Origin of the sequence: Methanobrevibacter sp., from assembly GCF_017409525.1 — an archaeon.
In the GTDB taxonomy this organism is placed as follows: Archaea; Methanobacteriota; Methanobacteria; order Methanobacteriales; family Methanobacteriaceae; genus Methanocatella.
In genome coordinates this window covers 1-57,671 of sequence record NZ_JAFQSO010000020.1, presented here as the reverse complement: position 1 = coordinate 57,671, position 57,671 = coordinate 1, and the positions used below count along the sequence as shown (strand labels likewise).

The 57,671-nt window shown below is 33.7% G+C and carries 58 protein-coding genes and 1 tRNA gene (1 of these 59 running past the window's edge); 16 read left to right on the top strand and 43 right to left on the bottom strand.

Annotated elements, in window-relative coordinates; genetic code table 11:
* The 6 genes from IJE64_RS10555 to thsA form a co-directional block, all read right to left on the bottom strand.
* On the bottom strand, positions 1-147 hold the 5' portion of the coding sequence (locus IJE64_RS10555) for a stage II sporulation protein M (RefSeq protein ID WP_292785610.1). The gene continues 468 nt to the left of window position 1, outside the view; 147 of the gene's 615 nt are visible here — the first part of the coding sequence; the start codon lies at positions 145-147; its stop codon lies off the left edge, out of view.
* On the bottom strand, positions 147-1,244 hold the full coding sequence (locus IJE64_RS10550) for a tryptophan--tRNA ligase (RefSeq protein WP_394355599.1): 1,098 nt from the start codon (positions 1,242-1,244) through the stop codon (positions 147-149). The genes IJE64_RS10555 and IJE64_RS10550 overlap by 1 nt, the downstream gene beginning before the upstream one ends.
* A 98-nt stretch (positions 1,245-1,342) precedes the next feature.
* Positions 1,343-1,858, bottom strand: coding sequence for a tRNA-intron lyase (gene endA, locus IJE64_RS10545; RefSeq protein WP_292785608.1), 516 nt, complete (start codon positions 1,856-1,858; stop codon positions 1,343-1,345).
* 92 nt (positions 1,859-1,950) lie between these two features.
* Positions 1,951-2,664 carry a metal-dependent transcriptional regulator gene (locus IJE64_RS10540; RefSeq protein ID WP_292785607.1) on the bottom strand — a complete coding sequence of 238 codons (714 nt, stop codon included), beginning with the start codon at positions 2,662-2,664 and terminating at the stop codon, positions 1,951-1,953.
* 177 nt (positions 2,665-2,841) lie between these two features.
* Entirely contained in the window at positions 2,842-6,861 is a 4,020-nt protein-coding gene (locus tag IJE64_RS10535; protein WP_292785606.1) for a pseudomurein-binding repeat-containing protein, read from the bottom strand.
* 422 nt (positions 6,862-7,283) lie between these two features.
* Positions 7,284-8,936 carry a thermosome subunit alpha gene (thsA, locus tag IJE64_RS10530; RefSeq protein ID WP_292785604.1) on the bottom strand — a complete coding sequence of 551 codons (1,653 nt, stop codon included), beginning with the start codon at positions 8,934-8,936 and terminating at the stop codon, positions 7,284-7,286.
* 119 nt (positions 8,937-9,055) lie between these two features.
* Between thsA and IJE64_RS10525 the strand changes: the two genes are divergently transcribed.
* Genes IJE64_RS10525 through IJE64_RS10505 form a run of 5 tightly spaced genes read left to right on the top strand, consistent with a single transcriptional unit; the run spans position 9,056 to position 11,717 of the window.
* Positions 9,056-10,072, top strand: coding sequence for a hypothetical protein (locus IJE64_RS10525; protein WP_292785602.1), 1,017 nt, complete (start codon positions 9,056-9,058; stop codon positions 10,070-10,072).
* Between the two features lie 38 nt (positions 10,073-10,110).
* Complete coding sequence (locus IJE64_RS10520; RefSeq protein ID WP_292785600.1) at positions 10,111-10,266, top strand: hypothetical protein; 156 nt, start codon at positions 10,111-10,113, stop codon at positions 10,264-10,266.
* A gap of 36 nt (positions 10,267-10,302) precedes the next feature.
* Positions 10,303-10,755 carry a hypothetical protein gene (locus tag IJE64_RS10515; protein WP_292785598.1) on the top strand — a complete coding sequence of 151 codons (453 nt, stop codon included), beginning with the start codon at positions 10,303-10,305 and terminating at the stop codon, positions 10,753-10,755.
* 8 nt (positions 10,756-10,763) lie between these two features.
* Entirely contained in the window at positions 10,764-11,402 is a 639-nt protein-coding gene (locus IJE64_RS10510) for a DUF116 domain-containing protein (RefSeq protein WP_292785596.1), read from the top strand.
* 12 nt (positions 11,403-11,414) lie between these two features.
* Positions 11,415-11,717 carry a hypothetical protein gene (locus tag IJE64_RS10505; RefSeq protein WP_292785594.1) on the top strand — a complete coding sequence of 101 codons (303 nt, stop codon included), beginning with the start codon at positions 11,415-11,417 and terminating at the stop codon, positions 11,715-11,717.
* 81 nt (positions 11,718-11,798) lie between these two features.
* Here the strand turns inward: IJE64_RS10505 and IJE64_RS10500 are convergent, their stop codons facing one another.
* The 8 genes from IJE64_RS10500 to IJE64_RS10465 form a co-directional block, all read right to left on the bottom strand.
* On the bottom strand, positions 11,799-16,865 hold the full coding sequence (locus IJE64_RS10500) for a right-handed parallel beta-helix repeat-containing protein (protein WP_292785593.1): 5,067 nt from the start codon (positions 16,863-16,865) through the stop codon (positions 11,799-11,801).
* Positions 16,866-16,878: 13 nt separating this feature from the next.
* Positions 16,879-20,736: a hypothetical protein gene (locus IJE64_RS10495; protein WP_292785591.1), complete on the bottom strand. Its 3,858-nt coding sequence runs from the start codon at positions 20,734-20,736 to the stop codon at positions 16,879-16,881.
* A 380-nt stretch (positions 20,737-21,116) separates the two neighbouring features.
* On the bottom strand, positions 21,117-21,359 hold the full coding sequence (locus IJE64_RS10490; RefSeq protein ID WP_292785589.1) for a hypothetical protein: 243 nt from the start codon (positions 21,357-21,359) through the stop codon (positions 21,117-21,119).
* A gap of 142 nt (positions 21,360-21,501) precedes the next feature.
* Positions 21,502-22,440: a bile acid:sodium symporter family protein gene (locus IJE64_RS10485; protein ID WP_292785587.1), complete on the bottom strand. Its 939-nt coding sequence runs from the start codon at positions 22,438-22,440 to the stop codon at positions 21,502-21,504.
* Positions 22,441-22,549: 109 nt separating this feature from the next.
* Positions 22,550-22,771: a hypothetical protein gene (locus IJE64_RS10480; protein ID WP_292785585.1), complete on the bottom strand. Its 222-nt coding sequence runs from the start codon at positions 22,769-22,771 to the stop codon at positions 22,550-22,552.
* Positions 22,758-23,960: a hydroxymethylglutaryl-CoA reductase (NADPH) gene (gene hmgA, locus IJE64_RS10475; protein ID WP_292785583.1), complete on the bottom strand. Its 1,203-nt coding sequence runs from the start codon at positions 23,958-23,960 to the stop codon at positions 22,758-22,760. The genes IJE64_RS10480 and hmgA overlap by 14 nt, the downstream gene beginning before the upstream one ends.
* The gene (gene sucD / locus IJE64_RS10470; RefSeq protein WP_292785581.1) at positions 23,960-24,823 is read right to left on the bottom strand and encodes a succinate--CoA ligase subunit alpha; all 864 of its coding nucleotides are present in this window, start codon (positions 24,821-24,823) and stop codon (positions 23,960-23,962) included. The genes hmgA and sucD overlap by 1 nt, the downstream gene beginning before the upstream one ends.
* 10 nt (positions 24,824-24,833) lie before the next feature.
* Positions 24,834-25,559: a hypothetical protein gene (locus tag IJE64_RS10465; protein ID WP_292785579.1), complete on the bottom strand. Its 726-nt coding sequence runs from the start codon at positions 25,557-25,559 to the stop codon at positions 24,834-24,836.
* 142 nt (positions 25,560-25,701) lie between these two features.
* Here IJE64_RS10465 and aroD point away from each other — a divergent pair, with 142 nt between their 5' ends.
* Entirely contained in the window at positions 25,702-26,379 is a 678-nt protein-coding gene (aroD, locus tag IJE64_RS10460) for a type I 3-dehydroquinate dehydratase (RefSeq protein ID WP_292785613.1), read from the top strand.
* Between the two features lie 5 nt (positions 26,380-26,384).
* Complete coding sequence (locus tag IJE64_RS10455) at positions 26,385-26,987, top strand: S24/S26 family peptidase (RefSeq protein WP_292785577.1); 603 nt, start codon at positions 26,385-26,387, stop codon at positions 26,985-26,987.
* 77 nt (positions 26,988-27,064) lie between these two features.
* Here IJE64_RS10455 and IJE64_RS10450 read toward each other — a convergent pair whose 3' ends face one another.
* A complete protein-coding gene (locus IJE64_RS10450) occupies positions 27,065-27,403 on the bottom strand; it encodes a P-II family nitrogen regulator (RefSeq protein WP_292785575.1) in 339 nt (112 codons plus the stop codon).
* Between the two features lie 8 nt (positions 27,404-27,411).
* A complete protein-coding gene (locus tag IJE64_RS10445) occupies positions 27,412-28,629 on the bottom strand; it encodes an ammonium transporter (RefSeq protein ID WP_292785573.1) in 1,218 nt (405 codons plus the stop codon).
* A 391-nt stretch (positions 28,630-29,020) separates the two neighbouring features.
* Here IJE64_RS10445 and IJE64_RS10440 point away from each other — a divergent pair, with 391 nt between their 5' ends.
* The 6 genes from IJE64_RS10440 (at position 29,021) to IJE64_RS10415 (ending at position 33,079) form a co-directional block, all read left to right on the top strand.
* Positions 29,021-29,278: a hypothetical protein gene (locus IJE64_RS10440; RefSeq protein ID WP_292785571.1), complete on the top strand. Its 258-nt coding sequence runs from the start codon at positions 29,021-29,023 to the stop codon at positions 29,276-29,278.
* A gap of 19 nt (positions 29,279-29,297) precedes the next feature.
* Positions 29,298-30,524, top strand: coding sequence for an HD domain-containing protein (locus tag IJE64_RS10435; protein ID WP_292785612.1), 1,227 nt, complete (start codon positions 29,298-29,300; stop codon positions 30,522-30,524).
* A gap of 9 nt (positions 30,525-30,533) precedes the next feature.
* Positions 30,534-31,082 carry a UbiX family flavin prenyltransferase gene (locus tag IJE64_RS10430; protein WP_292785569.1) on the top strand — a complete coding sequence of 183 codons (549 nt, stop codon included), beginning with the start codon at positions 30,534-30,536 and terminating at the stop codon, positions 31,080-31,082.
* The gene (gene cbiT / locus IJE64_RS10425; protein ID WP_292785567.1) at positions 31,083-31,646 is read left to right on the top strand and encodes a precorrin-6Y C5,15-methyltransferase (decarboxylating) subunit CbiT; all 564 of its coding nucleotides are present in this window, start codon (positions 31,083-31,085) and stop codon (positions 31,644-31,646) included.
* A gap of 182 nt (positions 31,647-31,828) precedes the next feature.
* Entirely contained in the window at positions 31,829-32,431 is a 603-nt protein-coding gene (locus tag IJE64_RS10420; RefSeq protein ID WP_292785565.1) for a hypothetical protein, read from the top strand.
* 18 nt (positions 32,432-32,449) lie between these two features.
* Positions 32,450-33,079, top strand: a complete 630-nt coding sequence (locus IJE64_RS10415; RefSeq protein WP_292785563.1) for a molybdenum cofactor guanylyltransferase — start codon at positions 32,450-32,452, stop codon at positions 33,077-33,079.
* On the opposite strand, the gene rrp42 is transcribed toward IJE64_RS10415, so the two are convergent.
* The 8 genes from rrp42 to IJE64_RS10375 form a co-directional block, all read right to left on the bottom strand.
* Positions 33,076-33,861, bottom strand: a complete 786-nt coding sequence (gene rrp42 / locus IJE64_RS10410) for an exosome complex protein Rrp42 (RefSeq protein ID WP_292785561.1) — start codon at positions 33,859-33,861, stop codon at positions 33,076-33,078. The two genes, IJE64_RS10415 and rrp42, sit on opposite strands and share 4 nt — an antisense overlap.
* A 13-nt stretch (positions 33,862-33,874) precedes the next feature.
* Positions 33,875-34,570, bottom strand: a complete 696-nt coding sequence (gene rrp41, locus IJE64_RS10405; protein WP_292785611.1) for an exosome complex exonuclease Rrp41 — start codon at positions 34,568-34,570, stop codon at positions 33,875-33,877.
* Positions 34,571-34,604: 34 nt separating this feature from the next.
* A complete protein-coding gene (rrp4, locus tag IJE64_RS10400) occupies positions 34,605-35,519 on the bottom strand; it encodes an exosome complex RNA-binding protein Rrp4 (RefSeq protein WP_292785559.1) in 915 nt (304 codons plus the stop codon).
* A 16-nt stretch (positions 35,520-35,535) separates the two neighbouring features.
* Entirely contained in the window at positions 35,536-36,237 is a 702-nt protein-coding gene (locus tag IJE64_RS10395) for a ribosome assembly factor SBDS (protein WP_292785557.1), read from the bottom strand.
* 33 nt (positions 36,238-36,270) lie between these two features.
* Entirely contained in the window at positions 36,271-37,062 is a 792-nt protein-coding gene (psmA, locus tag IJE64_RS10390; protein ID WP_292785555.1) for an archaeal proteasome endopeptidase complex subunit alpha, read from the bottom strand.
* Positions 37,063-37,299: 237 nt separating this feature from the next.
* Positions 37,300-37,656: an Rpp14/Pop5 family protein gene (locus IJE64_RS10385; RefSeq protein ID WP_292785553.1), complete on the bottom strand. Its 357-nt coding sequence runs from the start codon at positions 37,654-37,656 to the stop codon at positions 37,300-37,302.
* Positions 37,646-38,356 carry a ribonuclease P protein component 3 gene (rnp3, locus tag IJE64_RS10380; protein WP_292785551.1) on the bottom strand — a complete coding sequence of 237 codons (711 nt, stop codon included), beginning with the start codon at positions 38,354-38,356 and terminating at the stop codon, positions 37,646-37,648. Before rnp3 ends, IJE64_RS10385 begins: the two co-directional genes overlap by 11 nt.
* 69 nt (positions 38,357-38,425) lie before the next feature.
* On the bottom strand, positions 38,426-39,025 hold the full coding sequence (locus IJE64_RS10375; RefSeq protein WP_292785549.1) for a zinc ribbon domain-containing protein: 600 nt from the start codon (positions 39,023-39,025) through the stop codon (positions 38,426-38,428).
* Between the two features lie 171 nt (positions 39,026-39,196).
* On the opposite strand from IJE64_RS10375, the gene IJE64_RS10370 reads away from it, so the two are divergent.
* Entirely contained in the window at positions 39,197-39,493 is a 297-nt protein-coding gene (locus tag IJE64_RS10370) for a winged helix-turn-helix domain-containing protein (protein ID WP_292785547.1), read from the top strand.
* Here the strand turns inward: IJE64_RS10370 and IJE64_RS10365 are convergent.
* The 19 genes from IJE64_RS10365 to IJE64_RS10275 all read right to left on the bottom strand — a co-directional run bounded on the left by IJE64_RS10365 (position 39,490) and on the right by IJE64_RS10275 (position 56,697).
* The gene (locus IJE64_RS10365) at positions 39,490-40,467 is read right to left on the bottom strand and encodes a zinc ribbon domain-containing protein (protein WP_292785545.1); all 978 of its coding nucleotides are present in this window, start codon (positions 40,465-40,467) and stop codon (positions 39,490-39,492) included. The two genes, IJE64_RS10370 and IJE64_RS10365, sit on opposite strands and share 4 nt — an antisense overlap.
* An 8-nt stretch (positions 40,468-40,475) precedes the next feature.
* Positions 40,476-41,363 (bottom strand): zinc ribbon domain-containing protein, encoded by an 888-nt coding sequence (locus IJE64_RS10360; RefSeq protein WP_292785543.1) that lies wholly within the window; start codon positions 41,361-41,363, stop codon positions 40,476-40,478.
* 8 nt (positions 41,364-41,371) lie between these two features.
* Positions 41,372-43,633, bottom strand: a complete 2,262-nt coding sequence (locus tag IJE64_RS10355; protein ID WP_292785541.1) for a DHH family phosphoesterase — start codon at positions 43,631-43,633, stop codon at positions 41,372-41,374.
* Positions 43,634-43,648: 15 nt separating this feature from the next.
* The gene (locus IJE64_RS10350) at positions 43,649-44,164 is read right to left on the bottom strand and encodes a hypothetical protein (protein WP_292785540.1); all 516 of its coding nucleotides are present in this window, start codon (positions 44,162-44,164) and stop codon (positions 43,649-43,651) included.
* A gap of 81 nt (positions 44,165-44,245) precedes the next feature.
* On the bottom strand, positions 44,246-44,611 hold the full coding sequence (locus IJE64_RS10345) for a desulfoferrodoxin family protein (RefSeq protein ID WP_292785539.1): 366 nt from the start codon (positions 44,609-44,611) through the stop codon (positions 44,246-44,248).
* Between the two features lie 56 nt (positions 44,612-44,667).
* Positions 44,668-45,042, bottom strand: a complete 375-nt coding sequence (gene nifU, locus IJE64_RS10340) for a Fe-S cluster assembly scaffold protein NifU (protein WP_292785537.1) — start codon at positions 45,040-45,042, stop codon at positions 44,668-44,670.
* A gap of 2 nt (positions 45,043-45,044) precedes the next feature.
* Positions 45,045-46,253 (bottom strand): cysteine desulfurase NifS, encoded by a 1,209-nt coding sequence (gene nifS, locus IJE64_RS10335; RefSeq protein ID WP_292785536.1) that lies wholly within the window; start codon positions 46,251-46,253, stop codon positions 45,045-45,047.
* A 79-nt stretch (positions 46,254-46,332) separates the two neighbouring features.
* The gene (locus IJE64_RS10330) at positions 46,333-47,628 is read right to left on the bottom strand and encodes an O-acetylhomoserine aminocarboxypropyltransferase/cysteine synthase family protein (protein WP_292785535.1); all 1,296 of its coding nucleotides are present in this window, start codon (positions 47,626-47,628) and stop codon (positions 46,333-46,335) included.
* Positions 47,629-47,859: 231 nt separating this feature from the next.
* Complete coding sequence (cysS, locus tag IJE64_RS10325; protein ID WP_292785534.1) at positions 47,860-49,206, bottom strand: cysteine--tRNA ligase; 1,347 nt, start codon at positions 49,204-49,206, stop codon at positions 47,860-47,862.
* A gap of 32 nt (positions 49,207-49,238) precedes the next feature.
* Positions 49,239-49,310: transfer RNA gene (locus tag IJE64_RS10320), tRNA-Cys, on the bottom strand.
* 70 nt (positions 49,311-49,380) lie between these two features.
* The gene (locus IJE64_RS10315) at positions 49,381-49,761 is read right to left on the bottom strand and encodes a transcriptional regulator (RefSeq protein WP_292785532.1); all 381 of its coding nucleotides are present in this window, start codon (positions 49,759-49,761) and stop codon (positions 49,381-49,383) included.
* Position 49,762: 1 nt separating this feature from the next.
* Positions 49,763-50,476 (bottom strand): serine O-acetyltransferase, encoded by a 714-nt coding sequence (gene cysE / locus IJE64_RS10310; protein WP_292785530.1) that lies wholly within the window; start codon positions 50,474-50,476, stop codon positions 49,763-49,765.
* Between the two features lie 606 nt (positions 50,477-51,082).
* Positions 51,083-51,241, bottom strand: a complete 159-nt coding sequence (locus IJE64_RS10305) for a hypothetical protein (protein WP_292785528.1) — start codon at positions 51,239-51,241, stop codon at positions 51,083-51,085.
* The gene (locus IJE64_RS10300; RefSeq protein WP_292785526.1) at positions 51,238-51,921 is read right to left on the bottom strand and encodes a cysteine peptidase family C39 domain-containing protein; all 684 of its coding nucleotides are present in this window, start codon (positions 51,919-51,921) and stop codon (positions 51,238-51,240) included. Before IJE64_RS10300 ends, IJE64_RS10305 begins: the two co-directional genes overlap by 4 nt.
* 180 nt (positions 51,922-52,101) lie before the next feature.
* Positions 52,102-52,974 (bottom strand): hypothetical protein, encoded by an 873-nt coding sequence (locus IJE64_RS10295; protein ID WP_292785524.1) that lies wholly within the window; start codon positions 52,972-52,974, stop codon positions 52,102-52,104.
* Between the two features lie 3 nt (positions 52,975-52,977).
* A complete protein-coding gene (locus IJE64_RS10290; RefSeq protein WP_292785522.1) occupies positions 52,978-55,446 on the bottom strand; it encodes a hypothetical protein in 2,469 nt (822 codons plus the stop codon).
* A 2-nt stretch (positions 55,447-55,448) separates the two neighbouring features.
* Complete coding sequence (locus tag IJE64_RS10285; RefSeq protein WP_292785520.1) at positions 55,449-56,153, bottom strand: hypothetical protein; 705 nt, start codon at positions 56,151-56,153, stop codon at positions 55,449-55,451.
* Positions 56,150-56,410, bottom strand: coding sequence for a hypothetical protein (locus IJE64_RS10280; RefSeq protein ID WP_292785518.1), 261 nt, complete (start codon positions 56,408-56,410; stop codon positions 56,150-56,152). Before IJE64_RS10280 ends, IJE64_RS10285 begins: the two co-directional genes overlap by 4 nt.
* Positions 56,411-56,424: 14 nt before the next feature.
* Entirely contained in the window at positions 56,425-56,697 is a 273-nt protein-coding gene (locus IJE64_RS10275) for a hypothetical protein (RefSeq protein WP_292785516.1), read from the bottom strand.
* 243 nt (positions 56,698-56,940) lie between these two features.
* Here IJE64_RS10275 and IJE64_RS10270 point away from each other — a divergent pair, with 243 nt between their 5' ends.
* Complete coding sequence (locus IJE64_RS10270) at positions 56,941-57,201, top strand: hypothetical protein (protein ID WP_292785514.1); 261 nt, start codon at positions 56,941-56,943, stop codon at positions 57,199-57,201.
* Positions 57,202-57,283: 82 nt separating this feature from the next.
* Positions 57,284-57,667: a hypothetical protein gene (locus IJE64_RS10265; protein WP_292785512.1), complete on the top strand. Its 384-nt coding sequence runs from the start codon at positions 57,284-57,286 to the stop codon at positions 57,665-57,667.
* Positions 57,668-57,671 lie beyond the last annotated feature (4 nt).

Here is a 57,671-nt window from a genome sequence, read left to right as displayed (position 1 = left end):
AGACAAATCCTCAACTACAGGAGTTAAAATACTATTCAAATACTGCTTGAAAGCAAATCCAAAAATGAAAGAAAATAGAAATATGGCTATTGATGCATAAATAGCCAGCTTATTCTCACTAAATGATTTCTTGATTTCATTTATCATTATATCAGTGTTTTAGCTATTTCACGAGCTTCAACTTGTTTATCCTTCAACTCATCGAAGAACTCTTCCATCAGCTCTGCGGTTCTGACTTTACAGTCCCCACAGCGCAAAGTTCCATTCAGACACTCAGTCCTGATTTTTTTAAGCTCTTCATCATCATCAATTAAGTGGTAAAGCAGCATTTCATAAATAACGCATTTGTCCACATCCCCGCCTAATTCCTTTTGTTCTTTTAAAGTTTCTCTTCCACCAGTTTTAGCAGTCTTGACCTTTTTTGCAGCCTCTTTTGGACTGTCATTAAGGTATATTGCAGTTGAAGGTTTTGAACTGCTCATCTTATCTCCAGTCAATCCTGTCAAAAATCTATGATATGTGGAAGCGGGAGTTAAAAATCCCAGATCTTCATTAAGCTTTTGGGCAATGTCCCTTGTAAGCCTAATGTGCGGGTCCTGGTCAATTCCCACGGGAACAACAACCTTTTTTGGACCTCCAAACTCTTCTATTTGTGGAAGCAATATGTCTGCAACCTGAACCAATGGAGCTTGAACATGAGCAATGTTTGTTGAAGGTGTAAAACCATAAATAGCTTTCAATTGATTGAAATTAGTTTTGCTTGAAGCTTTGAATGCCAAATCTTGCAATGACTTATTTTGAGATTGAAGGTATACGTTTACGTTATCCTTTTCAAGGTCAAGGCCTAATGCAATCCAGTTGGTTAAATATTCATCGACGGCAATCTGACGACCCTTTTCAAAGCTCATTCCACGAGCGGCATAGGATTCCAGGTCTGCAATTGGAAGGGACAGCATTGCACCTTTTTCCTGATACCATTTCAATTGGTCGACGACCATTTTATGGCCTATATGCATTTGGCCACTTGGCATCATTCCTGTTACAACCGCAAAATCCTTGTTCTGATTAATCAAATTATTGATTTCATTGAATTCCCTGTGACCGAAAATTACTCCCCTTTTCATCAATCTTTGAGGGTTTTTAATCTCATCGATTATATCTGAAACCTTGCCAATACCGAACTGATTAACTAACTTATCATAATCTAGGCTAAATGATGCCCATGGATCAATTAAATTTTCCACATTTTCACCTTCAAACATGTTATTTTAAATATACGATTAATAATTATAATATTAAATAAAGAATCATGTAAAAATATAATAAATCTCTTTAATTAAAACTATGGCCTTGTCCATTCAACATTATAATAGGTGATATCAAAATCATCGTCGACAATTGCCAAGAGAAGTTTCTTATTAACCCCATGTGAAACCCTGACATAACTTGCAAAATCAAGAGCATTGATATCATAGTTTTCAAAAATTATCTTTACCAGATAATCAGAATGTCCCTGACCTGGAGACCTGCCCCTATCATACAATCTAAATTCCGAACCGTATTTAAATCCGGTTTTTATAATATATCCACGGTCTTTTAAATCACGATAAACAACATATTTCGCATAATTATCCTGTTCTTTCAGGATATCTATCAAATAGCCAATGCTGCACTCAACATCATCTTCATAAATATTTAAACGTTCCTTCTCTAACAGATAGCATGCTTCAATTAAAGAAAGGTTTAAGCAATCCGCTTCGATTTTACCGAATTTACTTTTTTCATGTAAAGCGATTGGTCTTTTACTACCCTCCTCAATTTTGACAGATACTATTTCATTAGATAAATTCCCACGCATTAAAACACCGCAAAAAGAAATAAATTATATTTAATGCTATTAATTTTGAAATAAATATTATATAAATATTTGTAAAAAAAGAAAAAAGAAAGTTAAATTCTAATAAAAATATTATTAGCCATATCCAATGGAATATTTAACTCTTCACCGTCAATATTAACTAGATAATGATTACCTATGCGATTGTCATTGAATTCATAGATTAAGTGTGAACCTACTTTAATCCCCCTATCGGCAATCTCATCTAGAAGGTCATTGCTACCACGGATGAAAGATATTATGCCTTCAGTGTTTGAAGTCAACTCGGAAATACATAACAAATTAAATTTTCTGTTCATTACCTGATCGAAGTCCTTTTGAGAATAGCATTCATGACAGCTTTCAAAATCAAAATTACAAGCAGGAATTATATTATTGTCAGGGCATAAATCAGGATTGTTTAACATGGTGCACAAAGCCCTTTCAGCCTCATCAGACAAGGTATGCTCCATTTCACAGGCTTGCTCGTGAATATTTTCCTCTTTGATTTTTAAAATATCCATTAAGAACTTTTCTAAAATCCTATGTTTTCTAGTAATTTTTTGAGCTATGTTCATACCTTCATCAGTTAAAGTAGCTCCTTTATAAGGAGTATACTCAATATAACCCAAATTTTCTAATTTCTTAAGCATTTGAGTTACGCTACCTGGTGCAATTCCAAGCTCTTTTGAAAGAGTTGTTGTTGAAACCTGTTCCCCATTGCTTCCATTACGATAGAGAACTTCTAAATATTCTTCAATATTTTCACTAATTTTATCATCAGCCACGAAAATCACCAAATATTTATAGACATTTACAGTTATGTCAATGAAAGTATAAAAAAGTTTTGGTATGCCTAAATATTTTTAGTGAAATAATTAAAAAAAAGAAAATTCGTTAATATAAAATTTAATTTTATGATTATTTAAATCTTTTCAAAAAAAGAAATAAAAAAGGATAGATAATTAGAATGACAAACTAGCGTAAATTCCATTTAAAGTAAATGAATTTGTATTCCAATTAGCTACGTTTCCTAATGAATTTCTTGAGCTTGTAGCGTCCGCAACATACCATTGTCCATTAATCAATACCTGAGTCCAAACGTGGCCATAAGTACTTCCGCTTGTAAATTTACAAGTTCCATGAACATATCTTGCTGCTAAACCTGCAGTTCTAAACATTGCAACCAATAAATGGGAATGATCAACACAATTACCTGTCTTGGAAGTTAAAGTTCCTAAAGCTCCATATCTAGTATTGTAATAGAAACTATATGAAGTAGTGTCCCTTACATAATTATAAATAGCTTGAGCTTTCGCTAAATCAGTGGTTAAACCTGAAGTAAGTGAACTTACTAATGATTTAAATTGATCACTATTCACTTGGCAATTTGTGGATGCTTTCAAGTAAGCTGAGAGGTCAGTAACAGTATTTTTCTCATTTAATCCTGAACCGCTATCAGAAGAACTGCCTCCACCGTTATGCTGTACATAATTGATTACAACATAATTCGGCAATGCATTATTAGTGTTATAATAGGCCAATACTCTGGAAAATGCATCAACTAACTCATAATAAATGATTTTGCCTACGCTAGATGAAGCGTAATTAGGTGCTGCATTATTAGTTTTAATGAAATCAGCGACATTCTTGGCTACATCAGTGTAATTTCCTTTGGTTAACTGTTTTGAGGAAACGTTATCCCCACTAGGTGATAAAGGATCACTTACACCAGTAATATAAGCAATATTTGAGTTATTTGAATTTCCAATTTGATAAATGGCTTGACTCATTAAATACAAGAATTCTGATGTGGAAAATGTAATTCCAGCAATAGTGACAGTATTTGGAAGTCTGCCATTGTTTGTATAGAATGTTTTCAGATTGGTAGCTCCAGTTAGAATGTCCTTAATTGAAACTGTTTTGCTAACAGGGGTTGGAGTTGGAGTTGGAGTCGGAGTTGGATCTGGTGTACTGGAATTAGACTTAGAAATCTGACTAATTGTCACATAATTAGGCAATTGTGAATTAGTCTTGTAATAAGCTAAAATTCTGGAGAATGCATCAACCAGATTCTCATACTTTATATTTCCCAATGCTGAAGTTGCGTAATTAGGTGCCTGCTTATTAGTTGAAATGTAATTGCTTAATCTAGTAGCCAAATCAAGATAAGAGGTTTTATTCAACTTACCTTCGGAATCACCTGCAGATTTCAAAGGTGAAGCTGCAGATAAAACTGAAATTGCAGAAGTTTTTCCTGAATTAATATTTTCCACTGCCTTAGCCATCATGTATAAGAACTGGGAAGTGGAATAAGTTACTCCGCCGACACTAACAGTTGAAGGAACAGCACCAGTGGATGAAATAGTGTTTTTCAAGTTAACCGCCGCAGTTAAGATATTCGCAAGAGTTGCAGTTTTAGTGTCAGTTGGGTCAGTTGTCTTGCCGTCCAATGACTTGAAGTCAACAAAGTTTGTCAAACCCCATCTGAATATGACAACTCCATCTGCCTTTGCAGCCACTGCATTTTGGGCATCATTGGTAATGTCAGTCAAGGATAATTTTGTCACATTGCTGTCAGAGACATATCCTTGTAGGCCTACCCAAATTTCAGCGCCTTTGGAATTGTCAACAAACCATTTGGTTGTGGTGGAAATCCATGAAGCTGTTTTTCCATAATTACCTTTATACACCATAGGAATGATGACATCTGTGCAGGCACTGAGTGCAGTTATATTTTGACCATAAGATTTAATATTGCTTGTAGTTTCCGGCATGACCGCACATGAAACGATGAGACTAGGATTTACGGAGTGAACAGCATCACTGACCAATTTTGTAAATTGAGTGATAGCATCAGTACCTCCAGTGGTCTTGTATGCAGTACCAGGATATCTTAAGTAGTCCAAGTGAACTCCAGATATTCCTTTTATAGATGCGTATTTTTTAGCTTCAGCTACTTTTTGATTGAAGTAGGAAGTGTAAATAGATCCATCTTTAATAGGATTCACCCAAGTATTGTTACTATAAAACGCTTGCATCCAGATATGAACCCTTATTCCATAACTATTTGCAGATGCAATCCATGACTCGACAGCGGATTGGCCGTATGTATTAATTGCATAATAATTCAAGAACAGATCAGTGGTTCCTTTTGAAGCCAAAGTGCTTAAACTAACGCTTTTCATATCAGAACCGAAAACCCAGTACCCATTTCCATTTAAGGACTTGCTTTTAGTAACGGTAACCTTTGTACTTCCGCTGCTTGAAATGTATCCTGAATCGGAACTTGCTTCAAATTTATATGAAATATCATAGTTTCCAGCGCCGACATATACCTTGAATGAAGCATAACCGGAAGAATCTGTATTAACTGAATATTTTTTGGAATTTATGAATAAATTAACAGTTTTTCCAGCCAATGCCTTTTTATTTGAATCCAACAATAAAACTTTAAAAGTTTGTGAACCTGAAGTGAAAGAGGTTCCGCTTTTCCATGTTAAAGAAGTAGCAACCCTATCTTTAACAGTGATTTGAGAAGAACCGCTTGCAGCATTGAATTTTGAATCTCCATTGAACTTATATGAAATTGTATATTTACCTGAAGCTAAAGTGATAGGTAAAGATGCAATACCATTGCTGTCAGTGGTTTTAGTATAAGTTTTACCATTGACAGTGAAAATTACTTCTTTATTCTCTAAAGGAACAGTATCTGCGGTCAGTGCAACTTTAAATGGAGCATTATCCCCATTAATGAAATCAGTTGTGCTTTTAACTGTAAATTTAGTATTTTTACTACTAATAATACAAACGGAACCTGATGCACTTGATGCTTTGTAGAAACTGTTTCCATCAAATGAACATTTAACAGTGTAAACCCCAACACCTAATGAACTAGGCAAACTAAGAGAAGCCACACCATTACTATTAGTCTTTGCAGTATAAGTTTTACCATTTATAGTGAATTTGATAACCTTACCAGAGCCAGGCGCATAGCCTAAACCATTAAGTAAAGTTGCTTTAATAGTTTTACTATCACTTTTAAAGAAAGTATAATTGCTAGTTGTTAATGATGAAGTGGTGGATCTTACTACCTTAACAGTATTAGTTAATGACAAACCATCTGTATTATATGAAATCATCTTATATGTACCTACATTAAGATTATACATTGTAAGAGTGGCCACACCATTACTATTTGTCTTTTTGGTGTAAGTCTTACCATTAATCTTAAACTTAACATTCTTGTTAGCCAGTGGTTTACCATTACTGTTTAAAAATGTGGCAGTGAAAGCCCTACCATCAGTATAAACCTTAGTAACATCATTTGCCTTAATAGTTGATAGAATTTTAAATGTAGTATTTAATTTATAATTTGTAACCGGGTTAACAGCAACAATCTTATAAGTACCTGGTTTTAAATTAACATCAACAGAAGCAACACCATTTGAATTAGTCTTTTTAGTATAGCTAACCCCATTTACAGTGATTTTGACATTCTTATTTGCCAAAACTTTTCCATACATATCTGTAAATGTTGCAGTGTATTTTGTGCTTCCTTTATAATATTTAGTAATATCACTTGCTTTGATAGTGTCTGAAAGTTGAACAGTAGAAACATTACTAGCCGCCCCATATACTTCATTACCAGAAGAAGACACAGCAAGTCTAGTAACCCCAATAGTACTATCTCCAAGAGAATTACTCATCGTGTTAGTTGATAAAGTATTTGAATTTTCAGATCCTAAAACTTCTTCACTTGATAGAGAAACTTTAGATGAATCATTATCAACACTTGAATAACTATATACAGAACTTTCTGATGAATCAGCAGTTTGCTCTAATGGGACTGATACATCTGATGTGTCATCTACTAAGCTAGTAGTATACGAATCTGTAACATTTACTTCACTAGCAGAAATAGCGCTAACAGAAAAAATGACTGCAAACACTAAAAAAACAGTGAGTAATAATTGTTTGTTCAAAATAATTTACCTCCATAACAATTTTTTAAACATCTGTGAGTTTATAAATCTCACTTCATCATTATTTATTACAAATATGTTATATAAACCTTTTTATTTAGAAAAAAGGATTATACTCTTTTATTTTTTAAAAATAAGTTTAAAACTTTATGAAAATAGGAAGTTAAGTAAAATTATACTTAAATATGGCTCTAAAAGGATTAAACCATATGGATTTATATTTTAAGTAAAGTAACTATATTAAAGTATAAATCATAATTGAATTAGTTATTATATAAAATAACATATAATTAAAAGCTATATAAAGAAAAAACATAGATTTAAGTTTAGTTAGAATAAAAAACAATTAGTTTAATAGAGTATAATTAAAAATAAGCAATTATAATCAAAAAAAGAAAAAAGATGTAAAATTTTTAAAAAGTTTACATCATTGGAGGCATTCCGCCGCCCATACCAGGTGCTGGTGGCATTGGTGGCATACCACTTGCATCATTACCAGACTCATCAGGTCCGGTAGAATTCAATGCATTTCTTGCAGCAATCATATCATCAATACGTAAAATCATTTCACATGCTTCGCCAGCTGATTGAAGTGCTTGGATCTTAACTCTTAAAGGTTCAATAACTCCAGCATCCTTCATATCAACCACTTCACCAGTGAATACGTTAATGCCTATGAATTTGGATTCTTCGTGAGCTGCCTTTAAATCAGCAATCAGGTTAATTGTGTCTAAACCTGCATTTTCAATTAAGGTTCTTGGAATAACTTCTAAAGCTTCAGCGAATTTTAAAATTGCCAATTGCTCTCTTCCACTTACAGATTCACCATAATCTCTTAACTGTTTGACCAAATCAATTTCACAAGCTCCTCCGCCAATGAGAACTTTACCTTCTTCAATGGTTGCGGCAACCACGCCTAAAGCGTCATCGATTGCTCTGGAGATTTGTTCTGTTACATAACGGGTACTGCCTCTTAAGACAATGGAAGAGGCTTTCGGATTTTCACATTCTTCAATGAAAGTCAATTCATGGTCAAATAACTTATCAAGATATACATGGCCTGCAACACCTAATTTCTCTTCAGATAAATCCTCGATATCAGTTACAAGCTTAGCTCCAGTGGCTTTGGAAATTCTTTCAATGTCTGATTTTTTAACTCTTTTATAAGCCATGATCCCTGCCTTTTTCAGGTAATGTTCTGCCATATCATCAATACCTTTTTGACAGAATAATACATTAGCGCCGGAATCAAGAACCTTATTGACCAAATCCTTAATCATTTGCTCTTCTTGGTTTAAGAAAGCTTCAAACTGATCAGGACTGGTAATGTCAATCTTAGCTTCTGTGTTGATATCTTTCAATTCAATAGGATATTTGACAATAGCAATCTTTGCATCTTTAACATCTTTCGGCATGTTTTTTGATAAAGGAGCTTTATCGATTACAATACCCTCTGCTAAAAATGAATCCTCAACAGAATCGCCTGAAACTCTTTGTATATTGATGTTGTCAATTTCGGATTTTCCGTCTTCCTCGATTCTTAAGGCCGCTTCCACAACTAATTCTGCCAAATGTTCTTTTGCATAATCGGAACCTTTACCGCTCATTGCAGTTACAGCCACTTTTTTAAGAGTATCCTTATCATCTGCATCTATTGCGATGTCTTTTAAAAGTTCAACAGCCTTTGCGGTTGCATTTCTGAATCCTTTAACAACAACAGAAGTTGCAATACCGTCATCTAATAATTCTTCAGCTTTGCTTAATAATTCACCTGCTATAACAACAACAGAGGTTGTTCCATCACCGACAATGTCCTCTTGTTTTTTAGCGGTTTCTACAAGCATTCTAGCTGCAGGTTGGTTAATTTCCATTTCTCTCATGATAGTCGCACCATCATTGGTGACAGTGACGTCGCCTAATGAGTTAACTAACATTTTGTCCATACCTTTAGGGCCTAAAGTAGTTCTTACAATGCCTGCTAATACTTTAGCGGCTGTGATATTCATTCTTAAAGCATCTCTTTTTGAATATCTTTCAGTCCCCTCAGGAAGAATAAATACTGGTTGATTTGCCATTTCATAATCACCTTTAATTTTCTAATAACATAATATAAAAATAAGTTTTTTATACATATACTATATGGGTTAGAGGTAATATAAAAAGATTACCTATTAAAATAACTTTAGGTGTGTTAATGTACGAAGAGATAATAGACGAAATTAAAGCTAATTTGGGCCAAAACAAGGATTTAAATAGAAAATATCTGTCCGCACAAATCGAGAAGTATAAAGACCATCCCTACAACAAGGAGATAATACGCGAAGTATCCCGAATGATGTGGGATTGCCTAAGTGATGAAGAAAAAGAAGAGTTTGTTAACATATCCGAAAATGAAAATCCGATAATGGACCTCCTAAACAAGATTTCAGAATATATTGAAGTCGGAGACTACAAGAAAGCTTTAATTGAACTTGATGGGTTTATGGAAAGTTTTCCTGGAATGTTTGAAGACGACAAAGTCAGCGAATACCATAGCTTCACCAATCCATTAGAAGAGATATTGTTCAGAAAATATGTCGGCGCTGAAAAAGAAGTCAGACTCATACCTGACAATAAACCCCTGCTTGATTTATATTATATCTACGGATTTTTACTTTTTGAAGACAATCGGCTGAAAGAGGCAGAAGAAAGTTTAAAGAAGGCCAAAAAGATAAACCCCGTTTCCGCCAGAGTCATATTGGAATTAAGTGAAATCTACAAAACCCGTACTCCCAGCTTCAATAAGTTTTTCATGTACACGACAGAAGCTTTAACATACTCCTACTATCCGCAGGACATAGCAAGATGCTATAGGAACTTGGGTTACTTCTATATTGAAGAAAACGACTTGAATGCGGCTGTTGCACTATTCAAATACAGTATGACATTTGAAATGAACGTGATGGCCTACAGTGAACTGCATTACATCGAGACAAAAGGCCATGACACTAATTTAAGCATAGAGGAATCCATTAAAATAATCGAAGAAAAGAACATACAGCTTGGCGTCAATCCATTCATTTTAACCACCCTCAACGAACTGGCAGAAGAATATGAAAAAAATATGCTGTACAACCAGTCATTATACTTTTATGAAATTATTTACAATCTAACAAAAGATGAAAAGATTGATGAAAAGATTAAAAATATATCCTCAGTAATAAAATATTAAATAATATATAATATATATAATATTATAGGTGATTTTAAATGTGTTCAAGCGGAGGGCCAATGGCCGACATTGATTTGGCAAAATTGAAAACTAAAAAATATCGTTGCAAAGACTGTGGAAATACCTTTAAAGGTCTTGGAAAAAAGGTAGTTTGTCCATCCTGTCAAAGCGACAATGTTGAACTTGCAGAGTAAATTTATTTACTCTACTTTTTTTATTTTTGTGATAAAATGGATATTGATTTTGAAAATGACGAGATTCTATTTCTTGAAGGCGAAACCGGAATTGTTGGTGTCATTAAGGTAGCATATGAAAATAAGATGTTATTTATCGCAACACAAGATAATGAAGAAATAGTGCAATTTTTAGAATCAGACGATATCATAGCCGTGTCCAACTTCAAAAAGGACAGGCGTGCCATACGCTCACAGGCATATCTAAGCCGGGAAGAGTCATCCCCAATAGTGATTTTAAATAAAGACCATCCCTCAACAAAACGACTTGAAACAGTCCTGTCAATAGGCGATCAGGTAAACTTAAACTGCAATATCATTCCCGGAACCCACCCCGAACAAAATGTATTGTGTTCCTGCGACAGCCTATCCGGCCTTGAAATTACAAAAACACCAACAGGCGTCAGATTGAATAAAGACTTTGATAATTATTCCATTGAGAAATTTTAGGTTAAATAATGATATTCATTGACTCTTTTTACACATTTTTAGGCAAATTAGTGGTTTTACTAATTATTGTAATCGCAATACTGTTCATTGCAGTTTTAATTCTGGGATTGCTTGCACGAAAAAACAAAATAAAATTTCCAAGGTTCATACTCTTCGTTGTTGATCTGCTGTATTCACCGTTTAAAACCATTGCGAGTGTTTTGAAACTAAATGAACATTTTATTGATGATATGGCAATAAAGGTCAGGGATGATGTCAACAAAGAAAAATTTAGAGAAATTCCCGCTGAAAAAACTTTAATATTCCTGCCTCATTGCTTAAGGCATAGGGACTGTCCAGCAACACTTCAAAAAGAGGGACTCAACTGTACGGAATGCGGATTATGCTCCATAGGAGTCATCAAGAAAAAAGCAGAGCCATTAGGATATAAATTGTATATTGTGCCAGGTTCAAGTTTTGTTAAGAAGATAGTCATGGAAAATAAGTTTAAAGCTGTTCTCGGTGTGGCCTGCCATGAAGACTTAAATCAAATGATGATGTTATTGTCTGATTTTTACCCGCAAGGAGTTTTGCTTGAAAAAACAGGTTGTTTTGAAACAAGGGTAAATGTTAAAAAAGTATTTGAAAAAATAGATTCCAAATACTAGTTATACCAAAACATGAATGATTACCACCCAAATAGCAGAAAAGATTGCTCAAAAATGGACAAGTTTTCTAGTAAAAATTTACGTTCATCTAGCCTATTCCATCCAACAAAATACCTGGTAAATGATAGTATTTTGAAAGTAATGAGCAGTTTTTTAAATAATATAGGACAATTCTTTATTTTCATTAGCTATGTTAAAGATAACCACACCACTAACATAAACCAACATAGTTCATTCAGCCAGTATATACTTGACAATAAAGATGAATTGACCGATTCAGGCATTGCTGAAATAGTGAAAGAAATGATTAATTAGATTCATCATGAATGCAATGATGGCTCTTTTAAAATAGGTTCTGTCTAAAAAAAAGAATAGTTGTAGATGTTAGTGAAACATCTACTTAACAGTAATTTTTGGTTTTACAGTTTTAGCCTTGTAGTATGTGTTTCCTTTATAAGTAACTACTGCATTGAACTTACCTTTTTTGGTTAATTTGGTAAGTTTAAATGTAGCAACACCTTTGGAGTTGGTTTTTGCAGCATATGTTTTACCATTTACTTTTAAATACACGTTAGTGTTTTTTATGGCTTGTTTTTTGTTGGTTTTTAAGGTTATTGCATATTTTTTGGTTTTTGTTTTTACTTTGAATGTTTTTGATTTGGCAGATATTTTTGGGGTTGCTTTTTTAACAACAACTACATCAGCAGTCTCGGATTCAATATAATAACTATTTCCTTTAAACTTAATTTTAGCAACATAAGTTTTTGGAATTAACTTTTGAACAGATACGTTAATTTGGCCTTTTTCATCAGTGGTGTAATATTTAACACTTCCCAAATCAACGGATACTGAAATGTTTTGTATAGGATTGCCGTCACCATCTTTTAGGGAAATAATTAACTTCTTATTGACATTATAAGTTGCTGTAACATTATTTGCAGTTAACTTGGTTGTAATTTTATTAACAACAACTGCAGTTTCTACAGTGGAACTCTTATGATATTTGTCATCAAGACTGATTTTGGCAATATAGCTTCCAGGAGTGATGCTGTTGGAAGGTATTGTTATTTGACCTTTTTCATCAGTTGTGTATTTTTTGACACTATCCAATTCAACAGACACTGTTACATTTGCTATAGGATTGTCATCACTGTCTGATAATTTAATAATTAAATCTTCATTAATGCCATATGTTGTTGCAACTGAATTTGCAGTCAATTTGGATTCAATTTTATTAATGAGAACTGAAGTTTCTATAGCGGATGCAATATAGTATTCTGCATCAAAACTGATTTTAGCAACGTATTTGCCGGGAGTCATGTTTTGGATTGGTATTATTATTTGGCCGGTTTCATCGGTAGTGTAGTTTTTGATACCGTCCAAGTCAACAGATACTGAAGCATTCATTATAGGAACATGATCACCATCTTTTAGAGTAATAAACAAATTTTCATTGACACCATAATCTGTTTCGACTGCATCTGCTGTTAATGTAGTTTCAATTTTTTCAATGTTGATATAAATTTCATTGCTTGAACCTGTATAATAATCATTTTCGCTAAATTCAATCATGACAGTATGGTTGCCGGGAGTCAAGCCATAAGTAGATAATATTATTTCACCATCTTCATCTGTTGTGTAGTTTTCAACACCGCCCAAGTCAACAGATAATGGAGCATTTGTTATAGGACTCCCATCAATATCTTTTAAGTAAACAATGGAAAAAACGCCACTGTTATAAGTTGTTTCAACTGACTTTGCTATTATTTGTGTAGCTGACTTTTTAACTTCAACTATTGTTTCCATATCGCATCCAAAACAATAATCATCTTCACCAAAGTGAATTTTTGCAATGTATGTGCCCGGTGCAAGTTTGCTTGTTGAAACGTTGATTTGACCCTCATTATCTGTAGTGTAGTTTTCAACACCATTCAAGTCAACAGATACTTGAACATCATTTATAGGATTTCCATGATTATCCTTTAAGATAACGATTAAATCATTGTTTTCACCATATTTTGTTGACACTCTATTTGCAGTTAATTGGGTTGTGCACTTGACGACTGTTAATTTTGCAGTGGCATTTGATTCGGAATAAATTTCATTTCCGCCAAAAGAAACATCGACAGGATAAGTTCCCGGAGCAAAAGCTGCAGTGGATACTTTAATTTGACCTTTTGAGTCAGTGTTGTACTCCTTAGTGCCATTTAAATTAACTGATAATTTGACGTTTTTCAAAGGATTTCCCAAATCATCATTTATGGAAATTATCATTGTTTTATCATTTTCATAAATGTTGAATTTAATTTGACCATTCTCATCAGTTGTGAATTCTTTAGTTCCATTCAAATCAAGCACAATTGAAACGTTGCCTGCAGGATTGCCGTCATCATCATTTATGATGATTACATAATCCTTAGCAAAAATATATTCGTTTGTTAGTGAATCTACATTTATACTGGCGCCTATTTTATTGATGACAAGTGTTGTGGCAGTTTCTGATTCTTTATATAAATCATTTCCTTTAAATGTGACATTCACTTCATATGTATCAGGAGTTAAGTGTTCATGAGATATTTTGATTTGACCATTTTTATCTGTAGTGTACTTTTTACTTCCGCCGTCTAAATCAACAACTATTGAAGCTTCACGGATAGGATTGTCATAGCCATCAGTTAAAGTTATTGTGAGTTGTTTACCATCATTATATGTTGCAATCATTGTGTTTGCAATTAATTTGGTGAAGTCCTTTTGAATTATAACCTTGCCTGTTGATTTTGAGTTGTGATAAAACTCATTACCTTCAAATACAACATCAATAAGATAAGTGTCCGGAATTAATCCTTTAGGAGATATCTCAATTTGACCTTGTTTATCAGTTGTATAATTTTTAGTCCCGTTTAAATCAGCAGACAATGTAATATTTTTTATAGGCTTGTTTTTATTGTCATATAAACTAATTATAATTACATCATTGGAATTATAGGTTGTTACCAATGTGTTTGGCATTAACGTTACAGCTTGTTTATCAATGAAAATGGTACTGATTTTAATTGTTCTGTCATAGTTTATATTGTCAAAAGTGGCTTTTGCATTGTATGTGCCAGGTTTTAAATCTTTAATAGATATATTGATTTGTCCGTTTTCATCAGTAGTATAATCCTTAACAATATTCAAATCAACATTTACTGTGACATTAGATATCGGATTATTAAAATTATCTCTTAAAGTAATCACATAACTTTCATCTTCCCCATAAGTTGTGGAAATGTCATAAGTAGTCATGTTGACGATTGAATAGAAGGTAATATTCATAGAATAGACCTCTACTTCCGGTATATCCACAGCCCCAATTTCAATATGGTATTTACCAGATCTAGTCAAATTAACCATCCAATCATAAGAGGATAATGTATAAAATGTTTTATCATAATTATTAGGGCCAGTAGCATGAACATAAAGTTCATAATAGTTATAATTTTGTTGATCTATGGACAACATTATTGTTAAATTGTCTCTTCCATTAAACTCTGTTTTACCTTTAGAGTCTACAGTTATGTGTCCAACAGGTATTTCTGTTTCATAATCATAATAACTGCTAGCTATTTTTGTTTTACAAAGAACTCTTTTAGATTTAGCAGATATTGATCCTTGTTGCTTTGCGTCGTTGCCGACGAAAGTACAATTTTCAGCATAACCTCCGTGTATTGCACCTCCAAAGCCTTTTGCATAATTGCTCTCAAAGTAAGAATGATAAACATTCATGTCGAATGTTGCACCACCACCAGTCTCATCCCAATTACTATCATCAAGGGCTTCATTATATTTGAAAGTACAATATTGGGCTTTACAGTTTTCTCTTCCAGCATGCATTGCACCACCATTATCTGCAGAATTTTCTTCAAAAGTACAATTGGTTGCATTTCCCTTATAAATTGCACCGCCACAATCTGATGCATGATTTCCAGTGAAAATACAGTTTTCTACATCACCAACATGAATTGCTCCTCCGTCATTAGAAGAACTACAGTTTATAAAAACACAATTTTTTGCATCAAGGTAACGACCTGCACCGCCACCATCTGCGGAATTGGCAATGAATGTACAATTTTCAGCATAACCACTGTGCATTGCACCTCCGTGGTATGCTTTATTTCCTGTAAAATTACAGTTATAAGCATTACCATAACGGATTGCACCACCATCTTCGCCGTCTCCATCTAAAATATTTCTCTCAAAAGTACAATTGGTTGCATTTCCTTTATAAATTGCACCTCCCTCTCCACTTGCGGAGTTTTCAGTAAAATTACAGTTCACAGCAGAAGTATAATAAATCGCTCCTCCGCAGTCGGCAGCATGATTTTTAATAAATATGCAATTTTCAGCATAGGAATGTGATAATGCAGCACCGTCACCGTCATCGTGTGCGTAATTTGTATCGAATGTACAGTAGTAAGCGGCACCTCCAAACATTGCACCACCATCACCATCGTCATCATCGGTTTCTCTAACAACATTGTTTACAAACATACAATTTGTAGCTATTCCATTGTATATTCCTCCTCCTCTAAACGCTTCATTTCCTTTGAAATTACAGTCTGTTGCATTACCGTTGTATATTCCTCCACCATTATGGTTAACATGATTTCTGGTGAAAGTACAGTTCACTGCATTACCATTTGAAATAGCGGCACCATGATTGTCTGCTTTATTGTTTTCAAAAGTACATCCAACTGCATTACCTCCGTACATTGCAGCACCCTGGTCTTTAGCACCATTACCTGTGAAAATACAGTTTAAAGCATCACCAGTATGCATTCCTCCGCCGGCTTGACCTGCATAATTGTTGTCTGTAAAAGTACAGTTTATTGCATTACCGTTGTATATTCCTCCGCCACGATATTCAGCACAGTTTCCGGAGAAGGTACAGCCTTCTGTATTGACATTGTATACTGCACCACCATCACCATTTGCATAATTTTTGTTAAAAGTGCAGCCAATTGCTGTAGCGCTTCCACTAATGGCTCCACCGTTGCCTTCAGCATGACCATTGGTAAAAATGATATTTTTAAATACGACACCTGAACTTGTAACATTGAAAATTCTTGAAGTTTTGTTTGCATCGATTGTAAATCCGTTACCCTCAATGGTTATTTCTTTGGAGATTAAAATTCCCTCTTTGTTAAATCCGTCATCATAGGTATAATTATTTTCTAGTGTTATTGTTGAACTTGCATTTGCATTGTCAATTTTTCTTTGCAAGTCTGAAAATGTGCCTCCGTCAGGCTCCATTAGAGTGTTATCCTCACTTTGCCCTATTGCTTGAGTTTCCTCAATGCTGATGGCATCATTTGATTCTTTTAGGCTAATGAATTCTGTAGCATTGTCGGATGCGCTTACTACAGAAAGTGTTAATAAGCTTAAAAGAAATATTGAAAGAATTAAATATTTTTTATTAAACATTTTTATTCCTCACTTATCTTGTTTTAATTTTAACTTTTTTAGTTGTTTTATTGTAGTATGCACTTCCTTTGTATGTAACTACTGCTGTAAATTTACCTTTTTTGGTTAGTTTGGTAATTTTGAATGTTGCTTTGCCTTTGGAGTTGGTTTTTGCAGCATATGTTTTACCGTTGACTTTTAAATACACTTTTTTATTTTTTATTGCTTTATTTTTATTGGTTTTTAAAATTATGCGGTATTTTTTGGTTTTTGTTTTTACCTTGAAAGTTTTTGCCTTTGCTGTTAATTTAGGGGTTGCCTTTTTAACAACAATCACTCCGTAGGAATCAGATTCAACATGATTATTGTCTCCACCATAACTAATTTTAGCAACATAAGTCTTTGGAGCCAATTTTTGAACAGATATCTTGATTTGACCATTCTCATCAGTAGTGTAATTTTCAATACCTTTCAAATTAACAGATACTGAAGCGTTTACTATAGGTTGGTTTGCATAGTCTTTTAATGAAATAACCAGATATTTATCATCATTATATGTTGCAGTAACATTATCGGCAGTTAATTTGGTTGTTGCTTTTTCAACAATGATTGCTGTTTCTGCACTTGAACCCTCGAAACTGTCATTTCCATCAAACTTGATTTTAGCAGTGTAAGTGGTTAGAGCTAAATTTTGGATTGGAATTTTAATATGACCGTTTTCATCAGTAGTATGATTTTTAATTCCATTTAAGTCAACAGATACTGAAGCATTAATAATAGGGTTATCTGCATAGTCTTTTAATGTGATAACTAGGTTTTTATTAACATTATAAGTTGTTATAACCGTATTGGCAGTTAATTTAGTGGTAATCTTTTTAACAGTGACTGTGGTTTCCGTGTTTGAATCAGTATAACTGTCATTTCCATCAAATTTGATTTTAATATCATATTTGTCTGGAGTCAAATTTTGGAGTGGTATTTTAATATGGCCGTTTTTATCAGTAGTGTAATTTTTAATTCCATTTAAGTCAACAGATACTGAAGCATTTATTACAGGATTATCAGCACGATCTTTTAATGTGATAACTAAATTTTTAGCCACACCATATGTTGTTGTGACAGGATCTGCAGTTAAGATGGTTGTCTTTTTAACAATAACCTTTGTTTCTAAACGGGAACCAGTATAATTTTCATTTTCCTCAAAACTGATTTTGACATCAAAACTCTCTGAATCATTATGAGTTGAAATTTCAATTCGACCTTCTGAATCTGTAATGTAATTTTTAATTCCATTTAAGTCGACAGATACGGTTGCTTCACCTACAGGATTGTTTTCACCATCCATTAAAGTAATTGCCAAAATTGCACCATCATTTAAGGATTCAACACTTAATTTGGTGGTTGCTTTTTTAACAATTACTGTTGTTTCTGCACTTGTACCAGTATAATAATAGTTTTCATTAAATTTGATTTTTGCAATGTAATTGCCTGGGATTAGATTGCGTGTTGAAATGTTAACTTGTCCATTTTTGTCAGTAGTGTAATTTTTAACACCACTCAAATCAACAGATATCTGAACGCCACTTATAGGTTTTTCCTGACTATTTGTTAATGTAATAATCAAATCTTTATCCTCATTGAAAACAGTTGTGATAGAATTTGCAGTTAGTGTAGTGGATTGTTTGTTTACAACAATTTTGCTTGTTGCATTTGATTTTGAGTAGAACTCATTTCCATTAAATGTTACATTTGCAAAATATGTATAAGGCACTACATTTTTAATAGTTATTTCAATCTGACCGTCGTCATCAGTGGTAAAATTCTTAATGCCGTTTATATCAGTAGATACTGAAGCACCACTTATAGGATTTCCCTGTTCATCTATTATACTAATTTCCCATCCTTCTCCAACATTTGTTGAAAATATGATTTTACCATTTTCATCTGTAGTATTTTTACTTAAAGATAAAGCAAATTGAACTGTTTCGCCAGCAATAGGATTTCCCACATTGTCAATTAACTTGATTATAAATTTTTCGCTACTGTTATAATCAGTTGATAGTGAAGTTAAGATTAATTTAGGATTGCCTTTATTTACAACAACTTTTGCAGTGGCATTTGATTCTGAATAAATCTCATTTCCGCCAAATATGATTTTTGCTTGGTATTCATTTGGAGCCAAATCTTTTGTATTCACTTTAATTCTGCCGTTTTTATCAGTAGTATGATTTTCAGTTTTATTTAAATTAACAGATATGGCAGTATTACTTAATGGATTTCCATTGGCATCAAACAAATAAATTACCAAATCCTCATCAATATTGTAAAATGTTACCACAGGATTTGCTGTCAATCTGGTGCTAATTTTATTAACAATGGTTTTTGCAGTGGTGGTAGACCCTTCGTAAAAATCATTTTCCTTAAATGTAACCTGATATTCATATGTACCTGGAGCTAATCCTTCAGTAGATATTTTAATCTTACCATGATTGTCGGTTGTATATTCTTCAGTTCCGTTCAATTCAACAGATAATTTATTGTTATTTAATGTATTGCCCTTATTGTCTGTTAATGTAATTTCCAAGTATTGTGTGACATTATATGTTGTTATTAAGTTATTTGGAATCAGTTTAGTTATGCCCTTATTGATTATAAGAGTTATGGTTTTGTTTAATCCTCTGTAGTGGTCTGTACCATTATACTTTATATTTATTACATAAGTATCTGGATTTAAATCATCAATAGGTATGATGATTTGACCGTTGTCATCAGTTGTCACATTTGTTATTTTACCATTCATTTCATAGGATATTGATATATTGACCATAGGTCTGTTTATATTGTCCACTGCCCTGATTGTGAGGTTATCTTCATAAGTATACCATGTAATGAAATTATTTCCTGAGATTAAAACATCACTATATACATCAAATTTTCCTGTGTACTGTCTAATTTCGGGATATCCATTAACAGATATGACATAGTCACGACTTTCAACAAAAGGAATTGTCCACTCTGAACCAGTTGAACTATGAAACTCTTCGTCATCCCCATTCTCTTTAGTGGTACTGATTAGAACATCATAACCGTCATATTTTTGACCATTGTATTCCATTTCAAAGACGATTTTACCTCCGAGACTGGTATTAGTATCGCCAGTCATGGTAAAAGACGGAACAATAATATTTGTGTCCGTAGACTTCGAACCGTCTTTCATCAAACATAGGAACCTTGAACCTTCTAACATATTATCGCTTATGAAAGTACAAAACTTAGCATCAACCTGATATGTTGCACTAGCCTCACTTTTTTCTGCTGAGTTATCTTCAAAAGTACAATTTATGGCAGTACCCAAATACATTGCACCTCCATTTCCCCTAGCATGATTATCAGTAAAATAACAGTTTATTGCTGTACAATGTCCGTTAATAGCCGCACCACGTATATTATCCGCATTTTCATCCAATTTTCCTCGTTTAAATGTAATATTTTTAAATACGACCTTCGAACCATCTGAAACCTGAAATATACGTGACTTATAATGTCCATCAAGTGTATGTCCCTGACCATCAATAGTTATATCTTTTTCAATTTTTATTCCATCCACCTTATAGCCATCATTAATATAATCCCTATCAAGAACTATTGTTGAACCTGACTCTGCACTATCAATTAATTTTTCCAAATCTCCAAAGGAATTGTTACCTTCCTTCAGCACATCATCATTTTCTGTTTTTTCAATTACTTGTATTTTTTCAACACTTATCACTTCATCATTTACATCTTCCAAACCAACAACGTCCGTTGTGGCATTATCAGCCGCACTTACTGCTGAAAGAGTAAATAATAGTAAAATAAGCATGACAAATATCATGTTTTTTTTATTAAACATTACTACTTTACCCCCTCATTAATGATAATATGTTTGAATGACATATATTATAAACATTTATAAAATTATTCAATTGATAAAAAATTAGTTGAACAATTAAATGAAAAATAAAATATCTCGGATATTGTCCTTGATTACAATGTCTGATTCTCTACATGAAAAGAGTTAATCTAGTTGGTTCGCCAGTTTGTGTGGAAATCCTTGAAAAAAAGCTAAATTGAAAAATAGTAGGTAATTATTAAAAAAATAAAATAAATTGCAGATGCAAATTTGCATCTACTTAACGATAATTTTTTGTTTTGCCGCTTTGCATTGTAATATTTGTTTCCTGCAAACTTAGCGGCGGCAGTGTATTTGCCAGCTTTGGTCAAATAAGTTATTTAAATATTGTAAATGGTTCTTTCATCCATTTCTAAAAAAACTAGTGAACCAGTATCTTTGTCAATATATGGTCTCTGGTCGTTTCTTGCAGTTTCCAATAATGTAGATGGGGTAAAACCAAATTGTTCATGTATCTCTCTGAAAGTACTATTGTACGCCCTTATTCTTGAAGTGGACAGCTGTTTATTCTTGATAAAATTTTTTAATTTAATATCAGTTTCGGAGAACTTTTCTTTTGACATATAGTTTATTTATATGACTTTTATTTAATTTAAACATTGTGGTAATCATGCAAGTTTTTGTATGACTCCAAATACTAGTCCTATAAAACAATTGCTTCAGCTTAAGAAGGGTTAATCTCCATAATGCAACATATTCAATGAATTAGACAAATCTTCTAAATACATAAGCAAAAATTGATCCTGCAAGATTCTGCCAAACCGAATAAAGAGCTCCTGGAACTGTTGCCTGGGACAGGTTTGGAAAGTGGTTCTTTGCAAGGCCAGTTGATAAGCCAGAATTTTGAAATGAAAGTTCAATTGCAATGGTAACAATTTGCTTCTTGTCCATTCCGGCCAAATAACCAACACCAAATCCGAGAAACATCGCAATGAAATACTGTAAAATAATAACCACGATTATGATAGCAGATGAAGTTAGAATAGCCTGTTTATTAGTTCCTATTACTCCAGCAACAATTAAACAAATTACAATTGAGGATATTGCAGGCAAATAATCTTTTAACTCATCACAGAATTTAGGAAACTTATAATTCAATGTTAAACCTAAAATGATTGGTATGATGACAATCTCAAGGATGGAAATAAACATGTCAGTCGGATTAAAATGAATTTGATTGCCTATTAACAATAATGTAATCATTGGAGTTAAAATCGGCGAAATCACAGTGGAAAGGGCTGTTAATGAAACAGATAATGCCACGTCTCCTTTGGAAAGAAAAGTTATAACATCAGAAGCGGTACCTCCTGGAACGGTTCCAACTAAAATAATACCGACCGTCAATGCATCATTTAAGGAAAACATTTTTGCAAGACAAAATGCTAAAATGGGCATTATGACATATTGTGCCAAAAGCCCAACAGAGATTTCTTTTGGATTTTTAAATACATTAACAAAGTCATCAACCTTTAATGTAGTTCCCATTGTAAAAAGAATGACGCTTAATAATAAATTCAATATATTTATACCGTTATATTCACTCAAAACCCATTTAAATGAATTTGGGTAGACTAAAGAAATAACAACTGCAAGCAATATAATTATGAAAAAATATTTTTCAATGAATTTAAAAATCCTTTTCATAAAATTAATTTTATATTAATCTTTTAAAAGATTATCGATACCAAAAAGATGAGAAAAAAATGAATAAAAATACTTTAAAAATAAATATGGTGGTGGTTTAGTTCAAAAATTAATCATCATAATACCTCATAAAATCATCGGATTCAGAAGTTTCCTCGAATTCTTTGATAAACCCTTTCAGGTCATTGACAAATTCTTCTTTTCTTTCGGCCAAATCTTCGATTTTAGAGTAGTCTTTTTTTACGGCAATAGTCATTATGATATCATCAGTCTCAAGAGTCAATTCAGGATATAACTCGTCTATGAAATCATCCATCTTATCCTCTTCCATGTTCCTGATGAGCCCTGGCAAGGTGTCCTGCAGCAATTGCTCCAACAAGTGATAATTCACCGGCCAAAACAGTACTTGCAACAATTTCAGCAAATTCCTTAGCTTTACCGGAACCCGCTACGCCTAAAATTTCAAGTCCCTCATGAGCCACTTCCAGACCGGTTCCTCCGCCCACAGTGGCTACAGGCAAGTCAGGCAAGTTAACTGAAAAATACAAATCCCCATTTCTGTTTTCAGCTGTGGTAATGCCCAATGAACCTTCAACGACATGTGCTGCATCCTGACCGGTTGCCAAGAATATCGCTGCAACCATATTCGCATAATGGGCATTGAAACCCAAACTGCCACTGGCTGCAGAACCAATCAAGTTTTTAGCGATGTTCACTTCGACAATAGAGTCTGTAGTTGTCTTCAATTTCTTTTCAACTATTTCCTTTGGAATTAATATGTCTGCTATAACGCTTTTTCCTCTTCCTTCAACAATGTTTATAGCAGCAGGTTTCTTGTCAACGCAAACATTTCCGCTCAATGCCAGATGTGTCGCTGTAGTTTCACTAGCCAATTTATCCAATATTTTTTCACTGGCTATTGTAACCATGTTCATGCCCATACTGTCTCCAGTTGAGAAAACAAAACGAGGATAAACATAATTTCCAACAATTAAGATAGGATCTATTTTCAATAATTTTCCATGGGATGTTGTGCTTTCGGCAATTTCTTTCAATTGTGAGAAATTATCAATAAACCATTGCTTAATCTTTAATGCATCGACTGCCCCTTCACACTTTATGGCAGGCGCCCTTGTCATGATGTCAGATATGACCCTTGAATTTGCACCGCTTGATGCAGTAATGGCAGATGCTCCTCTGTTTATTGATGCAACCAATGCTCCTTCAGATGTTGCAAGAGGAACGAAAACTTCTCTTTTACAGAATTCACCATTTATTTTCAATGGCCCTGCAATTCCCATTGGAAGCTGCAGAACTCCGATTGAATTTTCAATGTTTCTGGCAGATGCCCTTTCCATGTCAATGGAATAATTTGAAATATTGGATAAGTCTATGGAGTATTTCTGTTCTAGAAATTCCCTTCTAATATCCGTTGCATCCTTAGCATCAACCTGTTTATCAACCTGGTAAAGCTTCATTTCACCATTTAATAATTTATCAATAATTTCCTGATTTGTCATTAGATAACCTTTTTAAGTAAATCTACAATTTCGGATGGTTTGATTGCAACTTCAACGCCAGCATCATTCAAAGCTTTGGTTTTACTTTCGACAGTACCGGAATTTCCTTGGATGATAGCTCCGGCATGACCCATCCTTTTGCCTGGAGGTGCGGTTCTTCCTGCAATGTAAGAGACTACAGGTTTGCCCATTTCCTCTGCAATGAATTTGGCTGCTCTTTCTTCTGCAGTTCCTCCAATCTCACCGATTAAAACAACTGCATCGGTAGCATCATCTTTTTCAAATCTTTTTAAGATATCCACATAGTTATCTCCAGTGACTGGATCCCCGCCGATACCTACACAGGTACTTTGTCCAATTCCAGCATTGGTAAGTTCGCTTGCAATCTCATATGTTAATGTACCGCTTCTTGAGATGACACCGACATTTCCTTCAGAAAAGATATGGGTAGGCATGATGCCTAATTTACCCACTCCAGGGGATATGATTCCAGGAGTGTTAGGCCCGATAATTGTTGTTCCCATTTCCTTTGCATATGCCATGATTTTCATGCTGTCATGAACCGGTATATGCTCGGATATAATAACAACCAAATCCAAATGCCTGATTGCTTCAAATGCGGCGTCTTTTGCAAATTTCGCAGGTACAAAAATGATTGAAGAGTTAATGTCAACCTCTTCTGTTGCCTCTTCAATTGAATTGAAAATTGGAACTTTGTCTAAAAACATTTGCCCTCCTTTTCCAGGAGTGATGCCTGCAACAATATTAGTGTTGTAATTTAACATCTGTTCAGTGTGAAAGGAACCTTGTTTACCGGTTATTCCTTGAACTAAACATTTTGTATCTTCGTTTAATAAAATCATATTATAACTCCTATCTTAAAATTCTGGTTTTATTTTCAAACGGAACAGCCAGATCAATGACATTGCCATTCATGAAAGCAGTAGCCGAAAATATGACGCTTCCAGGCAATACATTGCAGGTTGTTCCTCTTTTGACTAAATAAGTATTCTTATTTCCAAGTGCTGCTCCAATCATGGCGCTTGCTATTACGCCAACAGATTCAATGTCTTCCACAGTGGCCACAACAACCGGATCATCAGTTTCGGGTGACACATAACCCACACCAGGTACCTCTCTTGTTTTCGGCTCTATATAATCTGAAACATCTGTCAAGTTTTTCATGCCCTTTGCAGCATCAATTGCAGAGTTTGCAACATCCCCAACAAATGGTTCTCCCCCATATGTATCAAAACCTAAAACAATTGCATCAGGATATCTGTCGGGTCTGATATTGGCTTGCGCATAGGAAACTCCTTCACCAGCATCCTCTGGAGTTTGGGAGATTCCAGACAAATCGCCTAAGTTTTCAGCACTCAATTTTAAAACATTAACGATACCTTCATTAATAGGTTCAAGCAAATCATCTTCCACAAATGCACTGATAACAACATCATCGCCAGTGACATTTGTTAAAGCAACATCCCTTGCACCTAACTCTTTTACCGTATGAAGGTTTTTTTCAATAGTTTCTACTAGTTCAGCGCTACAGGACACATCATTTCTTGATATGTCCGCACCTATAGCAGTAATCTTCAAATTAACACCTTGTATAATCGATTGGTTAAATAAATAAAATATAAATATTTTATTGGTATATATTTTGTTTTTCAATTTATATAAAGATTGGGAGTTTATTAAGAAAATTTAATTAATAACTAAGATGCAAATATAATAATTGATGTATTCGCAAACTAAGATTGCAATTCCAATTTTTCAGAAGAATTGCAATGATGTAATTGAAGTGGCTAATGATTGCATTAGCAAAGGTGCTGACGTATTGGAATTTAGAATAGATGCACTTTCAAATCCCGATATAAAAGAAATAAAAAATACAATCGAGGAAATTAACTTTCCGACAATAGCCACAAATAGAATCAACACCGAAGGCGGGTCCTTTAAAGGCACAGAGGAAGAAAGGTTCAATATCTTATATGAATGCTGTGACGTTGCGGATTATGTGGACATCGAACTTCAAAGTGACGATGAATACATCAACAGGATTCATGAAACCGGAGTTACAACCATCGTCTCATATCATGATTTTGAAAAGACTCCAAATCTAAATGAAATTACATACATCGTTGAAAAGGAGCAAGAGCTTGGAGATATAGCAAAGGTTGCTTTCATGCCGCAGGATTTGGAGGACACATTGACAATCCTTGCCGTTCTTTCACATTGCAAGGACACAATAGCCATTTCTATGGGCGATTTGGGAAGTTACACCAGAGTCATGGCATCAAAATTCGACTCACCGATTACCTTTGCTGCCGGAACTGACGTTACTGCACCAGGTCAAATTGATATTGAAACCATGAAAGCGCTGCTTAACATGGACCTGGACATAATGGATCAGTGATCAGCATGGCAAAAAAAACCATTTTAGTTTTAATTATACTTATTTTATTGGCATTTTTGGCATTGAATATTCTAGGAGCGAATTCCGTTGAGGTCTACATTGATGGCGAAAATGTTAGCGCTAAAACAAATACCCTGTCAAATATCGATAGGGAAAGCATGAATCTTGAAATCTGTGATTATACATTTGAAGTCATGGACAACACCAGCGCCAACATCACTACATTAAAAGAAGGGATAAACGATATCTGCAGCCGTTACGGCTTGGAAAATGTCAACATTAACATTGACTCCAGCATTGGTGAAAACCAGATTCCAATCTTAGTGGAGGTTGACGGAACTTCAATGCTTCCTACCCTGGAAAACGGCCAGGATGTTCTATTAAACAAAACCCATGACATCCAAGTTGGAGACATAGTCGTTGCAAAATCAGATGAATACGGCAGAATCATAAAAAGAGTCGATGAAATCAATGGAAATTCCATTCACCTGGTGAGTGACAATAAGAACGTTTCATACGAATACATTAATGGTGAATTGTATCTTGTCAAAGGCATAAGCACATGGGTTGACATCTCTGACATTAACGGTGTGGCAATATCATATTAAAAAAAAGGAAGACGGGAAGTGAGAAATATACTTCCCTAATAGAGAGTTGAAATATTTAATTATAAAACAGGAGATAGCTACACTGCAGCATCCCCCTCTTCACCAGTCCTTATTCTAATTACGTTGTCCATAGGATAGATGAATATTTTTCCATCCCCAATATTTCCAGTATGGGCACCCTTTTTGATTGCTTCAACAATTGTGTCTACACCTTCTTCTTTAACAACAATTTCAATACGTGTTTTTGGAATCAAATCAATACAGTAACTGGATCCCCTGTATGATTCCTTAATTCCTCTTTGACTTCCACGACCTTTTACCTCGGATACATTCATGCCTTCACATCCGACAGCCAAAAGGGCGTTTTTAACATCCTGATATTTTTCTTGTCTTATGATTGCAACAATACTTTTCATAATTACACCTAGTTAAAATTATATGCTGATTCCTCATGAAGATTTGTGTCAAGTCCACCGACTTCCTCATACTCTTCAACTCTAATGCTGCCCATTGCTTTGTCTAACACTTTAGCCAATATGAAACTTATTGTGAATGAATAAGCTAAAGTGGCAACAACACTAATTATTTGTATAACAACTTGATAAGGGTTTCCTGCAACTAAACCTGCAACACTGCCTACTGCCGGCACTGCAAATATTCCAGTTGCAATTGCACCCCAAACACCAGACATACCATGTATTCCCCATACATCTAATGCATCGTCGTATCCAAGTTTTGCTTTCAGGAAGTAGATTGCAAAGTAAGACACAAACGGAGCTACTGCACCTATTACCATTGCACCTGGAACATCGACAAAACCTGCCGCAGGAGTAATAGCCACTAGTCCAGCTACAGCACCAGAAATTGCACCTAATACTGTTGGTTTTCCAACAATATATGTATCCAAAGCTGTCCAAACAATTAATCCTAAAGCTGCAGCAACATTTGATACTATAATTGCATTTGCTGCAAGACCGTCAGCTGCAAGTCCTGATCCTCCATTGAATCCCATCCATCCAAACCAGAGCAATGCTGCACCAAGTACTGCATATCCTAGGTTGTGAGGAATTAATGAAGTGTCTTTTCTTTTACCTAACACCAATGCAACAGCTAATGCGGCTGCACCGGAGTTCATATGAACTACCGCTCCTCCTGCAAAGTCAAGAGCGCCTAATTGCATTAACCATCCTCCTCCCCATACCCAGTGGGCTACAGGGATGTATACTAAACATATCCATAATATTGTAAAGATTACCCATGCTTTTGTTTTCATCCTTCCAACTAATGCTCCTGAAATAAGGGCAACAGTCAATCCTGCAAAAGCACATTGGAACATTACAAACAATAATGTTGGAATTGTTCCTGTTAAATCATCTAATGCAATTCCCTGCAAGAAGAAATTAGATGGTGATCCTATAAGACCGCTGACATCGCTACCAAATGCAAATTGATAACCGAATACCACCCATATAACACTTACAATTGAAAATGCAATGAAAGTTAAAAAAATTGTATTTAAAACATTTTTACGTTTACTTAATCCTCCATAAAAAAATGCAACAGCAGGAATACTCATTAAAAGTACTAATAAACTACAAATCAGTATCCATGCTGTGTCACCTGCACTAAAAACCATATCCATTTTATCTTCTCTACTAAATTAATTAAAATATAAATAAATATTAACCGGCAAAATTGTCGGAAGTAATATGTCGGAAGTATCATTCCGATATATAGTAATTGTAGCTAATAGTATATAAAGATTTGTATTTTAAAAAAAACCATGAACAAAAAATAATTATTATAAAAATATAGTAAATATAATATAGCAATTCTAAAAAAATGCTAAAAAATATTGTATTATTATGCAAAAATTGAGGAAAATATTAATCTCAAACAAAAAAAATCTGATAAGACAAATACAAAAAACTATCTAAAATGAATATATTTTAATAACCATTAAATAATAGCTATTTAAATAAATAATAATAGTTTAGATTAAATTTTTAATAAAAATAAAAATAAGTGTTATTATGAAAGACTCCATAAAAGCAAAAATAATTATATTTTTAATAATAGCAGTCATTGCATTTGTTATCAGTAGTGCTTTAGCTAGTCTAACAATAACTAAAGATAATGAATCCTATAAATTAATATCAATCGATAATGATTCATTCGAACCTCACCTAATTAACAAGGTTCCAACCATCATTCCAAAAAACAACAATACGAACAACACAACATCAAATAATAATCACAACTGGAATCATACAAATGGAACGCATAATTGAGCTTAGAAGGATTGAAAAAATGGCAGGAAAGAAAAAGTTTATCAGGGATAGTGTCTATGGTGATATCAGCATAGATAAATTTGAAGAAAGAATTATGGACATGCCACAATTCCAACGTTTAAGAAGAATCAAACAGCTAGGTTTAATTAATTTAATTTACCCTGGTGCAACACACACAAGATTTGAACATTCAGTTGGAACAATGAATTTGGGATCAAAATTATCAACTGAACTAGGTTTGGATAACGATGACATTGAATTGATTAGAGCATCCGCGCTCTTGCATGATATTGGACATGGCCCATTTTCACATGTCTCAGAAGGAGTTTTATCATTTCCCCATGAAGAGCTAACCAAATACGTCATTACAAAAACATCCATGAGAGATTTACTTGAAGAGAAGTTTGATGTGAATAAAATAGTCGATATCGTTAACGGACAAGGATACCTGGGCCCGATTGTTTCCGGTGAACTTGATGTGGACAGGATGGATTACCTTTTAAGGGATTCACATAATACCGGCGTAGCTTATGGTGTAATAGATTATGAAAGAATCATTTCAAACTTAAAACTTGAAGACGGATTGATATTAGACATGAAAGGAGTTCAAGCCGCTGAAGGAGCGCTAGTGTCAAGATATTTCATGTATCCCAGTGTTTACCAACACCACACAACAAGAATCGTCAATTCAATGTTTAGAAGGGCACTTGAAAAAGTGTTTGATGCTGACATCGTTAATGAAAATGAAATCTACAAATATGATGATGCTGACATGATAAGCATTTTCAGAAACTGCGAAAACCAATTTGCAAACAACATAATGTCCAGGCTAGACACAAGACAACTCCTAAAAAGGGTTAAGACAATCAGGCTGGACAATTTCAAAGTTCCAGAAAAAATGTATAAAATTGAAAAGAAAGCCTTAAGAAAAGCCGAGGAAGAAATTGGTCAAGATTACGATATAGACAAAGATTATGTGTTTATAAATATTGCAGAATATCCTCGTTTTGATGAAATGAAAACTCAAGTTAATGTTGAGGGCAAATTATATCCATTGAATGAAATTTCAAATATTATATCTGCATTAAGTAAAGCAAGATTCAATATACCTGACATCAGCGTATATGTTCCTAAAGAGGAAACATCAAAATTCAATAAATTCAAACTGGAAAATTACCTTGATTTGCCTGAAATCGATAGAGAAAAATTCCATGGTATTCATTATGACCAGATTAAACTATTTTAGGAGATAAAAATGATAGTTGTTGCAATTACGGGAGCTAGCGGAGTAATATATGGAATTAGATTGCTTGAAGCATTAAATGAATTAGAAATAGAAAACGGTTTAGTTATCAGTGACGCTGGGAAAATAGTTATTGAATCAGAAACTAATTATTCCGTTGAAGAAGTAATCAATCTGGCGGACAATTTCTATGATTTCAATGATTTAACCGCTTCCATCAATAGCGGATCATTTAAAGCGGACGCATTAGCTGTTGTCCCATGCTCTATGAAAACATTATCATCAATAGCTAACGGATATGGGGCGAATACCATTACAAGAGTAGCTGACGTTAGCCTTAAAGAAAGAAGGCCAACTGTAATTGTTCCCAGAGAAACTCCACTTAGAAGCATCCACATACAAAACATGCTGACATTATCACAAGAAGGAGCTATAATTTTACCGGCAATGCCAGGATTTTATTCAACACATGACACCGTTGATGATCAAATCAATTTCATTGTTGGAAAGATTTTAGATTCCTTGAAAATTGAAAACAGTCTATTTAAAAGGTGGGAATAAATGTTAGAGGATAAAGATTTTATTAAATCCTGTGATGTTCCAGGACCAACAAAAGAGGCCATACGCGCCATCATATTATACAAATCTGAAGTTTCCAATACTGATAAAGTTGTTGACTGCGGCTGCGGAACCGGAGGCATAACCTGTGAATTTTCACAAAGAGCTCGTGAAGTGATATCAATAGACACCAATCCTGAAGCTATTGAAGTTTGCAGAAGAAATCTTGAAAAATTTGGACTTGGAGATAATGTCACATTAATTAACGATAATGGATCAAATGCCCTGAAAGATATTGACAACATCGATATTGCCATTGTAGGAGGCAGTGGCAGAGAACTTGAAAATATCCTGGATGTAATTCATGAAAAATTAAATCCAAAAGGCAGAATCATTATTACAGCAATACTCGTCGATACTAAAGTCGAGGCAATAAATAAACTAAAAGAATTAGGTTATAATCCAAAGATTATGGAAGCGAACGTTTCTAATGGACGTGTCCTTGATCGTGGGATTATGATGATTAGTGAAAACCCAATTGCCATCATTACTGCTAAAAAACGATAATTAAAAATTTTTGGAGATAAAAAATGGACAGTCATAAAAAATGGAAAATAAAATTTTCCCTATTAATGGTAGTTTTAATAATTATCATATATGGATCCAATTACCTTGTATTAGGTGATGCTGAACATATTATATCTTATATATGGACTCATTTAGGTTTTATTCCTGTAGATATACTTATTGTGGCATTTATACTTGATGAGATTATTGAAAGAAAAGAAAAAGAAGCTATGCTTGAAAAATTAGACATGCTTATGAGCACATTTTTCTCTGAAGTCGGGAATGAATTAATTTCCCAATTAAGCTCAGTGAACAAATATAAAGCAAATACTGAAAATTTAAAGTCTATAAAAGACTGGGATGAAAAAGATTTCGACAATAAATTATTAGAACTTAAAAATTCCAGTATTGATTTCACAGCAGACATCACAACAGATGAAAGGGAAGAATTTTTAGAAAACCTGAAAACTTTATTAGTCGATAAAAGAGAGTTTATTATTAATCTAATAAACAATCCGAACATTCTTGAAAAAGAAGAATTTACCGGCTTAATAAATGCAATTTTGCATTTAGATGAAGAACTAGAACATAGAGCTGATTTAGCCTTAGTCAACGATGCTGATTTTGGACACCTGAATGGTGACATGCAAAGGGTATATGACAAATTAGTTTATGAATGGGTTTACTACCTAAAATACCTATACAAAAATTACCCATACATGATTGCGTTGATTATACGTACCAATCCATTTGACGATACAGCAGACGTCTATGTGAAAAATTAAATTTTTGGAGGATTTAATATGAGTAGTGAAATTAAAGATAACGAAAATATTAAATCTTGCATCATTTTATGTGGAGGGCAGAGTAGAAGAATGGGTCGTGACAAGGGATCTATGATTATTCAAGATAAACCTATGATAAAACACATACTTTCTACTTTAAACCACCAAATAAACGAAGTTGTTATTGTCTTAAATGATAAAGAAAGGATTGACAGGTATTGTGAATTTATAAATCCTACTGAATACACATACACCATCACATTTGCTGAAGACAAGATAAAAAATAAAGGCCCAATGCCTGGAATCATGACCGGGCTTTCATATATCACAAGCGATTATTCACTGGTATTGCCCTGTGACAGCCCCTATGTTTCAAAAAATTATATAAATACTATTTTTTCAGAAATTGATGTGGATTATCAGGCTATCGTTCCTTACCATGACACTGAAAATAAATTAAAAACATCAGAGCCTCTTCACTCAATCTACAGTAAAAATATTATTCCAATCATTGAAGATTTAGTCAATCATGATATTTTACATATCAAAGGATTGATTGAAAAAATAGATGCAAAATTCGTTTTAATTGATAATAAAAAAATAGAAAAAAAAGAATTTAGAAATCTTAATCGTCCATCAGACATTTAAAGATTTTCCATTAAGTCTTTTGTTTTTGAAATTGCCGTATTTACGCAATAAAGAATTTCATCTTTAGTTAAAGGTTTCTTACCGCCTTTTTGCATTGCGCAGATTCTGCCTTCTTTAGTAACGCCAACATTTAAACGGGCACTAGCCACTTTTTCTTCAGTTAATGTTGGGTCAATTACCATCTTATCACCAATCTTTACAAAAGTACACATTGCTACTTCATTATTGATTGGCAATTCAAAGGTTTCGTCTTCACTAATGACCACTTCTTCATCCACGATGCTTGCAACAGGCAATTTAGTAGATTTGAGTGCGGCCATTACAGCCAATTCAGCTGCGTCGAATAAGTTTCCGCAGTTATCAATTATATGCAAATCAATGAATAACATCCAAACATGCTTTCCTTCCTCTACACATAATTTATCCAATTCGACCAATTCACTTTCACGAATGCCCCTATCAACTACACGTGCCAGCTCGATTGAATCCTCGCTAGGTGGTCCTGGTTCAAAATTAGGATCAGCCATAGGCAACATTTCACAATTAGTCATTAGAACTCCCAAATCGGGAGTGTCTGGGAATGGGCTTCCAAGTTGTGGTTTGATACCTACAATAACTTGAGTTCCACCAAGTTTTACACGAGCAGAACCTTCAGCTTTAGAAATAACATCAGTTTCAATAGAAACATCCCTATATTCGTTTAATTCCCTGCCATCTTCTCTTTTATCATTACTGACAAGGTTTGTAATGCTTTGTCTTGTAATTTCCGGTACGATTTCCATATTATCCACCCACTTATTCTGTAGAATATTTTTTCATTAAAGCCTCTTTTTGAAGCTTACTTACTTCAAGACATCCTTCCATAGCTAAATCAATTGCTTTTGCGAATTCTTCTTCGGTTAAATCACCGTCACTTTGTAATAATGTGATTTCACCAGTTCTAGGCATCATAGCTATTGGAACATCAGCTTGACCTTCTTTATCTTCAACTTCAGACAAGTCAAGTACAATTTCATCATTAACTTTACCTGCAGCACAACCTACAACGATATCCTTCATAGGCACTCCTGCATCAACTAAAGCAACAGAAGCCGCTGTGATTCCAGCACAACGAGTTCCACCTTCAGCTTCGATTACTTCTATATAAATATCAATCATTGAACGAGGATAATTTTCTAACATTAAAGCTGGTCTTAAAGCGTCAGCTGTGATTTTAGAAATTTCAGATGACCTTCTATCTGGACCTGGTCTTTTCCTATCATCTACTGAGAATGGTGCCATATTATATCTGCATCTGATTACTCCAGTATTTGGTTCGAGCAATCTTCTAATGTATGATTCTCTAGGACCATAAACAGCTACTAAAATTTTATTTCCTCCAACTTCCAAATAAGCAGAACCATCTGCACGTTCGAGAACTCCTGCTTCAATTTTGATAGGGCGCAATTCATCAAATTTCCTACCATCTTCTCTTATCATTTCAGACATTATATCAACCTCTTATAATACGAAGAATTAATCATCATCATTTATTATTCAAAATAAAAGAATTATTTGAGTTATCACCATAAGATATGGCGTTATCTTTTTTATTTTTATTTTTTTTCTTTAATTCTTCAATAACTTCAGCGATATCCGGTTTATCTTCTTTTTCGCTACTTTCTTCAGCTTCTTTCTCTTCTTGTTCTAATTCTTCTTTAAAATTTTGAAGTTTAGGTTTTTCTAAAACAAATTCCTCTTCCTCTTCGAAAACTTCTTCAGGTGGCAATTCACCGTCGATAGCTAAATACAATTTGTTTTTAATCTTATTAGTTAAACCAGAAGTATGAGCTTCAGCCTCAATTAAATGAATAATATTCTTGGTAAGCTGTTCCATGTCCTCGTCTCCTTTAACCCAAACGAGACCATTTTGACCAACGACGATTTTACAGTTGGTTTTGTCTTTAATCATGTTGATCATAGAACCTTTTTTACCGATTAATCTAGGAACTTTAGTTGGAGCAATATCAACAATTATTCCTCCTTTAAATTTACCCATTCCTCTTCCTTTTAAACCGAGTTTTGCCTTCTTGATTTCATCAACGTCGACAACTCTTAAAAATAGAACATCCCCAACATCGAAAACTTTGTTGAGTTCTTTTTTCTCACGACCAAACACTTCAAAAGCAGGTAAAATTCCGGAATAAGGTGAATTAATGTCAACATCCCACATTGAGAATCTGACATCATTTATCTTACCTATTACAACATCTCCTTTTTTAGGGACATACTTGCTTTTGAGAGGAATAACTCTAATCTTTTTATTCCTTAAAGAAACAAGTCCCATTAAAGAAGAGCAAACTTTACCATTGTCTTTAAAGGTACCTCTTCCTGAATAGTATTCCTCATCAGCTAATATCTGACCAGGAATTACTAAATCTTTATTTTCCACATATATCATAATAATCCCATAAGCTTTAGTTTATAGTTTTGGTTTCTGCAGCTCCGCCTGAAATTTCAGCCATTTTAGATGCGAAAGAATTTTGAAGGCCCCCCGGCATTTCAACGATGCCAATCCATGAGCCGTCTTGTTGCCATTCTTCATTGATAATTTCTCCAAATCCATGAATTACAGAATAAGCACTTCCTGCAGCAGAACCTGGAAGCCTAACAGCAACTTTAACTTTTTCAAACCTGATTGGAATGAGTGGCTTAATGGCTTTTAGAGCAGCTTGTACTTGTTGATCAACTGAAGTAAATGGATCAAATTTTACTTTTGCTTCATCACATGCATTTTCAATTCTTTGAACTGGATGAGGCAAACCGTTTTGAGGATTTATCGCTTCTCTGGAAATCTTGTTAATAACCAATTTCCTTTTATCCTCTTGCATTTTTCTCTTTTGATCCGCAGTTAATTGAACAGTACCCTTTTCAAGTATAATTTTAGAAACTTCAATAGGATCTGTAGTTTCGAATATTTTATTCATAGCTTCATCGGAAGCCTTATCTCCTTTTTTGGAATCCTTAAAAATTTCTTCAACAGCTAAAAGATCTTCAATGGCAACATCTGGACCATCAGGATTTCGAAAATCTGCTGCTAAATCAGGGTCAACCAATATTTCAAAGTGTTCACCGCAGTACTCATATTTAGCAATAATAGCTTCATCAACATTGACCATTGAAACATCCCCTAACCAGATAAATTATAAAACTTATTCTTCATCATCTTCAGATTCATCATCGGACAATTCTTCAGATTCTTCTTCATCTTCTTCCTCTTCTTCAACGAGCACTTCATCAATGTATTTTTGCACTTCATCTTGAGAAAGTTTTACGTATTTTTCATCGTCGTTTTTAATTACTGCAATTTCAACATTTTTTGAAGTGGTGTCATGGTCAGTGGCTTCATTAATAGCAGTTAAAGCTAGTCCGATAGCTCCTTCCAAGGTTAAATCATCACTATACTCCTCTTCAAAAATTTCCATGGCAGCTGATCTGCCTGAACCAATAGCAGTTGCTTTATATTCAATTAATGCACCACTAGGATCAGTTTCGAATAATTTTGCTTTGCCGTCATATACTCCACCAATGATTAAAGCAGAACCAAATGGCCTTACTCCACCATTCTGGGTATATAATTGCAGCATGTCACATAATTTTTTAGACAAACTGTCGACTCTAATAGGTTCGCTGTAAGTAATCTTATTTATTTGAGCTTCAACTCTTGCTCTTTCCACTAATGCTCTTGCATCAGCTACAAGGCCAGAAGTAGCTGCTCCAATATGCTCATCTATTTTGAATATTTTTTCGATAGATGACGCTTCAACTAAACTAGAAGTGGTTCTTTTATCAACAGCTAAAATAATTCCTTCAGAACATTTAACACCTATAGATGTAGTTCCTCTTTTGACAGCTTCTCTTGCATATTCGACTTGGAAAAGTCTTCCGTCTGGGCTAAATACAGTAATAGCTCTATCATATCCAGCATTTTGTAAAGGTTGCATAATATTACCTCACATTTATAGAATATTTTTTTAATAAATATCAAAAATTTTAATTCAACTACATAAAAAATTTAATTTCAAAATCAAAACCAAATCTCCATGAAAAGGCAATTTTAATTTTAATCACTACATTGTAGTTTATTAAAATATAATTTTATTCTTTCTTCCATAAATCCAATTGATATTTATAATATATATTATTTATAAAGTTTTCTATTTTAAAATAACAAAAAGTAATTAAATGTATTTCTGTGATGCCTTAATAGTGCCTGACAAACCAATTGTTGTAATGGCAATTCTATTGTTATTATATTTATTTGCTAAAGCAAATGAAGATCTTACATCCTCTACAAAATCTCTTTGACACCTTACAATAGCCTTATAACAATAATATTCATCATTTTTATCCATTTCAAAAAATTTCATGACCCATAAATTAAAATTAGCAGTATTCGATTCTCCTTGAAAACGAATGCAAGCATCCCAAATAATTGAAACCAGATCATCCTTTGTAATGGGAGATGCTATCTTGATTTCAATAGTCAAATACCTGTTATTTTTTCTAAGCGTAGGAGGCAAGACTTTAAGCTTCATCGCTAACCCTCCTAACACCCTTCAATATCATTTTGTCCCTGTTTTTATTAAATTCCAGTATATTCCCAGCAGTCCTAAAAGAATTTTCGATTTCAGCACCTGTCAAACCTGTCTGTTTGAACACCGCCATGAAGTCATGAGTTGTTCTGATATCAAAAACGGATTCCGCCCTGGATGATAAAACCAATGGAAAATCAAATTTCCTATATAACGTATAAATATCTTTAAAATTGGAAATTACTTTGGCCCTATAGGACAAATAGGTTTTTAGAATATCATTAAAGCATAATTCAACTGCAACATTATTTCTTACAGCCTCTTTTACCAGAACATGATTCAAGCCACTGTCAAATCTTCTTAAATAAGGCCTTGAGAGGATATCAACCTGTATATTTTCAACAGCAGCCCTGTTAACTTTCAAATCCCCTCCGATAACAGAAATACATAAGGATTTATTTCTAAATTTCCTGGTGAGTTTGCGAATCTCATTAACATTATCTGATTTAATTTCTAAAGTATAATCAAAATCAATAACGCTTTCCAACCCATCTTCAAATTCCTGTTTAAACTTTAAAGCATTTTTGAAATCATTTTGATTATATGAAAAGTTAATATGGTTCCAGCCATATTTAGAAGCTTCACAAGCTAAATTTAAATTAGCATCCAAGCTGCTTCCTTTAATATTTAAATCAAAAAACATAGTAAATAATTTATTGTTTTATTATATTAATAATTTATCAAAAAAATAAAAGAAAGTGATTAAAAATCACTATTGATACCTGTAAAATTCAACTTTCCAGCTTACGGTTTCATAATAATCAATTGTAAATGTATCTGATGAAGATAAAGTGCAAGTAAATGAATCAGATCTTGTTTCAACAGCACTTGTTGAACCCCAGTCAACCCTTCCAGATTGACCATGTGTATTTGAAACAGACAGATGATTTGAAGCATAATTCTTAATTGGATATGCTGAGAGCTTTACCATAATATCACCAGATGGAACCGTGATTGATTGTGAACCCGAACCGGAACCCGAATAACTGCCAATCAATACCCATGATTTTGAATCATCATCAGATTGAGAACCTTGAGATGAAGTTGTAGCTGAACTATCATCATCTTCATCAGATTGGTCTGACTGTGAATCATCAGATTGGTCAGAATTAGAGTTCATTCCCGCAAAATAACCAACAGCTGCAACAAGAAGTATAATCACAACAACCAAAGCTATTATTGCATACTTCGAATTATTGTTAGAATTAGACTCCTCAGGTTTTGGAGTCTTTTTCTCCTCAAATGATGCACCGCATTTAGTACAAAATTTTGCTTTCTTCTTATTCTCGAAACCACACTTTTCGCATTTCATATTATCAAACTAATAATCCATTAGTATTACTATTATCTTTAACTAAACTACTATAAATATATTTTAATCTCAACATACTACCAAAACCGATGAAAAGGTGTTTAAGATACTTATAATAAAATAATAAAATGTTATAAAACATTTATAATATAAAGAATATAATTTTCTATTATGTCAAATGAAAACGATGAGCTTTTGAAATTAACTTCATACGTTCAAATTTCAAAATACAGGGAAAAGACATTAAAATCCATAGGAAACGAAGTAAAAATCCCAACCAACATCGCAAAAGACAGTGGAATTAGAACTAATCATATTTCAAAAGTTCTAAGTGAATTAAAAAGTAAAGAAATTGTCGAATGTATTAATGAAGAAGCTCGTAAAGGAAGATTATATCGATTAACCGATACTGGAAAAGATGTATTGGAGGTAATCAACGATAAGGAGAAAAAAGAAGAAAGTGATTAAACTAATTCTATTCCTTCTTTAATACCTTCTAAATCTTCCCGAATATTATTCTGCGATGCTTCTTTAAAAACATCATATAAAATTTTTATCAAAGTACTATTTTTCAAATTTAAAGGCAAGCAATCATTTGTTTCTGTGAAAATTGACTCATAAGACGGTGAATTTTGATCCTTTCGATACTGAATTTTAATTTCCTGCCTTAAATCATCATCAATATATTTTTCCATATATGTGATAATCTCATTTGCAAAAGTATTTCCAAAAACAATCATCGTGTTTATTGATTCATCATCAATGTCCGTATTTTTTACCAACGCATTGAATGAACCGTAATTCTGGAATCCATATGGAACAAACCTGCCTTCAACCGTGTGCGCACAGTATTCGTTCATAATTTTAAATTCAGGAAGCGTTAAAAAATACCATACTAAACTTTGCAATGTTGTGGAAGGTCTAACCTTAAAAATGAAACATAATAAATCCTCAATTATCTCAAACAAAAAATAATGAGCCAGTTCATGTATGATGGTGGCTATTTGAACCGAATCATCCAAGCGGTCATCATAATATATGCAGTTTCCAAGGAAAATATAGCCTCTTTCATATCCTCTTGCTTTAGGTTTGCATTCCGTGAATATGCTGGCAAAATTCAGAATTTTGTCCTTTGCAGTTTTACCGTAAATATCGATATAACTGGCCCTAATGAAAATATCCGACAACAATTCGGAATATTCAAAGTCGCTTATCTCAGCATTTAAAAGCAAATCGTGATTATATTCATCGAATAACACATCAAAATCATCAATAGTTATCGGATTAATCTGCTTTTGGCATCTGACGCAATGAGTCGAATAGTCCAAGTTGGTTGCACCGCAGTAAGGGCAGATATGCTCCGTTATGAATTTATTGCCGCAGTGAGTGCAATACTTATTCTCCTTAAGATTAAATGTTCCGCAAACGTCACAGCTTTTCAATTAAACCACTACCTGAATAAGTTCTTGAGAGATTTTACTGTATTATTAATAGAATTTCTACGAAGTAAAGCCTTTTTAATATTCTTTCCACAGTTATGGCAGTATTCCGTGTCCCAACCTAAAATTTCACCACATGAACAGATGTATCTGGTCTTCAGTGACCTTTGAGGATTCAAAGGCCTATCGCAAGATTCACAGAATCTTGAATTTGCAGGGTTTTTCTCACCGCAAATACAAATAATAACTGAATTTTCTTTATTTAAACTAGTCCCGCATTCAATGCAGAAATCAGAGGTCGAATCATTTACTGTAGAGCAAGTGCATAAAATACGTATCTCCCCAGATTTTCCATAGTTAACCAACGGCAAACCGCAATTTCTACAGAATTGAGAGAACTTTTCATTTTCTTCACCGCAAAAGCAAAAGACCGACTCGTTAAACTCCAAATTAAAATTGCTATAATTATCATTTGAATATTGAATTTCTTCTTTCAGCTGTCTTCCGCACATTTCACAAAATATATTCTCCCTAGAATTGACTGCGCCGCATTCGCACAAAACATTGTCCATAAAAAGTGAAGGTTCAGATTTATTCTTAAAAAGTCTGGAAAATCTGCTTTTAGTTTTTTTAGCCCCACACATAGAGCAATAATCATCATCTACATCAATCAAATAGCCGCAAGAGCAGATTTCATATTTGAAATCTTTCCTATTGCTTTCAATATATGGTGAAAAATCTATATCCAAATCAAAAAAACCGATGTTGTGAATCGGAAAAGTGAAAACATTGCTATCACTAGCATCAATATAACCCGTGCTTTGACCACACTCTGTGCAATAAGGTTCACCGGGAAGTATTCTATGACCACAATTCCTGCAATAATTTTCAAAAGTCATTTTTCACATTATTTCCTCGACAAGGATTGAATTTCCTCAACTACTTTATACAAAACTTCATCGCCAAGTCCCTCAATATATTTAATAGAACCGGCACATTCATGGCCTCCACCATCAATGCCTGCTGAAGGAACTCTTTCAATCATGGTGGACACTATATCATTTACATTAAATCCAAATTCCTCATTAACCGCATCGGTTGCTCTAAACACACCAAAATCAGGCCCGTGCCCTAATGTGACAATAGGTTTGTCTTCACCCAATTCCTTAATGATATGGTCATGGACAAATCCGCATGTCTTTCCAGGCGCCGGGAACGTGAATTTATGCGCAAACTTTTCAACATCAATAAGATTGAAGTAAATGCCGTTTTCAAGTTGTGTTCTCTTGATATTTGGAAGAGCCGCTTTAAGTTGAGTATCCACCCTCTTTTGATATTCTTTGTATAACGCATCAATCATTTTTTCATGCTTATCCAAATTATCTACAGCTAAAATTGTATCCATTATTCCCCTACCATTCATAAATCTCAGGAAATATGCTTCAAAATCAACGCATTCAGCTATTTTAGCCAAATGTTCCTTAGTAAAACCTTTCTCACTTGCAAGCTGTAAGTATTGATAGACTTCACCACATTCGGCATGATCCCCCAATGCTGCAACTGCAGGCAAATGTTTTATTAACTCTTTTACATCAGGATTAATAATATTTGCAACTTCAGTGGCTAAAGCACCTGCCGTAAGTTGCGAATCGCCTCCAACCAAATAAGGATTTACATGAGTATCGACATATTCATCAACAGCAACTGTCGCTCCATAAATTTCACCATTTTGCTCATCTTTAGTCAATAATTCCCCTGGAGAGTGATGATCAATTACAACCACCTCAATATCATAAATTTTAGCTTGCATCAATGCCACTATGTCCTCTTCAGTTGAACCATTATCCAATAGAACAATCAGAGGTAATTTTTGCCCGTGCCTTTCCTGGTCTTCCAGGGCAAATGATAAATCTTTAACAACATCCTCTAATTCATAAAATGGAGCTTTACTTGGTGAACGTTTGAAATAGTAATATTGAGCATCATTGCTTGGATTTTCCTCTTCAATCAATGGAATTAAAGCCTTTTCCATTGCAACACCTGCGCAGATACCATCTGCATCATTATGGTGTCTAAGTAAAATTGTTCTGCCATCAAGTATTGCCCTCCTAATTTTTTGGGCGGCTTCCCTCATTTTTGGTTTAAGCCTATTTAAAACATCACTTTGAACTAAGAAATCAACATCTTCAGGCTCTGCTCTTTTATTTAATGCATCATCTATTAAAGCTCGTAACTTGCGAGTGTTTTCTTCATTAAGTTTAGTCATTGAAGATGACTCGATTTGTGTTTTTCCGCCATGTTCATTAACTTCACCTAAAACCTGAACCGCATCCCCCACTTCAATTTCAGGATAAGACCTCTCGCCAGCCTTATCAAAAGCTGCTATTTCGCTAACGCCACTTTCATCACCAACCATGAAAATTGTAGGTCCTGATGTTTGCTGAATTTGTTGAACTTCACCATCAATTCTAACTATTTTACCTTTATTTTCATCAAGTTGCTTGATGAGAGTTCTTGGAATTGATTTTGTTAATCTTATAAGCCTGTATTTATCTACATAAGCTGGCGCTAAATCAATCTTGTTTTCTCTGGATTTAATAGTTGTTATAAATACAATAATCTCATCACCAACATTATATTCAGAAACATCCCCTCTCATAAGTCCCCAAACATTATTATTTAATGATACGAAAGCACCGTATTTTTCTATTCTGGTAATTTTTCCTTGATACAATTTATCTTTATCAATATCCCTCATTTTACATAAGGAATCTAAAACATAGACATCCCTTACTTGATTTTGACGAGCGACATATTCATCATGTTTCATTTTTTCAACCTTTCTTTTTTCACTACATTCAGGGCATATATCATCTTTATCATCTATTAATTTTCCACAATCTCTACATACATTAATCTGACCAGTTCCTCCACAATGTGGACAGTCATCAAATACTTCTACTTGCCCTTTTCCATTGCATACTTCACATGGGATATCTTCATCCCCACCTAAATCAAATTTTGCTTTAGCCTTACTAGTAACGCCTTTAAAATGACTACCTACATCAAATGAATCTTCTTCATATCCTGTTCCGCCACAGGCATCACATTCTTTATAGTCCACAACGACTGAACCTATCCCTTTACATTTCGGACATTTAGTTTTCAAATATAAAACCCCTTGCTAAATAGTAAATTCTTGCTTAAATAAATCTGAATTATTGCTTACAATTTCCTCTCTTTGATTTTGATACACTATTGCTTGATTCATTTTATCATTAGCTTGAGAAGCATAATTACTGCCAGTGGAATTTGAATTAACTTTAAAGCAATCTATCGCTTGCATTAATAAATCAACAGCTTCAAGTTTTAGTTCAACTTCGTTAATAACCGTATCAATATAATCTTGATGAACAGGATTTACATCAGCTGAAAAATTATTTTTTATCTCCAATAATTTAGATAAACTCTTATTATAATTATCTCCGGCAGATTTTGCTTTTTCCATTGAACCTTGATAATTCTTATCGTTAACTAAATCAACAGCTTCGTTATAATCACTATCTCCATGTACAATTCCATCACTAATCTCATGCATGGATTTATTCATACTATCAGTAGAACTATCAATAAAAAGGATGGCTGTTGAAATTAGAGCTAAAACTACAATAAAAATTATTAACTTACTATAATTAGACACAATGTATACTATATAAAAACAAGTAATTAAAATTTTTCATAAAAAAATAAATAAAAAAAAGAAGTTTAAATAAATTTAAACTTATTCACTAGACCAAAGGCCATGTAGATTACAAAATGCTAATGCTACAACGTCATCTGCAGAGTTTACAGTGAAAGTTGCTTCTGCAACATCTCCAGGTTTGAAGCATTTTGCATATTGTTCATTTCCAGCTTCAACAACTAAAAATTGAATGTAGTGGTCATCATCCATAGGGTGAGCCGCTTCACCAACTTTAACAGTAACCTTATCTCCATCGATTTCAACTACTGGTTTGTGTTTAGGAGATTTTTCTCCTTCTGTTTGAATAGGAAATTCGAGCATGTGGTCAGAACATACTTTTTCATCGCCTTCAGCTAAAACTTGGATAATACTTCCGCAGTCATTACATTTTAATATTTTTGCCATAATAAAACATCTCCTTAAATAAGTTAAAGATAGTTTATTTAACAAAGTATTTATTATTATTGATTATTTTCATAATAATTTTCAATTGCTGCCTGAAGTCCATCGGCTGCAAGATTTGAACAATGCATCTTTATAGGTGGAAGACCATCCAACTCATCTGCAACATCATTTCTAGAAATTTTTAATGCTTCATCCAAAGTTTTTCCAACTGCAATTTCTGTAATCATGCTGCTGGTTGCAATTGCTGCTCCACAACCGAATGTCTGGAAGCTAATATCCTCGATTACTTCATCATCATTAACTTTAATGTAAATAGTCATTAAATCTCCGCAGGTTGGGTTTCCGACAGTTCCAACACCATTTGCATCTTCCATTTTTCTACAGTTTCTAGGGTTTGCAAAATGGTCCATAACTTTTTCTGAATAATCCATAATTAACACATCCTACAATCGTCACCATGTTTTGTACACATTACGCCATCATAATCCAATTCCTGATTCCAAAGAGGTGACATTTCCCTTAATCTGGAAACAGATTCGGCAATAATATTTACAAATTCGTCTACATCAAAACTATCACTTTCAGGTGCAAGTGAAATTCTTAAAGATCCGTGAACATCAACAGGGTCAAGTCCTAGAGCTGTTAAGACAGGAGATGCTTCCAATTTATTAGATGAACATGCTGAACCAGTTGAAGCCTGATAACCTTTAGCATCCAATAAAAGAATTAAAGATTCACCTTCAATAGCTTTAAATCTGAAGTTGACCAAATTAGGCAATCTATTTTCAGTATCCCCATTCAAATATGCTTCAGGAATAGTGGCCAATACTTTTTCAATTAGTTCATCCCTAATTGAGGATAACTTTTCATAATGCTCATCCAATTGTTGGCTTGCCAGCTCACATGCTTTACCAAATCCAACAATTCCCGGAACATTCTCAGTTCCAGCTCTGATTCCTCTTTCCTGACCTCCACCATGGATTAAAGGTGTTAGTCTAGTTCCTTTTTTAATATATATTGCTCCAACACCTTTTGGACCATTAAGTTTATGAGAAGATAAAGACAATAAATCTACATTTAATTTCTCAACATCCACTTCGATTTTACCGAAACTTTGAACTGCATCAGTGTGGAATTTGATTCCGTTTTCACGTGCGATTTTACCAATCTCTTCAATGGGTTGAATTGTACCGATTTCATTGTTAGCATGCATAACAGTGATCAAAATTGTTTCATCTGTTATTGCTTCTTTTAAATCATCAATTCTAATAATACCATTTTCATAAACTGGCAAGTAAGTTACCTTAAAGTCAAGTGACTCTAAAAAATAAAGAGTTTCTTTAACAGCAGGGTGTTCAATTTCAGTTGTAATAATATGCTTACCTTTTTTAGCCAATTTAAAAGCAATGCCCTTAATGGCTAGGTTATCTGATTCTGATCCACCACTTGTGAAAATAATCTCCTCTGGTTTTGCATTAATAGCATCCGCTACTCTTTGACGAGCTTGGTCTAATGCTTTTTTAGACTCACGACCATATTTGTAAAGAGTGGAAGGATTTCCAAACTCTTCTCTAAAATAGGGTTTCATTTCGTTGAAAACTTCCTCACTAACCTGAGTAGTTGCTGAGTTATCTAAATACATTCTTTATCTCCCAATTGTCTTTTTTTATAAGTAAAATTTTATTATATAAATATTTTTAGTGAGTAAAGGGTTACTTTACTCAGATATTATCTAAAGCTTGACTTAAATCATCTATTAAATCATCTGCATCCTCAAGACCAATAGAAAGCCTAATAAAGTCAGGTGTAACGCCAGTAGCTTCTTGTTCTTCGGGGGTTAACTGTTGATGTGTTGTACTTGCCGGGTGGATTGCAAGACTTTTTGCATCTCCGATATTTGCAAGAATAGAGAACAATTCAAGTTTTTCAATGACTTTCCTACCAGCTTCTTCGCCACCTTCAACACCAAAACCTAAAATACCTGCGAAATTATCTTTTAAGTATTTTTTGTTAATTTCATAAGTAGGGTGAGATTCCAAACCAGGATAGTTTACCCAATTAACTTTTGGATGTGATTCTAAGAATTTGGCTACTTTTAAGGCATTTTCAGAATGTCTTTTTACACGTACATCTAAACTTTCAAGCCCTTGTAAGAAAATGAAACTGTGTACCGGTGCTTGGGTTGCTCCGAGATCTCTTAAAAGTCTTGCTCTTGCCCTTACAGTAAAAGCAATATTTCCAAGTTCAGGAACATCTCCAAATGAATCCCAAAAGACTAATCCATGGTAACTTGGATCCGCTTTTGTGAAATTATCAAATTTGCCATTACCCCAGTTGAATTTACCTGAATCTACAATGTATCCTCCAACTGCAGTACCATGACCTCCAACATATTTAGTTGCGGATGCTGCAATAACATCTGCACCATGTTCCAATGGCCTAACTAATCCTACGCCTACAGTATTATCAACAATCAATGGAATATCATGGGAATGTGCAATTTCTGCTAATGCTTCAAAATCAGGAACATCCAATTTTGGATTTCCGATAGATTCCACATAAATTGCTCTTGTTCTCTCATCGATAGCGTCTTCAAAAGCTTGCAAGTCTTGAGAATCTACAAACTTAACATCCCTTGCCAAATCCTTGAAAGTATAATTGAACAATTGATAAGTTCCGCCATAAAGGTTATCTGCAGAGACAATGTTATCTCCAGGCACAGTTACATTTAAAATAGCATATGTAATTGCTGCAAGACCACTTGATGTTGAAAGTCCTGAGTTACCGCCTTCGATAGCGGCAATTCTTGCTTCAAATACATCACTGGTAGGGTTTGTTAATCTGGAATATATTTGTCCAAATTCTTGAAGGGCGAATCTCCTTGCAGCTTCATCTGAGTCTTTAAATACATATGAAGTAGTTTGATAAATAGGAACTGCCTGAGCCCCAGTTGCGGGGTCAGGTTGTTGTCCTGCACGTACACCCAAAGTTGCTAATCTATAATTTTTATCTGTCATTAATAATCACCTTTACAAATTAATTCAGTAAATATATCACGTGTTATATTACTATATAACAATAGTTATTTTTTATATATAAATGTTTTGGTATGCCTAAATTAAATCATTAGAAAAATAAAATATAACTTATGTTATACAGATATAACATCTGTTATTTTTAGTATATAAAGGTTGTTATATCCTAAACAAAAAATTGAAAAAAAAATAGTGAAAGAGGAGAATAATCCCCTAATCGTTTATTTCATAACCTAAATTTTGTAGGCCATCCCTAATTTTATCAGACAAATCATATTGCTTGTTGGCCCTGAGCTCTGATCTAACTTCTGAAATCAAATTAAGCAAATCATCTGACCCGGCGTTAACCTCTTCAACCTCAAAGCTAACACCAAAAATATGTGCCGCATCATCTAAGAATGCTTTAATGGCTTTTTTATCATCATCAGAGAATGATTCTAAATCGTTTTTAGTGTCATTAATTAATCCAAAAATAGCTGCAATAGCTTTTGGAGTGTTAAAGTCATCATCCATACTGTCAAAGAATTCCTTTTTGTGGGAAGCCAACACTTCTGATTCATAAGTTTCATCATCAACTTCAACATCTAGAAGTTCATAGTATTTTCTTATTCTGTCTAAACTTTTTTCAGACTGATGGAGCGAATCTTTAGAAAAGTCAATAGGGCTTCTGTAGTGAGTTGATAAAACAAAGAACCTGAATGTTTCAGCAGCATAATCCTTAAGCAAATCACGGATAGTGATGAAATTATTTAAAGATTTAGACATCTTTTCCCCATTCACATTTAAAAATCCTGTATGCAACCAGAATTTTACCATTGGAGCTTTTCCTGAAACCGCTTCCATTTGGGTAATTTCTGCCTCGTGGTGTGGGAAGATTAAATCAAGACCTCCTCCATGAGCATCATATTGAGGGCCGAAATAGTATTCTGTAATGGCAGTGTCCTCAATGTGCCAGCCAGGCCTGCCGTCACCCCATGGAGATGGCCAGGTAGGCTCATCTGTACCGACACGTTTTTTCCAAAGCGCAAAATCCTGTGGATTTTTCTTTGTAGTCTCGGCAATATCCCTGTGAGATTCTAACTCTTCAATATTCCTGTTGGATAATTTACCGAACTCTGGGAACTTATCAATTTCAAAGTAAACCCCATCTTCGGTTTCATATGCAAAACCCTTGTCAATTAATCTTTGAATTTGGTCCAGAATCTCATCAACATGATCGGTTGCTCTTGCAAATAAGTTAACTCCATTGACATTCAATTTAGTCATGTCTTCAATGTATCTTTTTTCAAACTTACGAGCCAACTCGTTAGCTGGAATTCCACTTTCTTTTGACCTGTTAATAATTTTATCATCAATATCTGTGATGTTTTGGATATAAAATACAGCATATCCGCTATATTCCAAATATCTTTTAATAGTATCAAATGAAATGTAAGTTCTTCCATGACCAATATGGGCATCATCATATACAGTCGGTCCGCAAACAAATAAGTTAACTCTATTTTTATTAATAGTCACAAAATTCTCTTTACTACGAGTTAAAGTTGAATAAACGTCCATAAAAATAACCTCATAAAAATAGTAATTGTAAAAGGCAAGTGAGGGATTTGAACCCCCGTATTATGGTCTGCAGCCACACACCTAAGCCACTCGGTAAACTTGCCACTAAAAATTAAAGTATAATAAAATATTGGAAACTAATAGTTTAAATAGTTTACTATAAATCCCAATATTTTAGCAATTACTAGCTTCAGAACCCAAACAAGATTGACAGTCCTCACCAAGTTCAGATTTATCGATATTAAGTTGTTCTAAAACATCTGCCGTTCTTACACTTTTGCAAATATTGCATGTTCTTGGAATCAAATCCATTTTTGTAGCTTCACCTTCAGATAGTTCGCGAGCGAATTTATGAACCATAGCTCTTACATCATCATCCAGTTTTATTCCACTTCCACGTTTATCAGTAATGTATTGAGAAACAGCAGGTTGTGTAATATCCATAAGCTCTGATACATCTTTCTGTTTCATTCCTAAATTTAAAAGTTCTTTAGCTAATTCAGATCTGATAGCAGGTATAACATACCATACTACAATTTCACAGGGTGGTTTCATACTAATCACGATTATCTTTTAATAAGTCTCCAAATTCAACTTCATCATTGATTTTTTCTTCACTCACACATATTCCATTTTTATCAAGCAAAATTTGGATAAGCTTCTCGTTTTCTTCAACTTGCTTTTCTAGAGACCTTATTGCCGCCGCAACAGGGTCTGGCAGTTTATTGTGTTCCAAATCCACAACATGGCTTTGATTTTTACATTTTACAATTCTGCCGGGAACGCCAACACAAGTTGATTCAGGAGGCACATCCTTTAGCACTACAGCCCCAGTACCAATTTTAGCATATTCACCAATAGTAATGTTACCCATCACCTTAGCGCCAGCACCGATAATTACTCCCTTTTCAATAGTCGGGTGCCTTTTGCCCTTGCTGGTTGTAGTTCCTCCCAGCACAACTCCCTGATAAATCAATACATCATCACCAACAATGGTTGTTTCACCAACTACAATGCCCATACCATGGTCAATGAAAACTCTTTTACCGAGCTGTGCAGCAGGGTGGATTTCAATACCAGTAAGAAAACGAGAAATGGTCGATAGTATACGTGCTAACAATTTTAAAGAATGATTCCAAAACCAATGACTGATTCTATGGAATAATAATGCATAAAATCCCGGATAACATAGAAATATTTCTATTGATGACCTCATCGCAGGATCTTTTTCTTTAAAAGTGTTGATTTCACCTTTCAAACCATCGAACATCTAAAATCTCCAAAGTTACTATACAATTATATAATATAACATATAGTATAAATATTATTCTAAATATGATTAACAATTGTGCTCTCTCTGTCTGTTTATTTCTGTATTTTGAGAGATAAATAACTAATTATACATTGTTGTACTTTTTTGTACATCAAAGTTTTAGATTAACAATTGTTATAAGAGATTATATAACACATAGTATAAAAACTTTTAGGACAACCCAAAAAAATTTAAAAAAAAATAAAGGGGTCAACCAACTACAAAAAATGTAGCCAGTTGACCCCCACTAATAAGTTTCCCACTAAAAACCATAGACCAAAAAAAATTCCCAAAAGAGAAAAAAATATGAGAGAATAAACTCTCATCAATAATCTACATATTCTAAAATAACGGTTATAAAATTACACATATCTAAATTTAAACATAGGAATAGTTTTTTTGAAACAATTTAGTTTTACATCCAACCAAAAAAATATTTTTCACATTCTCTGCAACTAAATATCTAATCAACTAGATGATCTCTTCCAGGAAAAAAATTTAATCTAAAAAATTTTTTCATAAATATTGGAAAACTCTATAATATAATATATACTTCATATGACACTATTGTAACATTTCTAATTGTTTTTCATATGATTGAATTTCTTTCTCTACTTCTAAAGTTTCATCAATCAACTCAGCATGCTGGATTAACTTTGCATGTTTACGTTTAAGATTTCTAATTTTAGTTTTCATGTAAACCTTTTCTTCTTTAAGATTCACACTAATCCCACCATATAGTATCCTAAGCTTCTTCCATTTGTCGCATAATCTAACTCTTTTGGTGTACATTTTTTAAGTCCTTTTGTAGGGTCTGCGAAAAGATAATAACCGTCTTTAGTCACACCATATATCATTCCATAATGCCCATAATTCTGAATAAAACCAACACATTTCGGTTTAGTTTTACCTGCGGTTTCATAATGTGTTAGTACTGGGAAACCTTTGCTAATTGCTTTTTGCACACTACTAAAATTCCTACCTATTTGTTCAACTTTATAACCTAAAGCTTTCGCTCCTGCAACCATATTCGCTGGAGATGTACCGTATTGATTTGTTTTGAATAATTTTTTTATTTTTGATTCAGGTATCCAATCATATAACATTTGAACGCACATGTTAAATGACGCTACACAACAGCTATATTTATCATCTTGATAATTTAACACAAGAGGATTATTTGCAGTTTGATTCAAAGTAACATAGTTAGGCATCCTTCCATTTTTAAGTGTAAATACATTTCTTGATTCAAATAGACCATTATAATATTTTTTTTCAACAGTATGAACTTTACCATCAGTATCAATCATTTTAATACTTCTAGGCAAACCATTACCATTTTTAATATTATTTCGAATTGTTTTGCTTGCTTTAACCATTTCTGAATTTAAAAATCGAGTCATAAAACAACACCTTATTTCATTTATTTTTTTAAATCTATAAAAGTTGGATTTGGGTGTTTGTTAAGAGAACACCTTCCACCAACTAAATAACAACATTTTTCTAAGTCATGGTCGCAAGTCCTACGATAACAGCAACCATCACAAAATTCTTCTTTATCAAGCATTGCAATTAACCTCCGATTAATATTTGTAAAGGAATTGCATGTACAAACTCAGACCATTTCCAGATTTACTGCCTGAACCATTATTATTATTGATACAAATAGCACCAGCATCATCGATTGAAACAACAATGTTTGAATTTAACCTGTAAGCAGAAGAAACTTTAGATACTGGAGCATATTCTGATGGAATTGCCCCATTCTTATGCAGATAAATCAAACCATTTGTTGCTTCACCCACAACCCAATATGGACTCGGGTTTTGGTCAGTATTATTATCATTTTTACTGGAGCCAACTCCTTTCAACACTCCTGAACGTCCATAAACAACATGTGCAAGACGTAATGATTGATTCACTCTTAAAGCACAATAATCTGAAACATTATTATGGCCTGATAATGTGATTGCAGTCCATTTCATAATATCTGATTTAGCAGTAGCAATAGCATCACTTAAAACTTTACCTTGATAAGCTGCTAAAGCTTCACCATCAACATAAGCGTTACTGGTTAAATTATTCACTAATTTATTATGCCCATAATTATTACTTGTTCCTTTACCGTAACTATCGGAAGGGCTTGAATGATTTGTTTGAGCATAATTGCTATGACTATGTAAGGCACGTGCAAAATCAGAAGGTTCATATCCCTGTAAGGTAGTAGCATTAACTTGTAACTGGTTAGAAGCATTTACCAATACTTGAGTTAATTCTTCCATATCAATGTAAGTATCATCCATTTCAAGAATACGATCTGCTATCTCACGAAATTTGGATTCGGAAGTGATGATGATATTCTCAATGTTTTCACCATCTTCAGCATATAATTTTACTTCCGCACCTAACATTCCAGTTTCATTTTCATAGAAAATTCTTGTTTTATAATCCACCATTTTTTACACCTTGTATTCTAAATAATTTGGTTTGATTGTGCATTGTTTATTCAATGCAGATTCATCACGTTTCGCATAATAACCAATACTTAACCCGCTTTCTTCTATATTTGGAGTGTATATAATTGTAACAATATCATTTAAACTTAATACTGTTGAACCTGTGTTTGGATTTAATATTGTGAATATTATGCGTTTTTCAAGATAATCAATAGTGAAATCAGTATCTTCAACTAATTCCCGTTCATTATCAGCACCCTTGTTTAAGTATACATGGCGGACTGGATCAACCATGCCTGCACGGAGAGTAATATACCTTTCTTCTAAGATTTCATTTGTAACTTGAATATCTTCCTGGAAATAATCAAGAATAACAGGCATTTCTTCATTGGTTAATCCTTGTATGAATACTGGATTATAACTTATAGTTAAATTTCCAACTGGCATGTTTGATATGACTGTTTCGTCGAAAGTTATAATGTCATTATCATAATCTACAGTATAATCATACCATTCCCCATATGCTTGCACATATTCTTCTGCTGTTGGATGCATAATACAATCCAATATGGGATAAGCAGGAGACTTACTGCAATGGAATCCTGCGATTATTTGATTGTCATCATCATCCAATCCACCATCGAAACTTAAATATTTTGTAATACTGGAATCAGAAACGTAAGTATATGGTTTAACATAAACATTCATTTTCTTTAATGCTTCAATGATATTCGGATTATTCACTAGGTAAGTGCATCTGTCATCATTGCTTTGTCCTGTAATATATGTTTCGTTAATTTCATCCAGGTAAGTGTAATCATCTAATTCTGCAACTGTGATTATTCTAAACTGTTCAGGAATGATTGTATCTTGAATTAGTTCAGCACTACATTCAACTTTATTCGATTCGCAATTGAATGGAGCATTAACACTTCCCCAAACACTTGCACCGAGCATTGGTGTTATTTTCGGATTATACATTACTGTACGAACATACATTTCCCTTGGAAGTGTAGTGTCAATTTCAACAGTAACTTCCTGAATGGAAGGTGTTAAAGCATTATTTGTGGATGTTTGCCACATTTTGGCACGTAAAAATAATACGGTAGGCCCATCACTAATAGCTGCACGACTAGTTCCTAATGTTATCCAATCATCAGGATTATTCCTGTTACCTGTTGTGGAATATTCAAATTCTAGGAATTTACCATCTTCATGATCTGTATCATCCCATCCACTACAACGAGCACTAATTTGCACCCCTGTAATTGGATTTGTGAAAATAGGTTTAAAGTAAAGGTAATTATAATCTTCAACTTGACTATCAAATGGAACATATTCTTCGTGTTCCTGAACAATTTTACATTCAAAAGCAAAGTCTGCGGGTTCATATTTCCCAAGTTTATAATTGATTTTATCACTATCTTTTTTACCATATCTTATGAATGTACGGCCGTTATCTTCACTTAGGAATGCATCACCATATTCATATTTATATTTACTGTTTGGAAGGAATCCTCCTATTCTTGGTGCTTGTTCCCAATGTGCTAATGGACAGAATACAACAATTGCATAATATTCCCCTGCAGTTACATTACATGGGTTGTCAAATACAAAGGTTTGCAATCCAGGGAATACAAATCTTGACTCAAAACTTGCTTCAGCTAAAGGATAATACGCCATGGATGACTGATTGTTTCTAGGTAATTTTGTGATTGGGACATGTATTGTTTCAGTACCTGTGGTTGGAACAGATTTTTTGTTTTTATTGTCCCATTCAGTTTTAGGAACTGTTTCTGCTTTTGTTGGCCATATTTGAACAACTAATGGACTCCCCCAACCACACCATTTAGTGCCGTTTAATTCTAATAATAATGAAACTGATTGCAATACTCCAGTTTTAGTCGCTTTAAAAGTTTGAGCTCTAACGATTGAGGGAATTGTCAAAGCTTTCCAATTTTTCATCCATTCTGGATATAAAGTGTATGGTTTACTTTTATCGTACCCTACATACCAGTAACTGTTAGGAGTAGTGGTGGGTAAATGTGCGGTGGTGAAATCTTCTTCTACAATTGATTTTTTAGGTAACACTGCACGATTATGAATACTAACTGCACCAGAATTATCGATTGTATGATATTTTTCAATCACGCAATCAGAAACACTCATATCCAAAAATGAATCATCACTGAAATCAATATTCAAAACTTTTTTAGTATCTGAATTAAACATAACAGTATTTTCCAAACCATTAACTTGAAAACCATATGATTTATCACTATCCACTAATGGAGGGTTAAATCTTTTCTTTACAGCAGGGGGAGTTAAATAATCAAGTCTTTCAGTTTCTTGTTTCAAATATTCATCATTCTTACAAGCTTGTTCCATCACTTGAACAGTAGCATACATTTGTTCACCAAATGATTGTATCTTATTTAAATTTTTATATTCAGGATTACAATTCTCAGACATAATTAATTCACCTGCACAACAATTTCTTCATCATCAATATCACTTATACTATCAGCATCACGTGTTGGTCGAATATACAAATTCTCAGATTCGGAGTCATAATAATAACCTCCTTTTATTGTATACAAATCTTCCAAACTAGTTAATCTCCTATATCCACTTCCGGTACGGTTTTCAAAAACCATAACAACATTATTCTTCTCAGGAACATAAAAAATATTACTTCCTTCAACAGATTCCTGCCATCCCCGACGGATTGTGCCTGTAGATAATTGGAATATGTATTCAACGTTAACTTCGCCAACCGCACCAGATAAGAAATTATCATCAATCTGCTCGTAAGTATCATGACTAATCATGATCTGATTATTGAACACACCAATCTCACTTGTACCTAATATTTCTGATGCTTTAAAATTACATTTCAATATTAATCGTTTATATTCTAAGTCAGCTTCACAAACACAACGTTTACGACTTGTTTCATTCCCCAAACTTAAATCAGTTTTCTGCGGAGTATTAGTACCATTACCAATTGCAATATATTCAATTGGATTGAAAACATCATTAATCCATCTGTTTAGGAAGAATGATTCACCAAACATGGTGATTAAGTTATGATTTGTGAAACTAATTTTTTCGTTTAAAAACATTCCCTGCAAAGGGATTGTAATTGTATACTTTCCAGTTACACCAAAACGTATCATATAAAACTCACCTTCTTGCCATTAACTAACATTTCACCATAAAGTACAACATTATTATCTGCAGGTAACGTTGCAGAATCAATATTCAAATGTACAAATTGCGTAGGGGAAATTAACTTATTCAAACGTTTCTCCAAGTTACGACCGTTTTCAACCCGTATATTTGAAGGAACTTCTTCAGGGTTAAAATATAAGTCATAATTATTTGGATTCATATACGGTTCGTGGTGGAACCGTTTAAAATCTTCATTAACCATAATGGAAACTTCCTTTAAATTTCATCTATTTTGATATCTTCTTCAAAAGTATTGTCTGCAATATTTACAATAATATGGTAATCTTGTATTAGACTTGTACTGCATTCGCTAACACCGTTGTCATCTGTTTGTGTTTTGAATGCGGAAGATTCATCTAGTTTTATTTCAAGTGGAGCATTTGGAAAATCTGTGTGAACTTTGATTTTCAACATGTCCATTTTTTGATTTTTTTCATTGTTGATTGGTACTTTTTCAGTAATTATTTGAGGTTCTATTCTAAATGTCATGGTTTTTTTCACCTTGAATTTTATGTGTAAGTCAACAGATATTGACTATAAAAATGAGTAGATTATGTAAAAGATAAGAATAAAACATATCTATTCTACGACATAGGGGTTACATCAAATAACAACAATACTGGTTGGAATAAAAACAGTGCAACATTTACTGTTGGAGATACTGGAACAGAATATATTCCAACAGTCAACTGGGGTAATGCTATAATTCCAAATAGTGATTATTCAAGTAATATGCCTTTTGTTATTGAATTCGAAATAGTGGCCGTAACTGGAACAATACGATTGTATATTGGAGCAAATAATAACTTTATAGGTATAAATCAAACTGGGGAATATCATGCAGAAGTTACCTCAACTGGAATAAACATATCCAGAAATGGGATTGCTTTAACTCCGATTGCTGCACCATCCAGTCCATTAAATATTGGGTGGTCAAGCAATAATACTTCAAACAAAGGAATAATTAAAAACTTTATAATATACTTGATTTAAGACAGTAAAAGATAAGAATAATCTACTAACCCATAATCAATGGACTTGTGGAGATGCTGGAAATAATTTACAACCATTTTCAATGGGAGAGGGCCTAACCCCAGAAATATCCAATACTTGGGCATATAATGGAAATTATAGTCTCAAACTAATAAGAAATGAAAATAATAGAGCATGGTATCGTTTCAGAACCTCCTATGAGCTACAGGATAAGACAATAACTTGCATAGCAAAAATATACTCTCCTGAAGCACGTCTTAGCTGCCATTTACTGCAAATTGATAACTCAAACGAAGCATTAGAAACAATAACAATTACCGTCCCTACATCCGACGATATTCAAACAATAACAATAACTTCAACAAGTCTTGAAAACATAGCAGAAATCCAATTTAATTTTGCAAATAATACCAATAATACAAATTCTGCATTTTACATTGATGACATTTGGATTACTGCTCAGTAAAAGA

Excerpts from the sequence above, each read along its gene's own strand:
- endA (WP_292785608.1), bottom strand. The coding sequence starts at position 1,858 with ATGCGTGGGAATTTATCTAATGAAATAGTATCTGTCAAAATTGAGGAG.
- thsA (WP_292785604.1), bottom strand. The coding sequence starts at position 8,936 with ATGGCAAATCAACCAGTATTTATTCTTCCTGAGGGGACTGAAAGATAT.
- IJE64_RS10525 (WP_292785602.1), top strand. The coding sequence starts at position 9,056 with ATGTACGAAGAGATAATAGACGAAATTAAAGCTAATTTGGGCCAAAAC.
- IJE64_RS10520 (WP_292785600.1), top strand. The coding sequence starts at position 10,111 with ATGTGTTCAAGCGGAGGGCCAATGGCCGACATTGATTTGGCAAAATTG.
- IJE64_RS10515 (WP_292785598.1), top strand. The coding sequence starts at position 10,303 with ATGGATATTGATTTTGAAAATGACGAGATTCTATTTCTTGAAGGCGAA.
- IJE64_RS10510 (WP_292785596.1), top strand. The coding sequence starts at position 10,764 with ATGATATTCATTGACTCTTTTTACACATTTTTAGGCAAATTAGTGGTT.
- IJE64_RS10505 (WP_292785594.1), top strand. The coding sequence starts at position 11,415 with ATGAATGATTACCACCCAAATAGCAGAAAAGATTGCTCAAAAATGGAC.
- IJE64_RS10500 (WP_292785593.1), bottom strand. The coding sequence starts at position 16,865 with ATGTTTAATAAAAAATATTTAATTCTTTCAATATTTCTTTTAAGCTTA.
- IJE64_RS10495 (WP_292785591.1), bottom strand. The coding sequence starts at position 20,736 with ATGTTTAATAAAAAAAACATGATATTTGTCATGCTTATTTTACTATTA.
- IJE64_RS10490 (WP_292785589.1), bottom strand. The coding sequence starts at position 21,359 with ATGTCAAAAGAAAAGTTCTCCGAAACTGATATTAAATTAAAAAATTTT.
- IJE64_RS10485 (WP_292785587.1), bottom strand. The coding sequence starts at position 22,440 with ATGAAAAGGATTTTTAAATTCATTGAAAAATATTTTTTCATAATTATA.
- IJE64_RS10480 (WP_292785585.1), bottom strand. The coding sequence starts at position 22,771 with ATGGAAGAGGATAAGATGGATGATTTCATAGACGAGTTATATCCTGAA.
- hmgA (WP_292785583.1), bottom strand. The coding sequence starts at position 23,960 with ATGACAAATCAGGAAATTATTGATAAATTATTAAATGGTGAAATGAAG.
- sucD (WP_292785581.1), bottom strand. The coding sequence starts at position 24,823 with ATGATTTTATTAAACGAAGATACAAAATGTTTAGTTCAAGGAATAACC.
- aroD (WP_292785613.1), top strand. The coding sequence starts at position 25,702 with ATGTATTCGCAAACTAAGATTGCAATTCCAATTTTTCAGAAGAATTGC.
- IJE64_RS10455 (WP_292785577.1), top strand. The coding sequence starts at position 26,385 with ATGGCAAAAAAAACCATTTTAGTTTTAATTATACTTATTTTATTGGCA.
- IJE64_RS10450 (WP_292785575.1), bottom strand. The coding sequence starts at position 27,403 with ATGAAAAGTATTGTTGCAATCATAAGACAAGAAAAATATCAGGATGTT.
- IJE64_RS10445 (WP_292785573.1), bottom strand. The coding sequence starts at position 28,629 with ATGGATATGGTTTTTAGTGCAGGTGACACAGCATGGATACTGATTTGT.
- IJE64_RS10440 (WP_292785571.1), top strand. The coding sequence starts at position 29,021 with ATGAAAGACTCCATAAAAGCAAAAATAATTATATTTTTAATAATAGCA.
- IJE64_RS10435 (WP_292785612.1), top strand. The coding sequence starts at position 29,298 with ATGGCAGGAAAGAAAAAGTTTATCAGGGATAGTGTCTATGGTGATATC.
- IJE64_RS10430 (WP_292785569.1), top strand. The coding sequence starts at position 30,534 with ATGATAGTTGTTGCAATTACGGGAGCTAGCGGAGTAATATATGGAATT.
- cbiT (WP_292785567.1), top strand. The coding sequence starts at position 31,083 with ATGTTAGAGGATAAAGATTTTATTAAATCCTGTGATGTTCCAGGACCA.
- IJE64_RS10415 (WP_292785563.1), top strand. The coding sequence starts at position 32,450 with ATGAGTAGTGAAATTAAAGATAACGAAAATATTAAATCTTGCATCATT.
- rrp42 (WP_292785561.1), bottom strand. The coding sequence starts at position 33,861 with ATGGAAATCGTACCGGAAATTACAAGACAAAGCATTACAAACCTTGTC.
- rrp4 (WP_292785559.1), bottom strand. The coding sequence starts at position 35,519 with ATGATATATGTGGAAAATAAAGATTTAGTAATTCCTGGTCAGATATTA.
- IJE64_RS10395 (WP_292785557.1), bottom strand. The coding sequence starts at position 36,237 with ATGGTCAATGTTGATGAAGCTATTATTGCTAAATATGAGTACTGCGGT.
- psmA (WP_292785555.1), bottom strand. The coding sequence starts at position 37,062 with ATGCAACCTTTACAAAATGCTGGATATGATAGAGCTATTACTGTATTT.
- IJE64_RS10385 (WP_292785553.1), bottom strand. The coding sequence starts at position 37,656 with ATGAAGCTTAAAGTCTTGCCTCCTACGCTTAGAAAAAATAACAGGTAT.
- rnp3 (WP_292785551.1), bottom strand. The coding sequence starts at position 38,356 with ATGTTTTTTGATTTAAATATTAAAGGAAGCAGCTTGGATGCTAATTTA.
- IJE64_RS10375 (WP_292785549.1), bottom strand. The coding sequence starts at position 39,025 with ATGAAATGCGAAAAGTGTGGTTTCGAGAATAAGAAGAAAGCAAAATTT.
- IJE64_RS10370 (WP_292785547.1), top strand. The coding sequence starts at position 39,197 with ATGTCAAATGAAAACGATGAGCTTTTGAAATTAACTTCATACGTTCAA.
- IJE64_RS10360 (WP_292785543.1), bottom strand. The coding sequence starts at position 41,363 with ATGACTTTTGAAAATTATTGCAGGAATTGTGGTCATAGAATACTTCCC.
- IJE64_RS10345 (WP_292785539.1), bottom strand. The coding sequence starts at position 44,611 with ATGGCAAAAATATTAAAATGTAATGACTGCGGAAGTATTATCCAAGTT.
- nifU (WP_292785537.1), bottom strand. The coding sequence starts at position 45,042 with ATGGATTATTCAGAAAAAGTTATGGACCATTTTGCAAACCCTAGAAAC.
- nifS (WP_292785536.1), bottom strand. The coding sequence starts at position 46,253 with ATGTATTTAGATAACTCAGCAACTACTCAGGTTAGTGAGGAAGTTTTC.
- IJE64_RS10330 (WP_292785535.1), bottom strand. The coding sequence starts at position 47,628 with ATGACAGATAAAAATTATAGATTAGCAACTTTGGGTGTACGTGCAGGA.
- cysS (WP_292785534.1), bottom strand. The coding sequence starts at position 49,206 with ATGGACGTTTATTCAACTTTAACTCGTAGTAAAGAGAATTTTGTGACT.
- IJE64_RS10315 (WP_292785532.1), bottom strand. The coding sequence starts at position 49,761 with ATGAAACCACCCTGTGAAATTGTAGTATGGTATGTTATACCTGCTATC.
- cysE (WP_292785530.1), bottom strand. The coding sequence starts at position 50,476 with ATGTTCGATGGTTTGAAAGGTGAAATCAACACTTTTAAAGAAAAAGAT.
- IJE64_RS10300 (WP_292785526.1), bottom strand. The coding sequence starts at position 51,921 with ATGACTCGATTTTTAAATTCAGAAATGGTTAAAGCAAGCAAAACAATT.
- IJE64_RS10295 (WP_292785524.1), bottom strand. The coding sequence starts at position 52,974 with ATGGTGGATTATAAAACAAGAATTTTCTATGAAAATGAAACTGGAATG.
- IJE64_RS10290 (WP_292785522.1), bottom strand. The coding sequence starts at position 55,446 with ATGTCTGAGAATTGTAATCCTGAATATAAAAATTTAAATAAGATACAA.
- IJE64_RS10285 (WP_292785520.1), bottom strand. The coding sequence starts at position 56,153 with ATGATACGTTTTGGTGTAACTGGAAAGTATACAATTACAATCCCTTTG.
- IJE64_RS10280 (WP_292785518.1), bottom strand. The coding sequence starts at position 56,410 with ATGGTTAATGAAGATTTTAAACGGTTCCACCACGAACCGTATATGAAT.
- IJE64_RS10275 (WP_292785516.1), bottom strand. The coding sequence starts at position 56,697 with ATGACATTTAGAATAGAACCTCAAATAATTACTGAAAAAGTACCAATC.
- IJE64_RS10270 (WP_292785514.1), top strand. The coding sequence starts at position 56,941 with ATGCCTTTTGTTATTGAATTCGAAATAGTGGCCGTAACTGGAACAATA.
- IJE64_RS10265 (WP_292785512.1), top strand. The coding sequence starts at position 57,284 with ATGGGAGAGGGCCTAACCCCAGAAATATCCAATACTTGGGCATATAAT.